The sequence below is a fragment of the Rathayibacter sp. AY1E6 genome, from assembly GCF_002931115.1.
Classification (GTDB): domain Bacteria; phylum Actinomycetota; class Actinomycetes; order Actinomycetales; family Microbacteriaceae; genus Rathayibacter.
The window spans coordinates 1-55,676 of sequence record NZ_PSVK01000019.1 but is presented as its reverse complement, the minus strand read 5'-3'; the positions used below and the strand labels follow the sequence as shown (position 1 = coordinate 55,676).

Genomic DNA, 55,676 nt, shown 5'->3' with positions numbered 1-55,676 from the left:
ACAAGTCGCTGCTGCTCGCGGTGAGCACCGCGACCTCCTTGGCGTTCTTCGCGATGGTCGGATTCGAGGACTCCGTGAACATGGCGGAGGAGACGAAGGAGCCCAGCCGCATCTTCCCGCGCGTGATGCTCACGGGTCTCGGCATCACCGCCGTGGTCTACGTGCTCGTGTCCACGCTCGCCGTCGCGATCGTCCCCGTGGGGGAGCTGGCCGGCAACGACACTCCGCTCGTCACGGTCGTCGAGGCCGCGGCGCCCGACTTCCCGATCTCGACGCTGCTGCCCTTCATCTCGCTCTTCGCCGTGGCCAACAGCGCGCTGATCAACATGATGATGGCCAGCCGCCTGCTCTACGGGATGAGCCGCCAGGGCGTGCTGCCGCCGTTCCTGCAGAACGTGCTGCGCGGACGGCGCACGCCGTGGGCCGCGATCCTCTTCACGACGGTGATCGCCCTGCTCCTCACCGCCTACGTGTCGCGCGACCCCTCCGACCCCATCGCGGTGCTCCTGGGCGGGACCACGTCGCTCCTCCTGCTGGCGGTCTTCGCCGTCGTCAACGTCTCCGTGCTGGTGCTGCGGCGGCAGCCGGTCGAGCACCGTCACTTCCGGACCCCCACCGTGCTGCCGGTGCTGGGCACGATCGCCTGCGTCTACCTGGTGCTGCCGATCACCTCGGGACGCGACACCGCCCAGTACGGCATCGCGGGGGTGCTGCTCGTGATCGGCGTCCTGCTCTGGGTGGCGACCTTCATCGACCGGCGGGTCCGCGGCTACGCACGCACCGCGGCGATCGCTCCGGAGGAGCTCGACGCCGATCCCGCGGAGGACGCATCGGGAGCGCACAGCGACGGCATCGGCCGGTCATAGCCGATCCATAGGGAACTCCCGATACTGGAGTCATGAGCACCCCGGCCCCCTCGAAGCACCTCGCCCCCGCGCAGCGCACCCGCCTGAAGCGGGCCGACGGGACGCCGATCCGCGTCCTCGTCGTCGACGACGAGAGCACCCTCACCGACCTGCTCCAGATGGCTCTGCGCTACGAGGGCTGGGAGGTGCGCACCGCCGCCGAGGGCCGCGCCGCGATCACGATCACCCGCGAGTTCCGACCGGACGTGATCGTGCTCGACGTGATGCTCCCCGACATCGACGGCCTCCAGGTCCTGCAGCGGGTCCGCGCGGACGGCAGCGAGACCCCGGTCCTCTTCCTCACCGCGAAGGACGCGCTCGACGACCGGATCGCCGGCCTCACCGCCGGCGGCGACGACTACGTCACCAAGCCCTTCTCCCTCGAGGAGCTGGTCGCCCGGATGCGCGGCCTCATCCGCCGCAGCACCCTGCTCGCCAACGACGCGGACGACCCCGAGGTCGTCGTGGGGGACCTGGTGCTGAACGAGGACAGCCACGAGGTCCGCCGGGGCGGCGACGAGATCGAGCTGACCGCCACCGAGTTCGAGCTGCTGCGCTTCCTGATGCGCAATCCGCGCCGCGTGCTCAGCAAGGCCCAGATCCTCGACCGGGTCTGGTCGTACGACTTCGGCGGCAAGTCGAGCGTGGTCGAGATCTACATCTCGTACCTGCGCAAGAAGATCGACGTCGGCCGCTCGCCGATGATCCACACCGTGCGCGGCGCCGGCTACCTCCTGAAGCCCGCCGACCAGTGAGCCGCACCGGCCGCCCGTCGCTCGGCGACTTCGCGACCCGCTCCGCCCTCCGCGGCTCCCGCCGCGGCCGGCGCGCGCCGTGGACTCTGCGGCGGCGGATGGTCGTCGCCGTGGTCGCGCTCGTCGCGGTGACGGCGGGCGTCGTGGGAGCGGTCAGCGTGCTCTCCGCCCGCTCGATCCTCTACGGCAGCACGGACGCGTCGCTCAGCCAGTCGGTCACGCGCCTCCAGGACTTCGACGGGCCGAGCCGCTTCGGCGGGTCGAGCGCGATCGAGCAGGCCACGACCTGCCCGAGCGGATCCTTCGGCGGCGGCCCGAGCCAGAACCTCAGCACCATCACCGCCGTCCAGGGCTCGGACGGCTCCTTCATCGGCGCCTACGTCGACGCCGACGGGGTCTGCCGGCAGTTCTCGGACCCGGCCGACTCGGTGCTCGCGGCGGCCGTCGCCGCAGGGGGCGAGGAGGCGACCATCGAGCTGCCCGGGAGCCTCGGGACCTACCGCGTGCGCGCGGCGGCGGTCGAGGGCTCCGTCGTCGTCGTCGGCGTCCCCCTGGGCGAGGTCGCCGAGACGCTCGCCTCCCTCACCTGGGTGGTCGTCGTGGTGGTGCTGCTGGCGATGCTGCTGGTCGCCCTCGTCGCCACCGCGATCATCCGCGTGGCCCTGCGGCCCCTGGAGCGGGTGGAGGCGACGGCGACCCGCGTGGCCGAGCTGCCGCTGGACCGCGGCGCCGTCGAGCTGGTCGAGCGGGTCCCGGAGGAGGACGCCGACACCCGCACCGAGGTCGGCCGCGTCGGCGCCGCCTTCAACCGCATGCTCGACCACGTCACCGGTGCTCTGGAGTCGCGGCAGGCGAGCGAGGACAAGGTGCGGCAGTTCGTCGCCGACGCCTCGCACGAGCTGCGCACTCCCCTCGCGGCGATCCGCGGCTACGCGGAGCTGCCCCGTCGGGGCGGGACCGAACTGCCGGAGTCGGCCGTCTACTCCCTCGATCGGATCGAGTCCGCCGCCACCCGGATGACCTCGCTGGTCGAGGACCTCCTCCTGCTCGCCCGCCTCGATGAGGGCCGCGACCTCGAGAAGGAGCCCGTCGACCTGACGCTGCTCGTGATCGAGGCGCTGTCGGACGCGCACGCCGCGGGCCCCGACCACGAGTGGGACCTCGAGCTCCCCGAGGAGCCGATCGAGATCCGCGGCGACGGCTTCCGGCTGCACCAGGTGGTCGCCAATCTGCTGCGGAACGCGTCCGTGCACACGCCCCCCGGCACCCGAGTCGTGGCGGCGCTCGCCGAGGAGGTGTCGGAGGGGCGGCCGATCGCGGTCGTCACGGTCACCGATTCCGGCCCGGGAATCGCGCCGGAGCTGGTGCCGGTGCTGTTCGAGCGCTTCGCCCGCGGCGACTCCTCCCGAGCGCGCACGACCGGATCGACGGGGCTGGGCCTGGCGATCGTGGCGGCGGTCGTCGACGCCCACGGCGGGCGCGTCCTCGTCGCGTCCGAGCCGGGGCGCACGAGCTTCCGCGTCGAGCTGCCGGCGGGCTGAGGGCCGGAACGGCGGTCTCCCGCCGCCCCGCCCTACACCGAGACGCCCAGCCGTCGGCGCGCGTCGTCGAGGGTCCGCACCACGGCGACCACCTCGTCGAGCGGGTGCAGCGGCGACTCGGTGCGCCCCTCCGTCACGTACTGCGCGACGTGCAGCGCCTCCCAGGCGAGGCCCTCGCCGCCCTGGAGCGGCGTCTCGTCGATCCACGACCCGCTCTCGGAGCCGCGGGTGAGCGTCACGCCGCCCGGCGTCCAGAACGACGGGTGCACGTCGATCCGCCCCGCCCGCCCCGCGACGCTCGCCGCGTGGCGGGTGTCGGCCAGCACGGTCGAGGTGGCCACCGACTGCACCCCGTGCGCGTGGCTGCCGACGATCGTCGCGGTCGCGTCGACGCCGGTCGAGGTCATGCTGCCGGCGACGACGGTGCTCTGCGGGGTGCCCGCCACCATCGAGACGAAGGAGGAGGCGTAGACGCCGACGTCCAGCAGGCCGCCGCCCGCGAGCGCCGGGTCGAAGATGCGGCTGGAGGGGTCGAAGTCGAAGGCGGCGCCGAAGTCGGCCGAGACGACGGCGGGCGCGCCGACCGCCCCGTCCGCGAGCAGCTGCCGCACGACGTCCATGTGCGGCAGGTAGCGCATCCACATCGCCTCCATCGCGAAGACTCCGGCGTCGCGCGCGGCGTGCACGATCATCTCGGCCTCGCCCGGGGTCGGCGCGAACGGCTTCTCGACCAGGATGTGCTTGCCCGCGGCGATGGCGAGCAGCGCCTGGCGGGCGTGCTCCGAGTGCGGCGAGGCGATGTAGACCACGTCGACCTCCGGATCCTCGACCACGGCCTCGTAGCCGGCCGAGGCCCGCTCGATCCCGAACCGGCTCGCGAACCGCTCCGCGCGCTCCAGCGAGCGGGAGCCCACCGAGACCACGCGCTGCCGGGTGTGCTTCTGCAGCGCCTCGACGAACGAGCCGGCGATCGAGCCGGGCGCGATCACCCCCCAGCGCAGGACGGGGGAGTCGAGGAGGGAGGGGAGTCGGGGCTCGGGAAGCGTCAGTGCCATGCGTCCACGCTAGGGCCCCGTGCCCGGCGGGGGCGAGGGGGTGCGCGGCGGTCCCCTAGGGTGTGACGGCACGCGCAGTCGCGGGCGGAGGAGGACGTCATGCCCGAGTGGTACACCCTGGGCGTCGTCGCCCTCGTGATCGTCGTGGTGGTCGTCGCGATCGTGCGCTTCCGGTTCAACCCGGTGCTGGCGCTGGCCGTGGGAGCCGCCGCGATCGGCCTGCTCACCGGGCTCGGCCCCGTCGACACCGTCTCCACGATGACCACCGGCTTCGGCGAGGTGATGATGGAGGCTGGCCTCCTGATCGGCTGGGGCGTGCTCATCGGCGCGATGCTCAACGAGATGGGCGCCGTCGTCCGGCTCGTCGAGGGCCTGCTGCGCGTCTTCGGCCGCCGCGGGATCCCCTACGCGCTGGGCCTCTCCTTCGCCACCTACCTGCAGACGATCTTCGTCGACGCGCTGATCGTGATCGCGGCCCCGCTCGCGCGCCGGATCGCGCCGCGGCTGGGGCGCGCGGGCACCGGCATCGTCGCCGTGACCTTCGCCGTCGGGCTCGAGACGGGCATCGTGATGATGGTGCCCGGCTTCGCCGCGGTCGCGCTCGCGGGGCTGCTCGGAGTGCCGCTGGGGGTGATGATGCTCGGCGGATTCGCGGTGGTGGCGCCGACGGTCGTGGTCACGATCCTGCTGATGTCGCTCGCGTTCCGCCTCGGCTTCTGGGACCCGGCGCGCGACGAGCAGCTGGTCGTGCGCGACGACACGACCGGGCTCGCGACGGTGGGGGCGTCGCCCGCCGCGGACGGCGGACGGCTGCCGTCGTTCGGAGCGCGGGGGAGCGGCGGGGCGTCCTCGGGCGGAGCCGGAGCGGTGTCGGGCGGCTCGTCCGGCTCGTCCGTCGAGGACGCGGCGGGTCCCGCTGAGGCGCAGGACGCCCACGCCGCCCGCGAGCGCCCGCTCCTGCTCCTCTTCGCGCCCATGCTCCTCGCCCTCCTGCTCATCGCCGCGCAGGCGGTGCTCACCGTCTCCGGGATCGAGCTGCCGGTGCTGCAGTTCCTCGGGAACCCCGTCATCGCGCTCCTCCTCGCCGTGATCGGCACCGGAGTGGTCGGCCGGTCGACCGTGGGAACCGCGCGGATGGAGAAGGCGGTCGCCAAGGGCTTCCAGGACGGCGGGCAGATCTTCCTGCTCACCGGCGTCGGCGGGGCGCTCGCCGCGGTGATCGCGCAGGGCGACCTCGGCGAGATCCTGAAGGGCTACTTCTCGACCTCGGCGACCGCGCCGCTGCTGCTCGTCTGGGTGATGGCGGCCGTGCTGCACATCGCGGTCGGCTCGGTCACCCTCTCGGCGATCACGGCGGCCGGAGTCGTCGCGCCGGTCGCCGCGACACTCGGCCTCGACCCGCTGCTGATCGCACTCGCTGCGGGCTCCGGCGCGCTGTTCTGCATCCACGTCACCTCGAACACCTTCTGGCTGCTGCAGAGCTTCCTCGGCCAGTCGGTCCGCGGCGCCCTCAAGTCCGTGACCGTCGGCGTCTCCCTCGCCTCCGTCCTCGCGCTCGGCGCCACGCTCGTCCTCTCCCTCTTCCTCTGACCGGGCCCTCCTTCCTCCTCTCGCCGGATGCCACTCGGGCACTCGAGTCGCCGGGCGAGGCGTACCGAGGAGGCATCTCGCGGAGGTGACCCGGCCGACACGTGACGGAAACATGGAGCCTCTATCTTCCTGAGAGGGTTCACATCCGATTCGGAGATCCAGACGCCGACGGGGGCCCGATCCGTTCCGTCACGCCTCGACAAGGGAAGAACTCCGCTTGAGATCTCGAACCGCCCTCGCCTCCGGATGCGCCGCGCTCGCGCTCGCCGCTGGCGGCCTCCTGGTCGCCCCGCCAGCGACCGCCACGACCGCAGCACCCGCCGACTACACCCGCGTGGACATCGTGCGTCCGCCGTCCGCTCCGATCGCGGTGCCGACCAGCTACCCGCAGCAGACCCCGCTGACCGAGGTGCCCGTCGACCCGACCGACGCCTCGCTCCTGCGCGGAGTCACCCCCTACGACGCCATCGCGCCGCAGCTGAACGCGCTCGCCGCCCGCTCCGACCGGGTCTCGACCCAGGTGGTCGGGAAGTCCGGCCTCGGCCGCGACATCTACCTGGTCACCGTCACCGCCCCCGAGACCGAGGCCGAGACGGCGCAGCAGGCCGAGTGGCGCGACCGGCTCAAGTACGAGCCCGCCGCCGCGGCCGCCGACGCCGACCTGATGGACGGCTACAAGGTGCCGGTCTGGTTCAACGGCAACATCCACGGCAACGAGTGGGAGGGCAGCGACGCGATCCTCGAGTACATCGAGGGCGTCGCCACCGCCGAGGACGCGGAGACCGAGGCGCTGCTCGAGGGCAACCGCCTCTACTTCACCGTCACCAACAACCCCGACGGCCGCGCCCTCGGCCAGCGCGCCGTCGCCGCGGGCTACGACCCGAACCGCGACATGATCACCGGAGCCACCAGCGAGGCGGCCGTGATCCGCGACCTCTCGAGCGTGCTCCAGCCCACGTACTTCATCGACATCCACGGCTACACCGGGATCCTCCAGGTCGAGCCCTGCGGCCCGCCGCACGGCGAGAACTACGAGTACGACCTCTTCCTCCCGCACGCCTACGCGACCGCGCTCGAGATCGAGCGCCGCGTCGTCGAGGCCGACGTGCCCGGCAACACCTACCTCGCCGAGGACGGCAGCGCCACCACGGACAACACCGGGAAGATCCTCATCCCCTACCGCGACATCCGCACGGGCTGGGACGACTGGCCCCCCATCTTCGCCCCGCAGTACGTCGCCTTCCAGGGCGCGATCACCAACACGGTGGAGCTTCCGCTCGGCCGCACGGCCAACAGCACTCCGGAGGAGATCGCCCAGGGCCAGGCCAACGCGGACATCGACGTCGAGGTCGCCGGGATCGTCATGGACGCCTCCGTCGACTACATCGAGGCCAACCGCGACGCGCTCCTGAGCAACCAGGTCGCCATCTTCGAGCGCGGCGTCACCGGCGCCCCCGCCGTCGAGATCCCCGCCGACGTCTCCGCGGCCGACCTGCCCGCGGGCGTGCCGACCGAGTGGACCGAGATCTGGGACGAGACCGACGTCTACACGACCGAGTACCCGCGCGCCTACGTCATCCCCGTCGACGGCACGCAGCGCTCCGTCTCGGACGCCGAGACCCTCGTCGCGCAGCTGCTCGCCCACGGCGTCGAGGTGTCGCGGACCACGGCCGCCACGAGCGTCGGAGGAGTCTCCTACCCCGCGGGCACCTACCTGGTCGACATGCACCAGTCGGTCCGCGGCCTCGCCAACGTCCTCCTCGCCGACGGCAGCGACATCTCGAGCCGCGTGCCCGAGATGTACGACGTCTCGGCCTGGAGCCTCTCGCTCCTCTGGGGCGCCGACGTGCAGGCGATCGGCTCCACCACCGACGCCCTCCCGGCTGTCGGCCTGGAGCCGGTGACCGCCGTGGCTCCGGTCGGCTCCGTCCCGGCAGGCGCCGACTACCTCGCCTTCGAGCCGCGCGGCGTCCTGGAGTACCAGGCCGTCAACGCGCTGCTGGCCGACGGCGTCGCCCTCGAGCAGTTCGAGGACGGCACGATCGCCCTCCGTGCAGACGCCGCCGGGCTCGCGGCCGCCGAGGGAGCCGCCGCCGCCTTCGGCGTCGACTTCACGGCGACCACCGCCGACCGCGTGCGCGCCGAGGACGGGAAGGCGCTCGACGCCCTCCGCGTCGCCTACTCCGGCACGAACGAGGACCGCGACGCGCTGGCCAAGCTCGGCTTCGCCGATGCGGTCGCCGTCGACGCGGCCGCGCTCACCGCGGGCACCGCGACCCTCGAGGGTGCCGACGTGCTCTACGTGGGACGCGCCCTCTCCTTCACCCCGGAGCAGGCCGCGGGCCGCGCCGTGGTCGAGGAGTTCCTCGCGGCGGGCGGCGACGTCGTCGGCCGCGGTGGCGCTGGAGCGGCCTTCGTGTCCGACTTCGGCCTGGCCGAGCTGACCGCGCAGACCGGCACCAGCGGCTCCAACGGCATCGTCTCGGTCGAGACGCCCGCCGGCGGAGTCCTGGGCGACTACCCGCAGGACACCGCGTTCGTCTCGCCGGCACTGTGGTTCGCCGGTTTCGACGAGTCGGTCGCTGTCGAGCAGAGCTACTCGGAGGACGGCACGTTCGTCGCCGGGCACTGGGTCGACTCCGAGGGTCAGTCCCGGAGCGACGCGGCCGGGCAGGCCTCGGCCGTCTCGTTCTCGACGGAGTCGGGCACCGAGGGCTTCCTCTTCGGCACCTCGCCGGTGTTCCGCAACCACCCGGTCGGAGCGTTCAGCGACGTCGCCCGGGCGCTGCTCGCCGTGGCGCCGGAGGGCGCCGCCGTCGAGCTGCCGGGGACTTCGGAGCCCACGCCGACGCCGGAGCCGACCGGCTCACCGGAGCCGACCGCGACTCCCGAGCCGACGGCGACGCCCGAGCCCACCGCGACGCCCGAGCCCACCGCGACGCCCGAGCCGACCGTGAGCCCCGAGCCCACGTCGACCCCCGAGCCCACGTCGACCCCGGAGCCCACGTCGACCCCGGAGCCCACCGTCGTGCCGACGGCCGGACCGACTGCCACGGCCGCGCCGATCACCGCACCGACCGGCCCCGGCGGCCTCCCCTCCACCGGAGTGGAGACCGGCTCCTGGCTGCTGCTCTCGGGAGGTGCTGTCGCCCTCGGCCTCGGCTCGCTCCTGACGCGCCAGCAGCGCGTCGCCAGCCCCCGTGCCGTCACCAGCCGCGCCAAGCAGCAGTCGCCCTCGCTCATCATGATCGTGCTGCTCTCCGGCGCCGGCGCGCTGCTCTACGGCGCCTTCCTGCTCAACCCGCGCAACATCGGCGACCCCCTCCCGTTCGCCATCGTCATCGTCTGCGAGCTCTACCTGATCGGCCAGGCCGCGCTCACGATGTGGACCGCCCTGTCGAGCACCTACGACCCGCGCGACTCCGCCTTCCACTCCGCTCGAGCGACGCTCTACGGGAGCCCGGTCGACGGCATCCCGATCGGCGAGGACCTCTACCTCGGCCGCCGCCGCATCACCGTCGACGTCTTCATCACGACCTACAGGGAGGACCCGGCGATCATCGAGGAGACGGCCCGTGCTGCCCGCGACATGCGGGGCACCCACGTGACGTGGCTCCTCGACGACGGGGACGACCCGCAGGTCGCCGCGATCGCCGAGCGCCTGGGCGTCCGCTACGTGGTGCGCGAGGACCGCGTGGGTGCCAAGGCCGGCAACGTGAACCACGCGCTCCGTCTGACCGACTCGGACTTCGCCGTGATGATCGACGCCGACTTCGTGACCGTGCCGGAGTTCCTGGAGGAGACTCTCCCCTTCTTCGCCCACGACGACGTCGCCTTCGTGCAGGCCCCGCAGGTCTACGGGAACGCGCACAACTTCATCTCGCGCGGCTCCGCCTACATGCAGATCGTCTTCTACGCCCTCACCCAGCCGGGCAAGAACAAGTACAACTCCGCCTTCTGCGTGGGCACCAACGCCGTCTTCCGCCGCAAGGCCCTCGACGACATCGGCGGGATGTACGAGGGCTCGCAGTCCGAGGACATCTGGACGTCGATCTTCGTGCACGAGCGCGGCTGGCGCTCGATCTTCGTGCCGATGACCCTCGCGGTCGGGCGCACGCCCGAGACGATCGAGGCCTTCGTCCGCCAGCAGGTCCGCTGGGCCGTCGGCGGGTTCGAGATCCTGCTCAAGCACAACCCGTTCTCGCCGAAGCGCCGGCTCACGACCGACCAGCGCGTGCAGTACTTCATGACCGTCACGTTCTACTTCACCGGGATCGTGCCGCTGGGCCTGATCGTGCTGCCCCCGCTGCAGATCTACCTGAACATCACGCCGGTCAGCCTGGAGGTGCCGCTCGTCGAGTGGATCCTCTTCTACTGCGGGTTCTACGTGCTGCAGATCGGGCTCGCGCTGTTCATCATCGGCTCTTTCCGGTGGGAGACGCTGCTGCTGTCGACCGTCACCTTCCCGATGTACACGAAGGCGTTCTTCCTCGCTCTCGCAGGCCGGAAGCCGGCCTGGACCTCGACGGGCGCGACCGGGCAGGCTGCCTCGCCGTTCAACTTCATCAAGGTGCAGATGGTCTTCCTGGTGTTCCTGGCCGCGACCTCCGTCGTCGGCTTCCTCAAGGCGGAGTGGACCGCGGAGTATTCGGTGGCGCTCGCCTGGAACGTCCTGAACACCCTCACGCTCGGAGCGTTCGCGGTGATCGCGGCGCGCGAGCACGTCCTCCTGAAGCGCGCCGCCCGGGCCGAGGTGGTCGCTCCGAGCGGCCCCGCCGCCGCGGGACGCCACGGACTCGCCGTGGGTGCGGCATGACCGCGCTGCGCTGGCTCGGCTTCCTCGCCTCGTGCGCCCTCGCGCTCGGCGTCGCCGCCGCCGGCCTGGTCTACGCGAACAACTCGTCGCTCACCGTGCGGGCGGCGAGCGCTCAGCTCGTCACCGACGAGTACTCACTGGGGACGCCCTACGCGGGCACGATCCAGGACCTCACGATCTCCCGCGGCGACGCGGTGGAGAAGGGGGACGTGCTCTTCAGCCTGCAGAGCACCGTCCTCGAGTCCGACATGCAGACGAAGACGTTCACCAGCGCCGATGTCGGCTACCGGATCGAGGAGGGCGGCCTGATGGTCTTCACGGCGGCGCTGGACGGCGTGGTCACGTCGGTCGACGCCGAGATCGGCTCCTTCGTCGAGGAGGACCAGATGATCGCGGTCGTCGCGATCTCGGACTCGATCCACCTCGAGAGCGAGTTCGTGCTCGGCGCCCGGGACTACTCGCGGGTCCCGATCGGCGGCACCGTCGCCGTGGCGATGCCGGACGGGACGACCGTCGACGCCGAGATCTACGACGTCGAGGTGGAGCGGTTCCACGAGGGGCGGGCGACGACCGTCATCCGCGCGCGCACCGACGAGATCACGACGCAGGACTACACCGTGGTCGGAGCTCCCGTCGCGGCGGAGGTGCGGCTCCGCGACGACGGCGACGGCTTCGGCGGCTGGCTGGTCGCCCAGCTCGGCAGGCTCTTCACGCCGGGCGGGTTCGCGCGGTGAGGCGCGGGGCGGGGGCGGCCCTCGCTCTCGCCCTCGCGATCGCAGGCCTCACCGGATGCACGTCCGACGGCTCCGCGTCCGACTGGGCCGTGGCAGCGTCCGTGCACGCGCGGGAGCTGCCGCAGGTCCCCGGCCCCTACGCGGGGACGGCGCGGCTTGCCGAAGGGGTGCGGCCGCCGACGAACTCGTGGGTGTCCGGACCGGTGTTCGGGGAGGATCTCCCGCTCTACTCAGGGATCCTCACCGTCACGCCGCGCGCCGACGGCTTCACCGTGGGCCTCCCGATCGTGGAGGCGGCTCCGCGGACCGTCTACGCCCTCGCCCGGGACGATCTCACCGTGACGGTCCCCTCGAGCGCGGTGGCGCTCTCCGCGTTCGACGACCTCGTCGCGCACTGGAGCCTCGCGGGTGCCGGTGAGCTCGTCGCAGCCGAGGGCTGGCCCTACGCCTCCTACCGGACCGAGAGCGCCCAGACGGTGCTGATCGGAGGCGCCACCGCTCCCGAGCGCGCGGCCGGCGGCCTGCTCCTGGTCACCGCGGGCGGACAGCGGTACGGGCTGGTGGCGCCCGCCGCCGCCCTCGATACGTTCCCCCGGATGACGCTGGACGGCACGCTGCTCCTCTTCGCGGTGCCTCCGGGAGCGAGCAGGGCGCGGATCGACGAGCTTCGGCGTCGTGCAGTGCCCCTCGAGGGCGCGAGCGTCTCCCACGACGTCACGGCGAGCACCACCACCACGACCTACGCGCTGCGGACCGAGGGCGGCGCCGAGACGTTCTTCGGCCTCGGGGCCGAGGGGGCGATCGGCTACGACACGCTCTACGGCCGGGTGGGGCTCCGTGCGGGAACGTCGTTCTCCCGCGCCGCCCCCACTATCGTCGAGTCGGGGGCGCTCGATCTCGGCTCCCTCACGGCCGAGGAGAAGACGACGCTCCGGACGCAGGTGCCACTCGACGCCGCGGCCACCCGCTTCGCCGCGCCCGACACCTACGGAGCCGGCAAGGAGCTCTACCGCGCCGCTGCTCTGCACCGTCTCGCCGTCGACCTCGGCCTGGAGGAGGTGGCGGCCGACCTGCACGACCGGATCGCCGCCGAGCTCGACCAGTGGCTCGACCCGCGCGGCTGCGCACCGGGTGCCGTGAAGTGCGTCGTCTACGACCCCGTGCTCGGAGGCGTCGTCGGCTCCGCGCCGTCGTTCGGGTCCGACGCGTTCAACGACCACCACTTCCACTACGGCTACCTGCTCTCCGCCGTCGGGATGCTGGCCGCCGAGGACCCGTCCCTCCTCGAGCGGTACCGGACCGTCGCGGACCTGCTCGCCCTGGATCTCGCCTCTCCCGTCGACACCGCCGAGTTCCCGCGGCTGCGCGTGTTCGACGTGTACCGCGGCCACTCCTGGGCCTCGGGGCTCGCTCCGGCCCGCGACGGCAACGACCAGGAGTCGGTGTCCGAGGCGGTCAACGCCTGGAACGGCCTCGCCCTCTGGGCCGCCGCCTCCGGGAACGCGCCGCTGCTCGAGGAGGCGCGCTGGCTGCTCTCCCTCGAGACGCAGGCGGCCGCAGACCTGTGGCTGAGCCCGGAGACGCCGGTCGGCTTCGAAGCGCCGTTCGTCGCGATCAACTGGGGCGGCAAGCGCGACTACGCCACCTTCTTCGACGCGACACCCTCGGCGCTGCTGGGGATCGAGCTGATCCCGATGCCGCCGTCGACCGCGTTCCTCCCCGACCCCTCGCGGGTCGACGAGCTCGTGGCCGGAGCCCCAGGCGCGCCGCTCACCGACTACGTGCTGATGCTGCAGGCGACCAGCGACCCGGCCGCGGCTCTCGCGCGGGCGGAGCGCCTGCCGGACTCCTCGATCGACAGCGCCGACTCGCGCAGCTACCTGTCGGCGTGGATCCTCACCCGCTGATCCCGCACAGCCCGCTCAGCCCGCGTGCGCTCCGAGGAACGCGAGCGCCCGCGGCCAGGCGTCGGTCGCCGCCTCGGCCTGGTAGGTCTGCTCGTTCGCGTCGTTGAAGAAGGCGTGGCCCGCTCCCGGGTAGACGACGACCTCGACGTCCTTGCCCTCGGTCGCCTCGCGGATGCGCGGCACCTGCTCGACGAGGGGAGCGTCCTGATCGCCCAGGAACGCCAGCACCGGCACCTGCAGCGCGCCGAGCTCCTCGGCGGACGCGGTGACGTGCCCGTAGAACGGCACGGCCGCCGCCAGCCGCGGCTCGGCCAGCGCGAGCGCCCACGAGAAGGTGCCGCCGTAGCAGAACCCGGTGACGGAGACGCTGGTCGCGCCCTCCTGGCGCAGGAGCCGCTCGACGAGGGCGCGGAGGATCGCGACGGTGCGCGTCGCGTGCTCCGGAGTGAAGACGGGGGCGAAGAAGGTGCGCAGCTCGACCTGGCGCGGCAGGCGCCGCACCGGGTGGTCGTAGTCGGCGCGCTGCTCCTCGTCGAGCTGCTCGAGCAGGCCGCTGTCGGCCAGGAGCTCGGGGGCGACGACGCTGTAGCCCTCGGCCGCGTAGCGGTCGGCGACCGAGCGGATGTGCCCGTCGACCCCCCAGACCTCGTGGATCAGGATCAGCGCGCGGCCGCCCTCACCGCTGCGGTACACCGGTACGTCGTGCTCGGCCAGGGTCCAGGTCTCATCGCTCGTGGGCATGCTCGCACCCTAGCCCCGGACCCCGGGATCACGCGTCGTCAGAAGTCGTACTCGCAGTTGCGGAGGTTCGCCACGTCCTCGGTGAGCGTCGGCTCCCCGCCGAGCAGGAACGCGTAGTTCTTCGAGTTGGAGGCCAGGAAGCGCAGCGTCGAGTCGTGCACGCAGTCGCGCTCGGTCAGCAGCACGGACGAGCCCAGGGCCGCCGCCGTCGTCGCTCCCGAGAGGGCGTCGGCGAAGGAGGACCCCGCGGCGAGGAAGACGCTGTCCTGCAGCAGCGACTGGGGGTAGGCGCTGTTCAGCTCGACGCTGGTCTCGTAGCGGTCGCGGCCGGCGATCCTCGAGACCGAGGGGGCGAGGCCGCGACGCTCGAAGTCCGCCACGTACGCGTCCCGGATCGAGGGGTCGCCGCCGAGGAACTCCACGTGCTCCGGCGCCAGGTCGCGCACCGCGGTCGCGGTCGCGGAGTCGGCGCCCGAGGTCGCACCGTCGACCAGCAGCACGGGCTGCGCACGCCAGCCGGCGATCGGCGCGGCCGACAGGGCGTCAGGGAAGTTCGTGCCGGTCGCGACGAACATGTTCGAGTAGGGGCCGCTGCCGAAGGCGTCTGCGACGATCCGGCGGGAGGTGTCGTAGCGGTCCGTCCCGCCGATGCGCTCGGTGCCGCCGACGATCGAGCGGATCGCGGAGAGGACCCCGGGGCTCACGCTCAGCTCGCTGCCGACGACCACGACCCGCTCCGGGCGGAGGCGGCGGATCTCGTCGGAGACGACCCGAGGCAGGCGGTCGGGATCGGTGAGCAGGAGCGCGCCTCCGAGGGCGGCGGCGGCCGGGCCGGCGCTCAGCGCATCCGGCCAGTTCGCCCCGCTGGCCACGTAGAGCACCGGGATGCCCGGGGAGAAGTAGCCCGTCGCCTCCACCGAGGTCGCGTAGCGGTCCGATCCGGCGAGGCGGCCGGTGTACTGCTGGTAGTCGCTGCTCAGCGAGAGGTCGATCCCGGCGGCCGATCCGCCCACCGGGACGCGCACGTCGCCCGCGTCGCCCGAGCGGAGGACGTGGTCCCAGTAGCTGTCGTCGATCACGTCGTCGCGGCTCGACGCCCGGACGAGGTAGTCGCCGGGGACGACCTGCTGGAACGAGTACGGGTTGTCGCCGCCCGTGATCAGGTCGAGCTCGCCGGTGCGGAAGTAGCCGTCGGTTCCCGGGTCGCGGTACCAGATGTCGACGCGCTGGTCGCCCGCGACGCCGCTCAGGCGTCCCTCGAGCGAGCCCAGCCGTGCGGTGCGCAGCTGCACGCCGGCCGCCGGGGCCTGGAGCGGCTCGGCGCTGCGGGCGACGGCGCTGCCGCCGGACCAGAGGTCGGCGTACAGGTCGGCGTTGTCCTTGATCAGCAGGTAGTAGGTCTGCCCGGCGGCGAGCCCGTCGATGCTGAAGGTGAGGTCGCCGGCGACGGAGTGGTTCCCGAGGAGCCCCGCCTCGCTCGACCAGACCTCGACGTTCAGGAGGGCGCCGCGGGGAGTGGTGGTCGCGATCGAGCCGTCGGCCTCCTCGACCACGACACGGCCGCTGATCGACGCCGCAGCGCTCGCACGGGCGGCGCTCGGCGCCTCGTCCGGCACGGCGGGCAGGGGGGACTCGGCGCTGGGCTGCCAGAGAGGCTGCCCCTCGGGGAGCACGATCGAGCGGGGCGCGTCGGAGGCGGCGCCGAATGCGGCGACGGGGGCGGCCGACGGCGCGGCCGCCGATGCGGCGGAGGCGAGCGGGCTGGAGGTGATCGCCAGGGCGGCGACGAGGACCGCGGAGGCGGCGGACCTCAGAACGAGCGGGGACACGGCGGAGTGCCTGCTTCCAGGAGGAGGTCGCCCTGCGGCCGACCCGGCGGAGGGGATCGCGCTCATGCTAGCGGCGGCCCGCGCCCCGTCGTCCTCCCCGATCAGGGGTCAGGAGACAGGCGGCGCGACGAGGATGTCGTCCCACTCCAGAGCGCGCTCGAACCGGAAGCCGTGCCGCTCGTAGAGGCGGCGGGCGTCGCTGCGCTTCAGCACGTCGAGCCGGAAGGGCAGACCCGGCCGCGCCTCCTCCGCCATCACCCGGCGCAGGACGGCGCCGCCGACTCCGCGTCCCTGTGCGTGCGGCGCCAGGTAGAAGTGCTCGATCCAGACCGCGTCCGGCTCGACCCGCGCGGCGATGCTCCCGGCGAAGGCGCCGTCGAGCTCGATCACCCGGGTGAGCTCGGGCCGGTAGCCGTCGAGGAAGCGGTGCCGCACGCGGTGCTCGTCGTAGCGGTCGAGCGTCTCGAGCGACGGGCGCATGACGACCGCGCGCAGCTCGGCGATCGCCGCGGCGTCCTCCGCGGTGGCGGGGCGGAGCGACCAGTCGGCGTCGTCGGCCACGGTCAGCGGCCGCGGGGCTTGCGGGTGCGCCGCACCGCCGGCGCGGACGCCTTGGCGCGGGCCGGCTTCTTCTTGCCGCCGCCGGCACTCTCCGCCTTCTCGCGCGCCTCCCGCGCCTTCGCCTTGGCGGCCTTCGCCCGCGACTCGACCTTCGGCGTCGCGGCGGTTCCGCGCGTGGTGTTCGCGCTGCGGCCGCGGACGACTCCGATGAAGTCCTCGACGTCGTCGCCCTTGTCGTCCGTCACCCAGGCGAGGCGGACGGAGGAGGGAGCGACGCCGGTCACCGGCACCGCGGTGACGTCCTTGCGGCTGTGCACGCGCGCCACCGACTGCGGCACGATCAGCACGCCCACGCCGGCCGCGACCTGCTCGACCGCGTCGTCGAGACCGGCCATGCGCGGCAGCGGGCGCCGGGAGCCGTCCGCGAGCTCCTCGGCGACCGCGGCCCACTCCGGCACGTCCTCCGGATCCTGGAGGAGGTGCTCGCCGGCCAGCTCGGCGACGTCGAGCTCCTCCGCGGCGGCCAGGACGTGCTCGCGGCCGACGACGGCGACGGGCTGCTCGTCGTAGAGGTGGATGGAGCTGAGGGCGGAGGAGGAGACGTCGCCGCGGACGAACGACAGCTGCGCGCGGCCGTCGAGCAGCGCCTGCTCCTGATCGCGCTCGGCGACGACGGTGATGCGCAGCGGGAGATCGGAGCGGCGCTGGCCCCAGACGCGGGTCCACTTGGTGGGGGTGACGCCGGGCACGAGGGCGACGGCGAGCACGGGGCCGGCGGGGACGGCGTCCTCGGCGTCGGAGTCGGCGTCGTCGGAGTCGGCGTCGTCGACATCGCTGTCCCCGGCGTCGCTGTCCTCGGAGTCGAGGTCGTCGGAGTCGCCGTCCTCGGAGGCGCCGTCGGTGTCGTCCGACTCGGTTCCGGCTCCGGCGCCGACCGCGCCCGATCCGGCCGACGCGTCGACAGCCGCCGCGTCCGCCCCGCCCTCCGGACGCCCCTCCGCCTCGGGAGCGGCCTGCGGGTCGACGGTCTCGGGCTGCTCGCTCATCCCCTCAGGGTAGGTGGTCCGCGCCGCGCCGGTAGGGTTGCCGCATGGCCAAGGCGACACAGACGATGAAGGCTGCGACCGCGGCGAAGAAGCTGCAGGTCTACCTGCCCGCGACCCCGGAGGAGTTCCAGGAGTCGGCGATCACGCGCGAGCAGTACGACGAGCTCGCCGCGAACCCGCCCGCCTGGCTCGTGCAGCTGCGCGAGGAGGGGCCGCACCCCCGCTCCGTCATCGCCTCCCGGCTGAACGTCTCCATCTCGGGGCTCGCCCGCGGCGGCGTCACCGAGGCGCTGACCACTCCCGAGATCCAGGCCCTGCTCGACGAGGTCCCCGAGTGGCTGCGCGTCGAGCAGAACCGCTACGCGGAGGTCCGCCGCGAGCAGGCCCGCATCAAGTCCGAGCGCGCCGCCAAGGCCGCCGACTGATCGCTCTCCCGCCTGCGGGACCCCGATCCGGCGCGGGCGTCGTGGCCTGCGGACCGGAGCGGGATCCTGCCGAGGGGAGCCGCGCGGCTACTGGTTCGAGAACGCGGCGTCGAACGACGCGGTCGGGGTCCTCCAGAGCAGCGAGCGGATGAAGCCGACGGCCTCCTTCGCGCCGTGGAGGCGGTCCATCCCGGCGTCCTCCCACTCGATGGAGATCGGGCCGGAGTAGCCGATCGACTCCAGCGCCCGGAACGCGTCCTCCCACGGGACGTCGCCGTGCCCCGTCGAGACGAAGTCCCAGCCGCGGCGCGGGTCGCCCCACGGCAGGTGCGAGCCGAGCACGCCGGCGCGGCCGTTCTTCGGGCGCAGGCGGGTGTCCTTGCAGTCGACGTGGTAGATCCGGTCCTTGAAGTCGACGATGAAGCCGACCGGGTCGATGTCCTGCCACATCATGTGCGACGGGTCCCAGTTGAAGCCGAAGGCCGGGCGGTGCCCGATCGCCTCGAGGGTGCGCACGCTCGACCAGTAGTCGTAGGCGATCTCGGACGGGTGCACCTCGTGCGCGTAGACCACGCCGTTCGCGTCGAACTCATCGAGGATCGGGTTCCAGCGGGTCGCGAAGTCCTCGTACCCCTCGTCGATGACGGAGGCCGGGACCGGCGGGAACTGCGCCACGTAGGGCCAGATCTTCGAGCCGGTGAAGCCGACGACCACGTCCACGCCGAGCTTGCGGGCGACCCGCGCCGAGCGCTTCATGTCCTCGGCGGCGCGCTGCCGCACCCCCTCCGCGTCGCCGTCGCCCCAGGTGTAGTCGCGCACGAGTGCCTTGTGGCGGAAGTCGATCGGGTCGTCGCAGACGGCCTGGCCGGTGAGGTGGTTCGAGATGGCGAAGACCTCGAGGCCGTAGCGGTCGAGGATCTCCAGACGCGAGGCGGCGTAGGCGTCGTCCTCGTCCGCGCGCTTGAGGTCGAGATGGTCGCCCGAGGCCGCGATCTCGAGTCCGTCGTAGCCCCACTCGGCGGCGAGTCGGGCGACCTCCTCGAAGGGCAGATCGGCCCACTGGCCGGCGAACAGCGTCACGGGGTGGGTGGCGGGGTAGGTCTTCTCGTCGCTCATGCGGCGATCTCCGTCCGGTCGTCGGCGGCGGGCACGGTCACCCAGACGCCTGTCTCGGCCGCGTCGAGCACGGCCTCGGTGATGCGCGCCGCGCGGAGGCCGTCGGCGAAGGTCGGCAGACCCTCCACGTCGGCGCCCGCCACGGCGGCGTAGGTGTCGCGGGCGAACGCCGTGAAGGCGTCCTGGTAGCCCATCGGATGACCGCTCGGCACGATCGAGAGCCGGGCCGCATCGGGCGCGAGGATCGAGGCGTCGCGCGGCACCAGCAGGGCGCTGTCGCGCCGGCCGACCCACAGCGTCTCGGGGAGCTCCTGCTCGAAGCGAAGCGACTCCTCCAGCCCGGACACCTCGAGCACCAGCTCGTTGCGGTGGCCCGCGGTGACCTGCGAGACGAGGAGCGTGCCGACGGCGCCGCTCTCGAGCCGGACGATCAGGCCGGCCACGTCCTCGGTGCTCACCGGGCGGCCGCCGCGCTCGGCGTGGACGGTGCTCGTGATCGCGGCGAGCGAGTCGATCCGGTCGCCGGCGACGAACTCCAGCAGGTCGACCAGGTGCGAGCCGATGTCGCCGAAGGCGCGCGAGCGGCCGCCGGCGGCCGCGTCGACGCGCCAGTTGTCGTCGGAGGCGCCCAGCAGCCAGTCCTGGAGGTAGCTCCCGCGGACGGTGACCAGGCGGCCGGTCTCGCCGGAGGCGACGCGGGCACGGGCCTCGCGCACCATCGGGTGGAAGCGGTAGGCGAACGGGACGGTCGCCACCACGCCGGCGGAGGACGCGGCCGCAGCGAGCGACTCCGCCTCCCGCAGCGTCGCGGCGAGCGGCTTCTCGCACACCACGTGCTTGCCCGCCTCGATCGCCGCGAGCGCGAGTGCGGCGTGCGTGGCGTTCGGGGTGCAGACGTGCACGAGGTCGATGCTCTCGTCCTCGATCAGGGCCCGGGCGTCCGGGTAGGCGCGCTCGACGCCGAGCTCGGCCGCCGCCCGCTCGCCCTTCTCCGGGGTGGAGGAGGCGACTCCGGCGAGCACCGCTCCGGCGCTGCGGGCCGCGCGGCTGTGCACGGCCGCCATGAAGCCGCCGCCGAGCACGCCGACGCGCAGGGGCGCGGGCATCAGGAGAGGGTCGCTTCGGTCGGGTCCCAGCTCTCGGGCAGTGCGGGGCGGGGCGTCACGGAGCTGGTGACGAGGACCTTCTCGCCGGTCTCGGCGGCCTCGAGCAGCGAGAGCATCACGTCGGTGACGTGGTACGCGAGGTCTCCGGAGGCGGCCTCGGGGCGGTCGGCCCGGATCGCGCGGGCGAGCTCGAGCACGCCGGTGCCGCGGGAGGCGGTCGAGCCGGTCGCCGCGATGACCTCCGGCTCGGCGGACCCGCGGCGGTGCAGGGTGATCTCTCCGTCGTGCTGGTTCGGGTCGGGGAGGACGAGGGTGCCCTCGGAGCCGTTGATCTCGACGAAGCCGGTGCGCGGCAGGCTCGACTCGAAGCTCCACACGCCCTGGGCCGAGGCCCCGGACTCGAAGCGGAGCAGCCCGCCGATGTGCGTCGGGATGGTCACCGGGAACTCGGTGCCCTCCTTCGGGCCGGAGCCCACCACGCGGGTGGCGCGGGCCTGGGACGAGACGGCGGTGACGCTCTCGACGGGGCCGAGGTTCTGCACGAGCGTGGTGATGTAGTACGGGCCCATGTCCAGCAGCGGTCCACCGCCCTCGGCGAAGAAGAACTCCGGGTTCGGGTGCCACGACTCGGGGCCGGGGCCCTGGAAGAGGGTGAGGGCCGAGAGCGGCGTGCCGATGGCTCCGCTCTCGATCACGCGCTGCGCCGTCTGGAGGCCCGCACCCAGGAAGGTGTCGGGAGCGGTCGCGACGCGCAGCCCCTTCTCCTTGGCCAGCGCGAGCAGCTCGATCCCGCTGTCGCGGTCGAGCGAGAAGGGCTTCTCGGTCCACACGTGCTTGCCCGCCTCGACCGCGCGGCGCGCGACCTCGACGTGCGCGGCCGGGATCGTGAGGTTCACGACGATCTCGACGCCCTCGTGCGCGAGGAGCTCCTCGACGGTGCCGGAGGCGGGGACGCCGAAGGCCTCGGCCTGGGTCCTCGCCCGCTCGAGGTCGATGTCGGCGACGAAGAGCACCTCGAGGTCGGGGAAGACGGTGAGGTTGGTCAGGTACTGGGTGCTGATGTTGCCGGCGCCGATGACGCCCACGCCCACGCGGCCGGTGCCGCTCATGCGCCGAGCCCCGAGACGTAGCGGTGGGCCGACTCCAGGCCCTTGAAGATGTCGCCGGCGTAGGCGTCGAACTCCAGCACGGGCAGGGCCTGCGGAGCGGCGGCGAGGATCGCCGGGACGTCCATCGCGCCCTCGCCCGCAGGCAGCTGCTCCTGGGTGTCGGCCGAGATCGGGCCGTCCTTCACGTGCAGGAAACGCACCTGGTCGCCGAGGCGTCCGAGCACCTCGACCGGGTCGTCGCCGCCGACGGCCGCCCAGTAGGTGTCGAGCTCGAGGACCATGCGCGGGTCGAGCAGGCCCGCGAGGTGCTCGAAGGCGCTGCGGCCGTCGACGCGGTTCTCGAACTCGAAGGCGTGGTTGTGGTAGCCGAGCACCAGGCCGCGGGCCGCGGCGGAGTCGACCAGCCCGTTCAGCTCGTCGGCGATGCGGGCGACGTCGTCCGCGGTGGTCCAGCGGGTCGGGTCGACGAAGGGGTCGATCACGGTCTCGACGCCGAGCGAGGCGGCCGTGTCGAGGATCTCGTCGACGGTGGCGTCGCCCTGCGGGCCGAGGAGGCGCGCGTGGGCGCTGGGAGCGCGCAGTCCGCTGGCCGGGAGCGCCGCGCGGTAGGCGTCGGCCAGGTCGACGAACCCGAAGAGCTCGACCGTGGTGAAGCCGATCGCCGCGAGGCGGTCGAGGGTGGCGGGCAGATCGGCCGCGAGCGGCTCGCGCACCGAGTACAGCTGGACAGAGAGGTCTGGGGGTGTGGCCACCGGTGGGGCTCCTGATCGCATCGGAAGGTGTGCCTCGAACCCTACGCGGACTTTTGCTCACGGACAAGCAAAACTAGCCCTGCGCGCCCGCCAAGTCGGGCACCCGCCGCACAGAAGCACGGGCGCTGTGGTTGACTCTGGCCATGTCCCCGCGCCGCCGCATCACCGTCAGCGCGGTCGGCGAGCTGCTGCTCCTGCTGGCCGACGGGGCGCCCCGGACGCGGGCCGACGTGGTCGCCGAGACGGGCCTGCCGCGTGCGGCCGTCTCCGCCCAGCTCGACGTCCTCACCGCCTCCGGCCTGGTCGCCCGGCAGGACGACGCCCCCTCCTCCGGCGGCCGTCCCGCCGCCCGCGTGGCCTTCGACCCGCGGGCGCGCAGCCTCCTCGCCGTCGACCTGGGTGCCGCGCACGCCGTCGTCGCCCTGACCGACCTCGACGGCACGGTCCTCGCCCGCCGCCGCGAGAGCATCGCCATCGCCGACGGCCCCCTCGCCGTCCTCGGCCACGCCCTCGACGTCGCCGCGGCCCTGCTCGGCCGGACTCCGGCGGCCGGCCCGCTCGCGGGAGTCGGCGTCGGCGTCCCCGGACCCGTCGAGCACGCGACGGGCCGCCCGGTGAAGCCGCCGATCATGCCCGGCTGGGACCGCTTCGACATCCCGGAGTTCGTCGGCCGCCGCCTCCCCGTGCCCGTCCTCGTCGACAACGACGTGAACCTGCTGGCGCTCGGCGAGCACGCCGACCACTACGCCGACGTCGACGACCTCCTCTACGTGAAGGTCTCCACCGGCATCGGAGCCGGGATCGTCAGCGGCGGGGCCCTGCAGCGCGGAGCCCTCGGAGCGGCGGGAGACCTGGGCCACGTGCAGGTCCCCGGCGACCGCGGCGAGGCCGACCTCGAGGCGATCGCGAGCGGCTCGGCGATCGCCCGCCGCCTGACCGAGTCCGGGATCGACGCCGCCAGCACCTCCGACGTCGTCACCCTGCTGACCGGCGGGGACCCCACCACCGTCGAGCTCACGCGCGCCGCGGGCCGCGACATCGGCGAGGTGCTCGCCACCTGCGTGAACCTCCTGAACCCGTCCGTCATCGTCGTCGGCGGCAGCATCGCCCAGGCCAGCCACGAGGTCCTCGCCGGGGTCCGCGAGGTCGTCTACCGCCGCTCCCTCCCCCTGGCGACCCGCGCGCTCGACATCGTGCAGGCCGCGGCCCAGGGCGGAGGCGTCCGCGGTGCCGCCCTGATGGTCCGGCGCCACCTCCTCTCCCCCGCGCACGTCGACGCCTTCCTCGACGCCTGAGCCGCCGGCGCGAGCCGTCCCGCCCCGGTGAGACGCCGCGGGTCGGCGTGCCGATTCGACCGGGCGCCGCAGGGGGCAGAGAATGAATCGGTGCCCGACCTGCAGCTCTCCTTCCCCTGGGAGACGCAGCCCGTCTTCACGGACGCCGAGCCCCCGCACCTCCGGAGGGTCGTCGCCGACTCCTCGGACCGCGTCGCCTGGCTCCGCGCCCGCTCGCGCGGCATCACGGCGACCGACGTCGCCCGCCTCTCCTCCCCCGCCGCGATCGGCAAGGCAGCGCTCGACAAGCTCTACGGCACCGGCTTCGGCGGCAACGCCTTCACCGACCACGGCCGCGCCCGCGAGCCCGAGATCGCCGCCTGGGTGCGGAGCGAGCACGCGATCGAGCCCAGCAGCACCCTCTTCCACGCGAGCCAGGAGCGGCGCCACCTCGCCACGCCCGACGGCATCGGCCTCCGCGAGGACGGCCGGCTCGAGCTCTGCGAGATCAAGACCACGACGAAGCCGTGGCGGAGCATCCCGCGCCACTACCTGCGGCAGGTCTTCTGGCAGCAGTACGTCCTCGGCGCCGAGCGCACGCTCGTCGTCTGGGAGCAGCACCGCGACTTCGTGCCGATCGAGGGCGAGCCGAACTCCCGCTGGGTCGACCGCGACGAGGACGAGATCCACATCCTCGTGCGGCTGGCGGGGATGCTGATGGCCGAGCTGCACGAGCGGACGCGCGCCCGGTGACGGTCCTCCTCCTGCACGGCCTGGGCGGCGACCGCTCCCAGCCGCTGGGGCTGCTGCGCTCCGCCCTCCCCGCCGGCAGCGAGGTCATCGCTCCGGACGTCCGCGCCCACGGCGCCTCCGAGCTGATCGGCGCGCCCGGCGACTTCGCCCTCGAGGCGCTCGCCGACGAGGTGACGGAGGAGGTCGTGCGCGCCGGAGCCGCGCACAAGCCGCTCACGGTGCTCGGCATCTCGATGGGCGCCGCGATCGCCCTGCGCCTCGCGGTCCGACGCGTGCTGCCGATCGACCGCGCCGTCTTCGTGCGTCCCGCCTTCACCGCCGAGCCGCTGCCCGAGAACCTCACCGTGTTCCCCGTCATCGCGCAGCTGCTGCACGACCACGGCGCGAAGCGCGGCGAGCGGATGTTCCGCGCCTCGGGCCTGTTCGCGCGCGCCGCCGAGGTGTCCCCCGCGTCGGCGGAGGCGCTGACGCTGCAGTTCCGCTCCCCGCGCGCGGCCGAGCGCGCCGTCCGGCTCGCCCAGATCCCGCGGAACGCCGCCTACCGCGACTCCGGAGAGCTGGGCGAGGTCATCGCGCGCACCCTGGTGATCGCGGCCGAGCGCGACCCCGTGCACCCGGTCGAGGTCGCGGAGGCGTGGGCTAGGGCTCTTCCGGATGCGGACTGCGAGCGGGTGCCGTCGCGGGAGGAGGGCTTCGCCGCTCAGCAGGACCGGATCCGCGGGCACGTCCGCGGCTGGCTCGCTCAGCGCTGAGGTCCTCGAGCGCGAGCACCAGGCCGACGAACGCGAGCCAGAGCACTGCGATCGCCGTCGCCACGAATTCGAGCGTGCCGCCGAGCCGCAGCCACACGCGCAGGAGCGACAGGATCCCGCCCGTCCCGGCGACGACCGCCACCGAGATCCCGGCGGCGAGCGAGAGCCGCGCGACCGCAGGGCGCCCCCGCACGGTCGCCAGCTGGAGCATCGCGGCGCAGGCGGCCCCGAAGCCGAGCACGGCGGCCGAGGTGTGGATGAGGTCCTGCCAGCGGAAGGCCGGCCCGACCGGCAGCGGGCAGCCCGCCGTGCAGGTCACCTGCGAGGCGAGCGCGAAGCAGGCGGCCGCCAGGAGGATCGCGCCCGCCGGGCGGAGGGCGGGCAGCAGGCGGGCGCGCACGGGCCAGGCGCCCGCGGCGATCAGCGCACCGCCGGCCGCCACGAGCAGAAGGGCGGCCTCGAAGGCGCCCGCCGTCGGCAGGTCCGGCGCGCCCATCTCGCTGACGTAGACCCAGCGGCTGGTGCCGATGCTGATCCGGGCGGCCAGGAGGACCACGAGCCCGGCCAGGACAAGGAGGGCACCGCCGACCAGCAGGGTACGTCGGCGTCGCATCCCCTCATCGTGCCAGACCGGGCGCCCGCGGCTCCGCGCGCCAATCTTCTCCCGAGGGTGACACCCCCGTAACAGCGCCGACTCATTGCCTCGATTGACTGGTCGCGGCGTCGGATGCGGGGATCGGGGGCGACGTCCTCGGCACGCTCCACCCGCACGCCTCAGCGACAGGAAAGGCGACGATGCACACCAGCGCGCTCGGGCACGGCCTCGCGATCGGCGAGATCCCGGAGGAGGTCGTCCTCCCCGACACGATGACGGCGGCGGTGATCGACGCGCCGGGCGACGCCTCCGCCCTGCACCTGGCGACCGTGCCGACACCCTCCGCCATCAACGCCGAGTTCACCGTGAAGGTGGTCGCGGCCGGCGTGAACCCGCTCGACGCGAAGACGCGCGCGGGCCAGGGGGTCGCCTCGCAGATCGCCTCCTACCCTGCGGTCCTCGGCCACGACTTCTCGGGCGTCGTCGTCTCGAGCCCCTACCCGGCGCATCCGCTGCGGCCGGGCGACGAGGTCTACGGCTTCGTCATGGTGCCGCGCTACTCGGGCTCCTACGCGGAGTACGTCAGCGTGCCGAGCGTCTCCATCGCGCGGAAGCCGTCGACGCTCTCCCATGTCGAAGCGGCCGGCGTCCCGCTCGCGGCGCTCACCGCCTGGGGCATGGTCGTCGAGCTCGCCAAGGCGCACGAGGGTCAGCGGATCCTCATCCATGCCGGGTCGGGCGGAGTCGGCCACTTCGCGGTGCAGTTCGCCGCCTACTTCGGCGCCTCGGTGGTCGCGACCGGCTCAACCCGCAACCTGCAGTGGCTGCACGAGCTCGGCGCCGCGCAGGTGATCGACCACACCGCCGAGCGCTTCGACGAGCTGCTGTCCGGCGTCGACGTGGTCATCGATCTGGTCGGCAACGTCCACGACGACACGGGCTCGCGCTCGCTGAGGGTCCTCCGCCCCGGGGGCCTGATCGTGAACGCGCCCACCGGGAGCTGGCCCGGGTTCTTCGAGGAGGCGGCCGCTGCGGGCGTGCGCGCCTCCACCTACCGCGTCGCTCCCGACAGGGCGACCCTCGGCGTGGTCTCGCGCCTTCTCGAGTCGGGCGACGTCCGCGTCTTCATCGACGGCATCTTCCCCCTCGCCCGCGCCTGCGAGGCGCACGAGCAGCTCGAGACGGGCCACACCCGCGGCAAGATCGTCCTCACCGTCTCCGAGGGCTGACCTCGGCGAGAGGCCACTCGGTTACGCCGCGCGGAGCGGGTCGCGTACCCGGGTGGCGTCTCGCGGGGAGGGTCAGGCGAGAGAGCGCTCGAGGACGACGTCGTCCTCCCAGCGGTCGCCGACGAGGAAGCGCTTGCGGCCGACGACCGCGAAGCCGTGCTTGGAGTAGAACCGCTGAGCACGCGCGTTCTCCTCGTTGACGCCGAGCCAGACGCCCGCGGCACCGTGTGCCCGCGCCTCCTCGAGGGTCGCGGCCATCAGCGCGGCCGCCGCTCCGGAGCCGTGCCGGCCGGGCAGGAGGTAGAACTTGCTGAGCTCGACGGTCGGACGCAGCCGGATCGCCGCGACGACGTCGGCGTCGGCGGGCTCCCCGCGCACGAGCATCGCGTAGCCGGTCAGCGCGCCGGAGTCGTCGTCGACCAGGAGCGAGCGGAGCGGATCGGCGAGGTGGTCGCGGAAGCGCTCGACCGAGAGCACGGTGCGCACGAACTCGGCCTTCGCCTCCGCGGTGGTGTGCGGCGGGCAGGCCAGCGGGAAGGTCGCGGCGGCCAGCTCGGCCAGGGCCTCGGCATCGGCGGCCGATGCGCGGCGGACGGTCACGGGAGACGCGACGGAGTGGAGCGGCGGATCACCGGTCCAGTATGCCGGGACGACGAAGGAGGGGGCCCGCCGAAGCGGACCCCCTCCTCACGTCAGTGCATGCTCGGCTCAGGCCAGGACGTTGACGTCCAGCGGGATGCCGGGGCCGAAGGTCGTCGAGACGGCGGCCTTCTGGATGTAGCGGCCCTTCGAGGAGGACGGCTTGAGGCGGAGGATCTCGTCGAGCGCGGTCTTGAAGTTCTCCTGGAGCTGCTCCTCGGTGAACGCGGCCTTGCCCACGACGAGGTGCACGTTGGCGTGCTTGTCGACGCGGAACTCGATCTTTCCGCCCTTGATCTCGGTCACGGCCTTCGCCACGTCCGGGGTCACGGTGCCGGTCTTCGGGTTGGGCATGAGGCCGCGGGGGCCGAGCACCTTTCCGAGACGGCCGACCTGGCCCATGAGCTCCGGGGTCGAGACGGCGGAGTCGAACGAGGTGTACCCGCCCGCGACCTTCTCGATGAGCTCGGCGCCGCCGACCTCGTCGGCACCGGCGGCCAGCGCGGCCTCGGCGGCCGGACCGGTCGCGAACACGATGACGCGGGCGGTCTTGCCCGTGCCGTGGGGCAGGATGACCGTGCCGCGGACCATCTGGTCGGCCTTGCGGGGGTCGACACCGAGCTTGAGGGCGACCTCGACGGTGCTGTTGAACTTGGCGGAACCGGTCTCGCGGGCAAGCGCGACGGCCTCGTCGGCCGTGTAGAACTTGCCCTCTTCGAGCTTGGCCGCGGCGGCCCGGTAGGCCTTCGACTTCTGTGCCATGTTGTTTCTCCTTGAAACGAGAATGTGGTTCTAGAGCCTGGCGGGCTCTCCCACGGGGGTGATGGAGTTCTGGTGGTGCCGCGATCGCGGCCGTGACTGCTGCTCGCGGGAGGCGGAGAGGTCCTGCGGAGGCGCTTCCGGACCGGGCGCGCGACCCCGCTGAGGGGCCGCCGTCGGGTTCTCGAGGCTTCCGCGGTGGGTCCGCGCCGGTGGGCGCGTCGCTCCCGCCGTCGAGCAGCGCGTCGCGCTACTCGACCGTGATGCCCATCGAGCGGGCGGTGCCGGCGATGATCTTCGCGGCGGCGTCGATGTCGTTGGCGTTAAGGTCGACCTGCTTCGCCTCGGCGATCTCGCGGACCTGCGCCTGGGTGAGCTTCGCGACCTTCACGGTGTGCGGGGTCGAGGAGCCCTTGGCGACGCCGGCGGCCTTCTTGATGAGCTCCGCCGCGGGCGGGGTCTTCAGCACGAAGGTGAACGAGCGGTCCTCGTAGACGGTGATCTCGACGGGGATGACGTTGCCGCGCTGCGACTCGGTCTGCGCGTTGTACGCCTTGCAGAACTCCATGATGTTGACGCCGTGCTGACCGAGCGCCGGACCGATCGGGGGCGCGGGGTTGGCCGCGCCGGCCTTGATCTGGAGCTTGATCAGGCCGGTGACCTTCTTCTTGGGGGCCATTCTGATTCCTTTTCTCAGGGTTCGAGCGGTCGGGGGCTCCCGGCCGCTCTCCCGCGCATCCGACGGTGCCGGATCGCGGTGGAGGAGGGTCGTCCGGCGCGCACAGAGGCGGGCGCCGACACGAAAACCCGTACGAGCTTACACGAGCGGGGCCACCCCCGACAGGGCGGAGGAGGTGCCGACGCCCGGGGGCGCGTGGGGCGGTGCCGGAGGGGGCGCCGCCCGGAACGGCGAACGCCCCCTCCGACGTGCGGAGGGGGCGTTCACGCGGCGCGGAGGCGACGCGTCAGAGCTTGGTGACCTGGTCGAACGACAGCTCGACCGGGGTCTCGCGCTCGAAGAGCGAGACGAGCACGGTGAGCTTGCCGCTCTCGGGCTTGATCTCGCTGATCGAGCCGGGAAGACCCGCGAACGAGCCCTCCTTGATGGTGATGGTCTCGCCGATCTCGAAGTCGACCTCGGCGGGCAGCACGCGCTGGGCCTGCTTCTGGCCCTTGGCGCCGGAGGTCTTCGAGGGGGCGACGTCCTTGATCTCGACGAGGCTCTTCAGCATCGTGAAGGCCTCCTCGAAGCGCAGCGGGGTCGGGTTGTGGGCGTTGCCCACGAAGCCGGTGACGCCCGGCGTGTGGCGGACGACCGACCACGAGTCCTCGTTGAGGTCCATGCGCACCAGCACGTAGCCGGGGATGCGCACGCGGGTGACCATCTTGCGCTGGCCGTTCTTGATCTCGACCACGTCCTCCATCGGGACCTGGACCTCGAAGATGTAGTCCTCGGCCTCGAGCGAGACCTTGCGGTTCTCGATGTTCGACTTCACGCGCTTCTCGAAGCCGGCGTAGGAGTGGATGACGTACCACTTGCCCGGCTTGCCGCGCAGCTCGGTGCGGAAGGCCTCGTACGGGTCGATGTCGGCGAGGTCCTCACCGGCGGACTCGGCGTCCTCGGCGGCGACCTCGGCCTCGTCCTCGACGGCCTCGAGGGCCGCTTCGGCCTCCTCGACGGTGTCGATGTGCGCGGCCTCGTCGACCGCGGAGTCGGCCTCGGGGTCGTCGACGGAGCCGATGGCGTCCAGCGCTGCCTCGAGGTCGGAGGCGAGGTCGTCCTCGGACTCGTTCTCGTCGATGATGCTCAGCGCACCCTGCTCGGCGGGCTCGACGGCGTCCTCAGCCTGCGACTGGACGTCGCCCTCCTGCTCCTCCTCGACCTCCGACGACTGCTCGGCAGCCGTCGCCCAGTCGACGTCGTCGCGGTTTCTGTCAGACACTCGTCACAACTCTCTCTCGATCGATCGGTCGCGCCCCTCGGGGCGCGTCCCGCTGTCGCCGGCACCCTCCGCTCGCGCGGCCCGGATGCTCTCGGGTCAGGCGGCGGGTGTGCCGAACACGTACGTCACGGCCAGGGCGAACACCCAGTCGAGGAAGGACACCAGCGCCATCATGATGACGACGAAGATCAGCACGACCACGACGTAGTTGCCCAGCTCCTTGCGGGTGGGCGTCACGACCTTCTTCAGCTCGGCGATGACCTGCCGGATGAAGAGGGCGATGCGCGCGAACGGGTTGCGCCGCGCGGCTCGCTGCTGATTGGCGATCGCGACGACGTCCTCGCTCGGCTCGTCGACTGCTTTCCCGGCCACCTGCACGCACCTTTCCCGCACCGGAACCTCCGGTGTGGCCGACCGCCCGTCATGGGCGGCCCTGGACCGATGACCGCAGCGTCGCGGGGACCGCGTGCGACGGGCATCGATGTGCAGGGCGGACAGGGCTCGAACCTGCAACCTGCGGTTTTGGAGACCGCTGCTCTACCAATTGAGCCACCGCCCTATGGATGCCGTTGCGAGCATCCGAGGAGGAGACCGACCCGCCGCCCCACCGCCACGACCCTCGCGGGCGCTGTGGATGAGGGCAGAGATCGACTACCTCGGACGAGTGTACGTGGACCCGCTGGGCGTGTCCAGCCGAGCGGCGGGGGGCCTCGGAGCCCCGTGCGCGCGCAGGATACGCTGGCCGTCGTGTCCTCCACCACGCGCATCTCCGCCCGCATCGCCGCCATCGCCGAGTCCGCCACTCTGAAGGTCGACGCCAAGGCGAAGGCCCTCCAGGCCCAGGGCCGCCCGGTCGTCTCCTACGCCGCCGGCGAGCCCGACTTCCTCACTCCCGAGCACATCGTCGAGGCCGCCTCGGCCGCCGTGCTCGACCCGAGGAACTACCGCTACACCCCCGCGGCGGGCCTCCCCGACCTCCGCGCGGCCATCGCGGAGAAGACGGCGCGCGACTCCGGATGGGCCGTCGACCCCTCGCAGGTCGTGGTCACCAACGGCGGCAAGCAGGCCGTCTACCAGGCCTTCCAGACCCTCCTCGACGACGGCGACGAGGTGCTGGTGCCGACCCCGTACTGGACCACCTACCCCGAGGCGATCAAGCTCGCCGGCGGCGTGCAGGTGGACGTGTTCGCGGGCGCCGACCAGGGCTACCTGGTCACGGTCGAGCAGCTGGAGGCCGCGCGCACCGAGCGCACCAAGGTGCTCCTGTTCGTCTCCCCCTCCAACCCCACCGGCGCCGTCTACTCGGCCGAGCAGACCCGCGAGATCGGCGAGTGGGCCGAGGAGCACGGCCTCTGGATCATCGCCGACGAGATCTACCAGAACCTCGTCTACTCCACCGGCGACCAGGACGACGCGAGCCCGCTCGAGCACGCGACCTCGATCGTCGAGGCGGTGCCGGCCCTGCGCGACCGGACGATCCTCGTCAACGGCGTCGCGAAGACCTACGCGATGACCGGCTGGCGCGTCGGATGGATGGTCGGCCCGGCCGACGCGATCAAGGGCGCCTCGAACCTCCAGTCGCACCTCTCGAGCAACGTCTCGAACATCTCGCAGCGCGCCGCGATCGCCGCCCTCACCGGCCCGCAGGAGCCGGCCGAGGAGATGCGCCTGGCCTTCGACCGCCGCCGCCGCACCATCGTCGCCGAGCTGAACGCGATCGACGGGATCGAGTGCCCCACCCCCGGCGGCGCGTTCTACGTCTACCCCGACGTGAACGGGCTGCTGAACCGCGAGTGGAACGGCACCACCCCGACGACCTCCCTCGAGCTCGCCGACCTCATCCTCGAGCAGGCCGAGGTCGCCACCGTCCCCGGGGAGGCCTTCGGACCGAGCGGCTACCTCCGCCTGTCCTACGCCCTCGGCGACGACGCGCTCCTCGAGGGCGTGCGCCGCTTGCAGCGGCTCTTCGGCACCGTCTAGCCCCTCTCCTCCTGCGTCGTCGATAGGCCGCGGCCGGCTCGACGACGAGGTGCGTCGCAGAGAGCGGGATGCGCAGCGCGGACGACGATCCGCCGACACGCGGATCGCCGGTCGCCGCTCGACCGTGCCTCACGGTGACCGGCGGGTACTGCGACGCGCCTGTCCGACAGGTGAGGGGTGCCTGGCATCTCGGGGCGGGGAGGGCAAGAGGGAGGCGGAAATCGGGGATCACTGTCGCCGGAGGGGTGCGACAGGGCACGCTGTGACGATGAGCGAAGACCACGCCGTCCGAGTCCGCGACCTGCGGAAGGACTACGGGGGCGCTCCGGCGGTCGCGGGAGTCTCCTTCGACATCCACCGGGGCGAGACCTTCGCGCTCCTCGGCCCGAACGGCGCCGGGAAGTCGACGACCATCGAGATCCTCGAGGGCTACCGCGACCGCTCCGGCGGCGAGGTGTCGGTGCTCGGGGTCGACCCGCGCCACGGCGACCTGGCGTGGAAGGCGCGTCTGGGGATCGTCCTGCAGTCCAGCGGCGAGTCCGGCAACGCGACGGTCCGCGAGCAGATCGCGCACTTCGCCAGCCTCTATCCGCGACCGCGCGACGTCGACGAGACCATCGAGGCCGTCGGGCTGACGTCCAAGGCCCGCTCGCGCATCGGGCGCCTCTCCGGCGGCCAGCGCCGCCGTGTCGACGTCGCCCTCGGCATCATCGGCCGTCCCGAGCTGGTGTTCCTCGACGAGCCCACCACGGGATTCGACCCCGAGGCCCGCCACTCCTTCTGGGACCTGATCGCTCTGCTCAAGAGCGAGGGCACGACCATCCTGCTCACCACCCACTACCTCGACGAGGCCGCCCGCCTCGGCGACCGCGCCGCCGTGATCTCCGGCGGGCGGCTCCTGGCCATCGGCCCGATGAGCGCGATCGGAGGGGACGAGGCGCGCGTCCCGATCGTGCAGTGGCGCGAGGACGGCGTGCTGCACCGGCTGCGCACCACCGAGCCCGCCCGGACCGTCGCCGAGCTGCACGCCCGGATCGGGGAGCCGACGGCGCTCGAGGTCGTCCGCCCCAGCCTCGAGGACATCTACCTCGACCTCATCCGCGAGGACCGCGACGCGGTCGACCTGATCGGAGAGCCCGCGTGACCGCCGTCGCCACCCGCCCCCGCACCCTCTCCACTGGCCCGGGACGCACCGTCCGCCTCGGACTCGCCCGCGCCCGCTACGAGATCCGCTCGTACTTCCGCGCTCCGGACCAGGTGTTCTTCACCTTCCTCTTCCCGGTGCTGCTCCTGACGATCTTCTCGGTCGCGTTCGGCGACACCGCGGTGATGCAGGCGAACCCGCAGGACCCGGGCATCCCGATGGCCGAGTACTACGTGCCGGGCCTCGCCGCGGCCGGGATCCTGCTCTCGGGCGTCCAGAACCTGGGCGTCGACATCGCGGTCGAGCGCGGCGACGGCACGCTCAAGCGCCTCGCGGGGGCACCGCTGCCGGTCTTCAGCTACTTCATCGGCAAGTTCGGCCAGGTGCTCGTGACGAGCCTCGCGCAGACGGCCCTGCTGCTCCTCGTCGCGGCGACGGTGTTCTCGGTCGAGCTGCCCACCGACAGCGGGCGCTGGGCGACCTTCGCCTGGGTCTACCTGGCAGGAGTCGCGACGTCGGCCATCCTCGGCATCGCCGTCTCCGCGCTGCCCCGCTCGGGCAAGAGCGCGACCGCCGTGATCGTGCCGCCGCTGCTCGTGCTGCAGTTCATCTCGGGGTCGTACCTGTCGTTCACGACGCTGCCGGACTGGCTGCAGAACACGGCGAGCGTCTTCCCGCTCAAGTGGATCGCGCAGGGCATGCGCGCCGTGTTCCTGCCGAGCGGGTTCGAGGAGGCGGAGGTGAACGGGTCGTGGGACCTCGGCGGCGTCGCGCTGGTGCTCGGTATCTGGCTCGTCGTGGGGCTCGTCGCCTGCCGCTTCGGCTTCCGCTGGATCCGCCGCGACAGCTGAGCCGGAGGAGGCCGCGGCCGGAGGGCGCGCGTCCCCGCGAGCGCGGGGCCTGCGCGCGCAGACCGCGCGGACTCAGACCGCGGTGCCGACCACGACGGGCTCGGGGTGCAGCAGCACGCCGAACTCCGCCAGGACGCGGCCCTGGACGTACCGGGCGAGCTCGGCGACCTGTTCGGCCGTCGCTCCTCCGCGGTTGGTCAGGGCGAGGGTGTGCTTGCTCGACACGGCGGCCCGCGAGCCGGGCAGGGCGAAACCGCGCGAGACGCCGGCGTGCTCGATCAGCCACGCGGCGCTGAGCTTCACCAGGCCGTCGGCGCGGGGAGGCACGGGCAGCCCGACGGGCGCTCCTGCCTCGACCGCGGCGAGCGGGGTGATGACGGGCGCCTCCGCCGTCGGCTCGACCGGCCAGCGCGGCGCCTCGGGCGGCAGGGAGTCGGCGAACGCGCTCGTGACGAGGGGGTTGGTGAAGAAGGAGCCGGCGCTCGCGGTGTCCGGGTCCTCCGGATCGAGGACCATGCCCTTGCCCGCACGCAGCGCCAGCACGGTCTCGCGCACCCGCGCGAGCGGCACGCGGTCGCCGAGCGCGACTCCGAGCGCCGACGCCAGCTGACCGTAGGCGACGGGAGTGCCGTCGCCCTCGGCGCCGACCTCCTCGAGCGCGAACTCGACGGCCAGCACCGCGCCCCGGCGGCCCTGCTTGATCACGGAGGTGCGGTAGGCGAACTGCAGCTCCTCCGCCGTCAGCCGGACGGGCTCGCGGGCGCCCTCGTCGAGGAAGTCGACCGCGACCAGCGTGTCCGAGAGCTCCTGGCCGTAGGCGCCGATGTTCTGCACCGGCGACGCACCGACCGTGCCGGGGATGCCGCTGAGGGCCTCGAGGCCCGCCCAGCCGCGCTCCACCGTCGTCGCGACGAGGCCGTCCCACGACTCGCCCGCCTGCACCCGCAGGAGCACGCGCCCCGGCTCGTCGGAGGGGAGCCGCTCGACGCCGGTGGTGCGCACGCGCACGACCGTGCCCTCGACCCCGTCGTCGCCCACGAGGAGGTTGGAGCCGCCGCCGAGCAGCAGCCACGGCTCGTCCTCCGACCACAGGCCGACGAGCGTCTCGACCAGCTCCGCCTCGGTGGCGGGCTCGACGAGGCGCTCGGCGGGTCCGCCGACGCGGAGGGTGGTCAGGGCGGAGAGCAGCGGCGCGGAGCTCACGCGAGTCGGACCCGCGCCTGGGCCTTGCCGAGGACGGACTGGCCCTCGACCGAGACGGCGAGGTCGACGCGGACCCAGCCCTCCTCGGCGTTCACAGCACCGATCCTGGCGACCACGTCGATCGCGGCGCCGTCGCGCGGGTCCACCACGACGGGGCGGGTGAAGCGCACCTGGTAGTCGACCACGCGTCCGGGGTCCCCGACCCAGTCGACGACGACCTGCACCGCGGTGCCCATCGTGAGCATGCCGTGCGCGAGCACGCCGGGCAGGCCGACCTCGGCGGCGACGTCGTCGCGGTAGTGGATGGGGTTGAAGTCGCCCGAGGCGCCCGCGTAGCGCACCAGGGTGCCGCGGTCGATCGTGAAGCGGCTCTCGGCGACGACCTGGCCGACGCTCAGCTCGGCGAGAGCGGGCAGTGCGGTGCTCATTCGTCTCCCCTGACCACGAGGGTCGAGATCGCGGTGACGACGTGCTCGCCGCTCGCGTCGACCATGCGGGACTCGGTGGTGACCATCGAGTGGGCGCCGAGCTTCTTGATGGCGGCGACCGAGAGGGTCGCGGTCAGCTCGTCGCCGGCGACGACCGGACGGGACAGCACGAAGCGCTGGTCTCCGTGCACGACGCGGCTGAAGTCGATCCCGCCGTCGGGCTCGGCGAGCAGCTGCTGGAGCGTGAACTCCTGCACGACGACGGCGAAGGTGGGCGGAGCGACGAGGTCGGGGTGCCCGGCGGCGCGGGCGGCCTCGACGTCGTGGTGCAGGGGGGAGGTCGCGGAGACGGCGCGGGCGAACTCGCGCACCTTCTCGCGCCCCACCTGATAGGGCTCCGTGGGCGCGAAGACGCGCCCGACGAGTTCGGGGTTCACTGGCACCCGGCCATACTAGGCGCTGCCGTCGCGGGGCCCTCGGGGCTCCGGAGGCGCCGCCGGTGGTCACCCGGGTATGACCACCGGGAATTTCCCATCCGTGTATGGCTGACCCGTGGCCGAACTTCTCCGAAGCTGGCGGGCATGTCGACACCCACTCCCGAGCGCGACTGGGCGACCTACGCCCGCGAGCTCGGCACCAACATGCACCGGGCCCGCATCGCCAAGGGCGCCAGCCAGGAGCGGATCGCCCACGCGGCCGGGCTCGCGGGCTACACCTACCAGAAGTTCGAGAAGGGCGAGTCGAAGCCCGGCTCGCCTGCGAACCCCACGCTGCACACCCTCCTCGCGCTCTGCGAGGCGCTCGAGATCGAGCTGACGGACCTCCTGCCGCCCGATCCGCCGCGCACCTCACGAGGCGCCGAGTAGCCGGAGCACCGCGCCGGCCAGCCGCGACCCCGAGCTGAGATCGAGGTCGACCTCGCCGAGCCCGTCGGCCTCCAGGCGGAGCCTGTCCTCCCCCGACTCCCCCGGGCGGCACAGGGAGACGTGCACCGTCGCGCCCGCGGCCCCGTCTCGGCCCGCCCAGAGCACCACCGGGAGCGAGCTCGCCGCGGAGCGGTGCAGCCGCTCCCCCGCCGCGACCAGCTCGTCGTGCTCGCCCGCGCACCAGCGCGGGCACCCCTCGTCGTTCCTGCCGTCCATCCGCTCCTCCACGTTCCGCACCCCTCGGTCGAGGAGACCAGCCCACCAGGCGGTACCGACACCGAGGGCCCGCCGCGCCCCGATCCCGACCGGGGTGTGGACAGGAGACGGTCGTCCGCCGGTTGTGGAGGAGCGAGGACCAGGGTCCCATACGCAGGTGGTGCCGCCAGGGGTCCGGCACGAAGCACCGGCGCGGTGTCAGCGGTGGACGATCAGCCAGGTCGCGATCGCCGTGGTCGAGCCCGTGTTGACCATGCGGTGCGGCCGCTCGCACGGGAACGTGATGGCGTCGCCCGGCCCGAGGACGACCGACTCGTCCTCGAACTCGACCGTCAGCTCTCCGAGCGTCACCGTCCCCATCTCGAACCCGTCGTGGCGGAGCAGCTGCCGGTGCGCCGTCGAGGTCGAGCCCGGCGGGTAGGTCGACTCGAAGAAGTCGACGGCGTCCAGCGGACGCGGCGCCAGACGGCGGAACAGCACTCCGCCCTCGAGCGCCACGGGCGCCGACTCGCGCGCCCGGACGACCGCGGTCTCGACCGGCGCCGACGCGCCCTGGTCGAACACGGCGGACAGCGGGACCCCCAGCGCGTCCACGAGGGCGATCAGCCGGCCGACCGAGGGCTGCATCGCTCCGCGCTCGATCTGCGAGACGGCGCTCACGGAGATGCCGAGTCGCCCGGCGAGTGCCTTCAGCGACAGGCCCGCCGAGAGCCGCAGCTCCCGCAGCCGGGCGCCGAGTCCGGCCCCGTCCGCGATCGCCCGGGCGGCCGCCTCGTCGGGCGCGGTGTCGTCGGAGGGCATGGCCCGTCCCCTCTCGCGGATCGTCACACAGCCGTAACGGAGCCGAAACGAGCGGCGGCCTCCCGACTCGTAGCGTGGCCCGGGTGAAGTGATCACTTCACTCGGAACACTCTCCGCGACGCCCCGCCTCCTCGGCCGGACGTCCCGACCACCCTGACACATCCGCTCCGTGCCGCTCTGCGCACGACCGCCCGAGAGGTGGATCCACCCATGTCCGACCGCGTCACCGCACCCCGAGTCACCGCTCCCCCCGTCGATCCGGATCCCGCCGCCGCGGCGAGCGCCGGCTACGACGACCGCCTCTCCAACGAGGACCTCGCCCCGCTCCGGAAGCAGCGCTGGTCGAGCTACAACATCTTCGCGTTCTGGATGTCGGACGTGCACAGCGTCGGCGGGTACGTGACCGCGGGCTCGCTCTTCGCGCTGGGCCTGGCCGGCTGGCAGGTGCTCGTCGCCCTGGTGGTGGGCATCGTGATCGTGCAGGTCTTCTGCAACCTCGTCGCCAAGCCCAGCCAGGTCACCGGCGTGCCCTACCCCGTCATCAACCGCGCGATCTTCGGCATCCGCGGCGCGAACATCCCGGCGATCATCCGCGGACTGATCGCGATCGCCTGGTACGGCGTGCAGACCTACCTGGCGGCGCAGTCGCTGAACATCGTCTTCCTCAAGTTCTTCCCGGGCATGGCCGCCCTGAACACGCCCGAGGCGTCGTTCCTCGGCCTCTCGGCCCTGGGCTACCTCTCCTACGCGATCCTCTGGGTCGCGCAGGCCGCGCTGTTCTGGCGGGGCATGGAGTCGATCCGCCGCTTCATCGACTGGGCGGGACCGGCGGTCTACGTGGTGATGCTGGTGCTGGCCGTCTACCTGGTGTCGCAGGCGGGCTGGGAGAACATCTCGCTCACCCTCGGCTCCGGGGAGCCGCTCGACCTCGCCGCCGCGGTGCCGGTGATGATCTCGGCCGTCGCCCTGGTCGTCTCCTACTTCTCGGGCCCGATGCTCAACTTCGGCGACTTCTCCCGGTACGCCCGCAGCTACGGCGCCGTGAAGCGCGGCAACCTGCTCGGCCTCCCGATCAACTTCCTCTTCTTCTCCCTCCTCACCGTGATCACCGCCTCAGCGACCGTGCCGGTCTTCGGCGAGCTGATCACCGACCCGATCGAGACCGTCGAGCGGATCGACACCTGGTTCGCCGTGCTCCTCGGCGGGCTCACCTTCGTCATCGCGACGATCGGCATCAACATCGTCGCCAACTTCATCTCCCCCGCGTTCGACTTCTCGAACGTCAACCCGAAGAAGATCAGCTGGCGGATGGGCGGCATGATCGCCGCCGTCGGCTCGGTGCTGCTCACCCCGTGGAACTGGTACTCGAACGACACCGCCATCCACTACACGCTCGGCATCCTCGGCGCGCTGATCGGACCGCTGTTCGGCGTCCTCATCGCGGGCTACTACCTGATCAGCCGCCAGCGCGTCTGGGTGGACGACCTCTACACGATGAGCGAGAAGGGCCGCTACTGGTTCTCGCGCGGCTTCAACCCCAACGCCGTCTGGGCGACCGTGATCGGCGGAGTCCCCTCCGTCGCCTCGGTGCTCGTGCCGCGCTGGATCGCGGAGGCGGGAGGCGCGGAGTTCACCTGGCTCGGCGACTACAGCTGGTTCCTCGGCTGCGGGCTCGGATTCGTCGCGATGGCCGTGCTCGAGCGGCGCGCGCCGCGGATCGGGCGCCTCGACGAGGACCTCGAGCACGTCAGCGACGGCTCGACCGTCTGATCCGGCCGGCACGGAGGAGGGATCCGCCCCGGCCGCTCCGCATCCCGCGGACCGGCGGCCGGGCGGGTCCCTCCCCCTCCCGGCACCCGAACCGAGGAACCACCATGCGCATCACCGTCGTCAACCCGAACACCAGCACTGCGATGACCGCGGCGATCGGCGCGGCCGCCCGCTCCGTCGCCTCGCTCGGCACCGAGATCACGGCCGTCACCCCGCCGATGGGTCCGGCATCGATCGAGAGCCACTACGACGAGGCGCTCGCCGTGCCCGGCGTCCTGCACGAGATCGCCCGGGCGGAGGCGGCCGGCAGCGACGGCGCGGTCATCGCGTGCTTCGGCGACCCGGGCGTCGACGCCGCGCGCGAGATCGCAAGCGGCCCGGTCGTGGGGATCGCCGAGGCCGCCATGCACATGGCCGCGCTCGTCGGCCGGGGCTTCAGCGTGGTCACCACGCTCTCGCGCACCAGCGGCCGCGCCTGGGACATCGCCCGCCGCGCCGGGTTCGGCGACGCCTGCCGTCAGGTGCGCGCCTGCGACATCCCCGTGCTCGAACTCGACGACCCCCGCTCCGACGCCCGCCGCGCGATCCTGGCGGAGTGCGCCGAAGCGCTGGCCGTCGACGGGTCCGACTCGATCGTGCTGGGCTGCGCGGGCATGGCCGACCTGTGCCGCGACCTCTCACGGGAGCTGGGCGTGCCCGTGATCGACGGCGTCGCCTCGGCGGTGCGCCTGGTGGAGGGGCTCGTCGCGATGGGCGTCAGCACCTCGCGGCGCGACGAGTACGCCGCGCCGCGGACGAAGGCGATGGCGGGGCTGCTCGCTCCGTTCGAGCGGGTCTGAGGTTCCACGTCCCGTGCAGTCGGGCGTTCTGCCGGACCCCCGACCCGGACCCACCTGCGAGGATCGGGGGATGAGCGTCCTCCGCGATCTCGGCCTCGGTGCCCGGCTCTTCCTCCGCGGCTTCCGCACCTGGGTCCGCTCGCCGCGGGCGATGCTCCTCGGCGCGATCCCGCCCCTGATCGTCGGTCTGGTCTTCGTCGGCGTGCTGGTCCTGGTGCTCACGCGGGTGCAGGACGCGGTGACCGCGCTCACCCCGTTCGCAGGCGGCTGGGACGAGGGCACGGCCGCCACCGTCCGCCTGGTGCTCTCGATCGCGGTGGTCGGCGCCTCGCTCGCCCTCGGCGTGGTCCTCTTCGCCGCGGTGACCCTGCTGGTCGGCGACCCCTTCTACGAGCGGATCTGGCGGCGGGTCGAGGACGACCTCGGCGGCGTGCCCGACGAGCGCGAGAGCACCTTCTGGCAGGGGGTCGGCCGCGGCCTCCGCGACTCCGCCGCGCTGGTCGCCACCTCCCTCGGGATCGGCGTGGTCCTGGTGCTGCTGGGCCTGGTGCCGCTGGTCGGCTCGATCGTCGGCCTCGTCGCCGGCGCCCTGGTCGGCGGGAGGGCCCTCGCGCTCGAGCTGACCGGGTTCGCGGGCGACGCCCGGGGGCTCTCCCTCCGCGACCGCCGCCGCCTCCTCGGCGAGCACCGCGCGGTCTCGCTCGGCTTCGGTATCGCCGTCTACCTGGCGTTCCTCGTCCCCGGGGGCGCGGTCGTCGCCACCCCCGCCGCGACGGCCGGCGCGACCCTCCTGCTCCGGACCCTGCGGGGCGAGCCGACCGAGCGGCCGGCCGCCTGACACCGCTTGGCCGCCGCCCGGCTCTCCCCTAGACTCGCCGCGTGCGCACGTCGATCCGAAGCCCCTGGTGGCCCGCCTCCTAGGCGGACCGACGCGCAGACCCCTCGCACGCGACCGCCTCCTCCGGGCGGTCGTTCTGCATGTCAGGGCCCGGGTGGGGCACGACCCGATTCAAGGACCACGATGACCTCGCTCCTCTCCCGCATCCTCGCCTCCGACGGGACGCTGCCGTTCGCGGTGGTCCTCCGCCAGGGCCGCGACGCCGTCGACGTGTTCACGGGCGACGTGCTCGACGTCGAGGGCCTGGCCGACATCCCGCTCGACGGCGACGACGTGCTGACCCTCGTGCCCTACCGGCAGGTGCGCGAGCGCGGCTTCGCGGCGAAGGACGACGGAGCCCCGCTGCGCAACCTCGTGGTGCGCGAGCGCGAGAGCGTCCCCCTGGCGGAGGTGCTGCGGCTCCTGCCCGAGCGGGAGATCCCGGTCGAGGAGCGCGGCTTCGACGTGCCGGACGACGAGTACGCCGACATCGTCCGCCGGGTGATCGAGGACGAGATCGGCCGCGGCGAGGGCGCCAACTTCGTCATCAACCGCGCCTTCGTCGCGCAGACCGACGCGCCGCCCGTCGAGGCGGTCCTGGCCTGGTTCCGCCGCCTGCTCACCGACGAGTCCGGCGCGTACTGGACCTTCGCGATCCACACCCCCGGCGTCGACGGCGCGCAGACGGTCACCGCCGTCGGCGCGACCCCCGAGCGCCACGTCTCGGTGCGCGACGGCGTCGCGATGATGAACCCGATCAGCGGCACCTTCCGCCACCCCGCGGCCGGACCCACCGGGGAGGAGGTGCTCGCGTTCCTCGCCGACGTCAAGGAGAGCGAGGAGCTCTTCATGGTCGTGGACGAGGAGATGAAGATGATGAGCGCGGTCTGCCCGGACGGCGGCCGCATCCTCGGGCCGTTCCTCAAGCAGATGTCGCGGCTCAGCCACACCGAGTACCTGCTCGAGGGCCGCACCGGACTCGACGTGCGCGAGGTCCTGCGGCTGACGATGTTCGCGCCCACGGTCACCGGCTCGCCGATGGAGAACGCGTGCGCCGTGATCGCCGAGTACGAGAAGGAGCCGCGCGGCTACTACTCCGGCGTGCTCGCCCTCTTCGAGCCGGAGGAGCACGGCTACACGGTCGACGCCCCCATCCTCATCCGCACCGCCTACCTCCGCGCGGACGGCCGCCTCACCGTGCCGGCCGGCGCGACGCTCGTGCGCCACTCCACCCCCGAGGGCGAGGTCGCCGAGACGCGGGCGAAGGCGTCGGGCGTCCTCTCCGCCCTCGGCCTGCTGCCGCACCGCGAGGTGCCGCCGGCCCTCGACCTGAACGCGCAGCCGGGCGTGCAGGAGGCACTCGAGGCGCGCAACGAGCGGCTCGCCTCGTTCTGGCTCCGGCCCCAGGCGCCCGAGCACATCGCCGGCCTCGCCGGGCACACCGCGCTGATCGTCGACAACGAGGACCAGTTCACGACGATGCTCGCCCACCAGCTGCGCCACCTCGGGATGGACGCCCGGGTCGAGCGCTGGTCGGAGGTCGCCGACGTGCTGAGCGACGACCTCGTCGTCTTCGGCCCCGGCCCGGGCGACCCCCGCGACGACTCCGACCCGCGGATCGCGCACCTGCGCTCGCTGATGACCACCCGCCTCGAGGCGGAGCGGCCGATGCTCGCCGTCTGCCTCAGCCACCAGATGCTCTCACTGCTGGCGGGCCTCCCGGTCGAGCCGCTGCCCGCGCCCCGCCAGGGCGTGCGCCTGGCGGTGGACGTGTTCGGCGAGGACGCCGCGATCGGCTTCTACAACACCTTCTCCTCCGTCGCCCCCGGCGTCGCGCGCACGCCCCGGCTGGGGCTCGAGGTGTCGGTCGACCCGGAGACGGGAGTGGTCAACGCCCTGCGCGGCGAGCACGTCGCGTCGGTGCAGGGGCACCTGGAGTCGGTGCTCTCCTCCGACGGCCTGCGCACCCTGGAGCGGCTGGTCCGCACCGCGACCGCTCAGCCCGCGCGCGCATGAGCGGCCTGCGGCTGATCGCGTCGCCCGCCTACCCGGCCGAGCTGCAGGAGGCGGTGGCCGCAGCCGTGCGCGCGGCGGCCGAGGCGGCGCGCGGCTGGTACGGGCGCGGCGACAAGGTCGCGGCGGACGAGGCGTCGGTCGCGGCGATGCGCGCCGTGCTGGCCGACGCTCCGTTCGACGGCGTCGTCGTGATAGGCGAGGGCGAGAAGGACGAGGCCCCGATGCTCGCGAACGGCGAGCGCCTCGGCCGCGCCTCCGCTCCCTCCTGCGACGTGGCGGTCGATCCGCTCGACGGGACCCGGCTCACGGCGGAGGGGCTCCCCGGCTCGGTGAGCGTGATCGCGCTGGCCCCGCGAGGCACGCTGTTCGACCCGCGTGACGTCTTCTACATGGACAAGCTGGTCTGCTCCGGAGCGGGCCGGGGCGCCGTCTCGCTCGACCTCCCTCCCGCCGAGAACGCCGCACGGCTGGCGGCGGCGCTCGGGAAGCCCGTCGCGGAGCTGGTCGTCGTCGTGCTCGACAAGCCGCGTCACTCCGGGCTCATCGCGGCTCTGCGCGCGGCCGGGGTCGCGCTCGAGCTGCGCGGCGAGGGCGACGTGTCGGTCGCGATCGAGGCGGCCGATCCCGCGGGCCGCGTCGACCTCGTCCTCGGCATCGGCGGCACCCCGGAGGGAGTGGTCGCCGCCTGCGCCGTCCGCGCCCTCGGCGGGGTCATGGAGGGGCGCCTCGCCCCCCAGACCGCACCGGAGCGCGCCAACGCCCTGGCCGCCGGCCACGACCTCGACCGCCTGCTGACCCTGGAGGACCTGGTCTCCTCGGACGACGTGCTCTTCGCGGGCTGCGCGGTCTGAGACCTCTCCCACGGGCAGGACCTCGCCCGGGAACGCCGAAGGCCCCGGCTCGACGCGCGAACCGGGGCCTTCTCGCTGTAGCGGGAGCGGGACTTGAACCCGCGACACCACGATTATGAGCCGTGTGCTCTAACCACCTGAGCTACCCCGCCGCGCGTTCTTCGCAGGTCTGGCCTGCGGGGAACGGAGCCCCCTGTGGGAATCGGACCCACTACCTCTTCCTTACCAAGGAAGTGCTCTACCAATGAGCTAAGGGGGCGCACCTGCGGGTCTGACAGCCCCTCTCGGGGCGTGCCCGCGATTTGGCACCGTTAGACGATAGCACCTCCGCGGAGCGTCGATGACCGCGGGGGACGCGCCCCCGCGGCCGCCCGTCTGCGGCTACGCCCGGCTCGCCTCGTCGAGCGCGGCGAGCTCCTCGGCGCTCAGCTCGAGGGAGGCCGAGGCGATCAGCGCCGGCAGCTGCTCCATCACGCGGGCGCTGGCGATCGGCGCGACCACTCCGGGCTGCGAGCGGAGCCAGGCGAGCGCCACCGTCGCCACCTCGGCGCCGTGCGCCTCCGCCGCCGCATCGAGCGCCGCCAGCACCCGGCGGCCGCGGCCGTCGAGGTAGCGGGAGGCGCCGTCGGCGCGCGGACCCTCGGGCGTCGATCCGTCGCGGTACTTGCCGGTCAGGAATCCTGACGCCAGGGCGGAGTAGGGGACGACGGCCAGCCCCGCCTCGCGGGCGAGGGGCAGAAGGTCGGCCTCGATCCCGCGCTCCACGAGGTTGTAGTGCGGCTGCAGCGCGACGGGCGCGTGCAGGCCCTCCTCGCCCGCGATGCGCAGCCACTCCGCGACGCGCTCGGCGCTGAAGTTCGACACTCCGATCGCGCGGACGAGGCCCTGGTCCACGAGCTCGGAGAACACGGCGGCGATGTCGGCCATCGGCACGGCCTCGTCGTCGAAGTGGGCGTAGTAGAGGTCGATCCGGTCGGTCGCGAGGCGCTCGAGGGAGGCGCGGGCGGCCGCGCGCACGGTGTCGGGCGCGAGGCCGGTGAACTGCGGGTGGCGGCCCGCCTTCGTCGCGATCACCACGTCGTCCCGGTCCCCCGAGCGCCGCGCGAGCCACTCGCCGATGATCGTCTCGGACTCGCCGCCCGTGTTGCCCGGGACCCAGGCGGAGTAGGCGTCGGCGGTGTCGATGAAGTCGCCGCCCGCGGCCGTGTAGCCGTCGAGGACGTCGAAGGAGGTCTGCCGGCCCGCGGTCCAGCCGAAGACGTTGCCGCCGAGCGAGAGCGGGAAGACGTCGATGCCGGAGTCGCCGAGCGGCGAGCGGGTGACGGAGGAGGATGCTGCGCTGTCGATGGTCATCTCCCGATTCAAGACCCGCTCCCCGCCGTGATCGATCCCCCTCCCGCGCATGCGCGGCAAGGACTCAGGCTGTCAGCGCCGCGGGTAGTCGGCGTAGGCGAAGCGCGTCGAGTCCGGCGCCCAGCCGGAGACGTTGATCGTCCCCTGCCCGCCGTGGAGGCGCTCCAGCACACGGCCGGGCTCGAGCGTCGAGCGCCCGGGGAGGTCGAGCAGCCGCAGCTCGACGTCGACGTTCTCGGGGTGCCCGGCCGTTCCCTCCGGATAGGCGAGGTAGAGCAGGTGCGCGCCGTCGGGCGACTCGTGCGGGAACCAGTCGACCGTGTCCGACTCGACCAGGCGGGAGAGCGCGGAGCCGTCGAGACCGATGCGGAACAGCTGCGCCCCGCCTCCGGCCCGCTCGGAGTTGAAGACGAGGGTGCGGCCGTCGGCCGAGACGTCGACGCCGTCGTCCGCCGGCTCGTCGTCGGTCAGGGCGGTGAGCGCGCCTCCTGCGGCCGGCATCGTGTAGACGTCGGTCCGCCACCGCCCGGAGGCGTCGCCGCCGCCGATCAGCGCGAGGGTCGCGCCGTCGGGCGAGACGCCGTGCAGGTAGTGCTTGAAGCGCGCGCCCTCGCGCTCGGCGGTCAGACGGCGGGCGGGGGCGGAGCCGTCGAGCTCGACCGCGTAGAGGTGCCCGTCGCGCGCCGAGACGTAGGCGAGCCCGCCGGACGGGGCGAGCACGTGGTCGTTGTTGAGCTCGGCCGGCACCCCGTCGAGCGGGATCGGCTCGAGCACGGCCGCCCCCTCGAGCGGCAGCCGGAAGAGGCCGCCGTCGCCGTTCACGATCAGGGCGGAGCCGTCCGGAGTCCAGTTCGGCGCCTCCACGAGGACGGAGTCGGACTCGAAGACGGTCGTCGACTCCCCCGTCGCGAGGTCGTGGACGCGGAGTCGGCAGAGCTGGTCGGGGAGGAGCGAGCGGGCCATGCTCCCCACGGTAGGGCCCTGGCGGATCACGACGGGGCCGTCAAGCCTCTCCGCACTCAGGTTCCGCGGGAGGGCGCTCCGATATTCTTGACCGACTTATGCGCTGGGTACACCTTGGGAGGAACATGTGATGCTCCTCATCCTCGTGATCTCGTTCGCGATCGCCGTGGTGACCCCCTGGCTGGTGGACCGGTTCGGGCCGAAGACGTTCTACGCGCTGGCGCTGATCCCGGCCGCGAGCTTCGTCGCCACCGCGACCGCCCTGCCGACGATCCTCGACGGCGGCGAGATCCGCGAGTCCGTGCCGTGGATCCCCGCGCTCGACATCGCCCTCTCCTTCCGCCTGGACGCGCTCTCGATCGTCCTCGCCCTCGTGGTCAGCGGAGTCGGCGCCCTGGTCCTCGCCTACTGCGCGACGTACTTCAGCCGCGACGAGCCCTCGCTGGGCCGGTTCGCAGCGCTCCTGTCCGCGTTCGCCGGAGTGATGTACGGGCTGGTCACGGCCGACGACGTGATCATCCTCTTCGTCTTCTGGGAGGCGACGAGCGTCCTCTCCTACCTCCTCATCGGCCACTACAGCGGGCGCAAGGAGAGCCGGGGTGCCGGTCTCCAGGCGCTCCTGGTCACGACTCTCGGCGGGCTGGCGATGCTGGTCGGGATCATCGTCCTGATCGTGCAGGCCGGTACCACCAGCCTCTCCGGGATCGCCGCCGCCGCCCCCTCCGGCCCGATCGTGTCGACGGCGCTGGTGCTGGTGCTGCTCGGCGCGTTCTCGAAGTCCGCCCTGGTGCCGTTCCACTTCTGGCTGCCGGCCGCGATGGCCGCTCCCACGCCGGTCAGCGCCTACCTGCACGCCGCCGCGATGGTGAAGGCGGGCATCTACCTCGTCGCGCGCCTCGCGCCGGGCTTCGCCGACGACTCCGTCTGGCTGCCCGTAGTGGTGAGCGTCGGAGTCTGGACCATGCTCGTCGGCGGCTGGCGCTCGCTCCGGCAGTACGACCTCAAGCTCGTGCTGGCCTACGGCACCGTCAGCCAGCTCGGCTTCCTGACCGTCGCCGTCGGCTTCGGCTCGCGCGACGCCGCGCTGGCCGGACTGACCCTGCTCGTCGCCCACGCCCTCTTCAAGGCGCTGCTCTTCCTCACCGTCGGCATCGTCGACCACCGCGCCGGCACGCGCGACCTCCGCAAGCTCAGCGGCCTGGGACGGCAGGCGCCGGTGCTCGCGGGCGCCGCCCTCGTCGGCGTGCTGTCGATGGCGGGCATCCCGCCGCTGCTGGGCTTCGTCGCCAAGGAGGCCGTGTTCACGAGCCTGATCTCGGCGATCGAGCAGGGCTCGTTCTGGGCCTGGGTCGCGCTGGTCGGCCTCGTCCTCGGCTCGATCCTCACCGTGGCCTACTCCGCGCGCTTCTTCTGGGGCGCCTTCGCCCGGAAGAAGGGGCTCGAGGACACGCACCTGCACGCCGAGCCGTGGACCTTCACCGCCGCCCCGGTGCTGCTGGCCGCCGCCAGCATGATCGGCGGGATCGCCGCCTCCGTGCTCGACCCGCTCGTCGCCGTCTACGCGGACACCCTCCCCTACGCCGCCCCGGACGCCGACCCGGAGCTCGCCGCCGCCGCGGAGGCCTCCGACCACGGCGGCTACCACCTCGCGCTCTGGCACGGCTTCGAGCCCGCGCTGGCACTCAGCGCCCTCGTGATCGCCGTCGGACTCCTGCTCTTCGCCAAGCGCGTCGCCGTCGCGCGCGCCCAGTCGATGCTGCCCAACCGGATCGACTCGGCCGAGGGCTACTGGGCCACCGTCCGCTGGCTCGACCGAGTCGCCAGCACGGTCACCGAGTCCGTCCAGCGCGGCTCGCTCCCCCGCTACCTGACGGTGATCTTCGCGGTCTTCGTCCTCGGCGTCGGCGGTGCGGCCGCCCTCAACCGCACCTGGCCGGGCGATCTCGTCTTCTGGGACAGCCCGGGCCAGCTCGCGGTCGCGGCCGTGATGATCCTCGCGGCGGTGCTGTGCGCGATCGCCCGCAACCGCGTCGCCGCCGTGCTGCTGGCCGGCGCCACCGGCTACGGGATGGTGGCCCTCTTCGCCCTGCAGGGTGCACCGGACCTCGCCCTCACCCAGGCGCTCATCGAGACGGTGACCCTCGTGGTCTTCGTCCTGGTGCTGCGCCGCCTCCCGACCCGCATCGCCGCGAAGCACCAGCCGATGCGCAAGCGCCTGCGCGCCGTCATCGGCATCGCGGTCGGAGCGGTCATGGCCCTCGCCGCCACCATCGCCCTCGGCGCCCGGACCGCGACGCCGATCTCGGCCGAGCTGCCCCGCCTCGCCTACGAGGAGGGCAAGGGCCGCAACATCGTCAACGTCCTGCTCGTCGACATCCGCGCCTGGGACACGATGGGCGAGATCTCGGTCCTCGTCGTGGTCGCCACCGGCGTCGCGAGCCTGATCTTCCTCTCCAGCCGGGCCGGAGGCGCTCCCCGCCTCGAGTCGCAGAGCGCCGACGACCGCCGCGAGCGCGCGATGGACCTGACCACCTCCTCCGCCGACGCCGAGCGCGACGGCGACCGCGGCTCCTGGCTCGTCGCCGGGCGCACGCTCCGGCCGGAGAACCGCTCGATCGTGCTCGAGGTGCTGGTGCGCCTGCTCTTCCACCCCGCGATGATCGTGTCGGTCTACCTGCTCTTCACCGGACACAACACCCCGGGCGGAGGCTTCGCGGGCGGCCTGCTCGCCGGTCTCGCCCTCGTCGCGCGCTACCTCGCCGGCGGCCGCTTCGAGCTCGGCGAGGCCGCGCCGATCGACGCGGGCAAGGTCCTCGGACTCGGCCTCTTCTTCGCCGTCGGCACGGCCGTCTCCTCCCTCGCCTTCGGCCTCGAGGTCCTCGAATCGAGCTGGCTCGACCTCGAGGTGCCGGTGCTGGGCGAGCTCCACCTGGGCACGTCCACCCTCTTCGACATCGGGGTGTACCTGATCGTGATCGGCCTCGCCCTCGACATCCTCCGCAGCCTCGGCGGCGAGGTCGACCGCCACGGCGAGGAGGCCGAGCAGGGCTCCCCCTCGGGCGACGGCGTCACGCACTCGACGGACAGCACCCCCGGCCCCGGCCAGGGCACAGTCGACGGGCTTGAGACCTCGCTCCCCACCGGCTCCACGGTCGTCGGCGGACCGGGCAGGGGGGACGGCGCATGAGCATCACCCTCGTCCTCGTCGTCGTGATGGCAGTGATGTACGCGGCGGGCGTCTACCAGATGCTCGAGCGCAGCCTCACCCGCATCCTGATCGGGTTCCTGCTCGTCGGGAACGCGACCAACATCCTCATCCTGCTGATGGCCGGCCGCTCGGGCATCGCGCCGTTCGTCACCGACGACGGGCGCTCCTACGAGCAGATCGCCGCCGAGATGGCCGACCCGCTGCCGCAGGCGCTGATCCTCACCGCGATCGTGATCACCTTCGGGGTGTCCGCCTTCCTCCTCGCGATGATCTACCGGCGCTGGCGCCTCGCCAACGCCGACCAGGTGGAGGACGACGAGACCGACGCCTCCGTCCGCGAGGACGCGGCGGGCATCTCGGCCCAGACCACCGCCGACGACCGGGCGCTCGACGTCCTGCTCGAGTCCAGCGACGAGGGCACCGCCGCCAAGCACGGGGAGAGCGCCATGACCGACGACAGGAAGGAGGACCGATGAACGCCCTGATCCCGCTCGTCGTCACCCTCCCCCTCCTGGGAGCGGCCGTTGCGCTGATCCTCGGACGCCACCGGCGCGCGCAGATCACCGTGAACATCGTGACGCTCTCGAGCGTTCTGGTGATCTCCTCGGTGATGCTCGTGCTGGTCCTCACCGGCGACGGAGGCGGCAGCGCCGTCTACGTGGGCGGCTGGGAGCCGCCGTGGGGCATCGTGCTGGTCGTCGATCCGCTCGCCGCGCTGATGCTCGTGATCACCTCGATCACCCTGCTGGGCGTCCTGCTGTTCTCGGTCGGCCAGGGCCTCGTCGACGGCAACCGCGAGACGCCGGTCACGATCTTCCACCCGACCTACCTGATCCTCTCGGCGGGCATCCTCAACGCCTTCGTCGCGGGCGACCTCTTCAACCTCTACGTCGGCTTCGAGATCCTGCTGGCCGCGAGCTACGTGCTGATCACCCTGGGCGGCACCGCGCCGCGGATCCGCGCCGGCACGACCTACGTGGTCGTCAGCCTGGTCTCGAGCGTGTTCTTCCTCTCGGCCATCGGCCTGCTCTACGGCGCCACCGGCACGGTCAACATGGCGCAGCTCTCGATCCGCATCGCCGAGCTCCCCGCCGACGTGCAGCTGGTGCTCCACGTGGTGCTGCTGCTCGGCTTCGGGATCAAGGCGGCCGTGTTCCCCCTGTCGTTCTGGCTCCCGGACTCGTACCCCACGGCTCCGGCGCCGGTCACCGCCGTCTTCGCCGGACTCCTCACCAAGGTCGGCGTGTACGCGCTGATCCGCACCGAGACCCTGCTCTTCCCCGGCGGGAGGCTGAGCGAGGTGCTGCTGGTGGTGGCGCTGCTGACGCTGATCGTCGGCATCCTCGGCGCCGTCGCGCAGGCCGACATCAAGCGGATGCTGTCCTTCACGCTGGTCTCGCACATCGGCTACATGGTCTTCGGGATCGCCGTGGGCACCCCGGCCGGCTACGCGGCGACGATCTTCTACGTCATCCACCACATCACGGTGCAGACGACGCTCTTCCTCGCGACCGGCCTGATCGAGCGCGTCGGCGGCACCACCTCGATCCTGCGCCTCGGCGGGCTGCTCAAGGCCTCGCCGCTGCTGGCGCTGCTCTACTTCATCCCCGCGATGAACCTCGGCGGGATCCCGCCGTTCACCGGCTTCCTCGGCAAGGTGGGGCTCTTCGTCGCCGGCACGGAGGCGGCCGTCGACCAGCCGTCGTGGCTGATCTGGGCCGTCATCGCCGCCGGAGCCGTCACCTCGCTCCTGACCCTCTACGCCGTCGCGCGCGTCTGGAACATGGTCTTCTGGCGCCGGCAGGAGGAGGTGCCCGGCTACGAGTCGCCCCTGATCGACCAGCTGCAGGAGGACCCCGACGACACGGGCAGCATCCGCACCCGCCACTCGCCGCCCATGATGGTGCTCGCCACCGCGGGGATGGTCGTCGTCGGCGTCGTGCTGACCGTCGGCGCCGGTCCCCTCTACGACGCGAGCGAGCGAGCGGCGAGCGCGGTCGCCGACCCCGCGACCTACATCGCGACCGTCTACCGCGACTCGTCCTTCGGAGAGGAGGGGCCGCGATGAGCCCCCGCCGCCGCGTCGACATCTGGAACCGCGTCGCGATGTTCGTGACCCTCGTCGGGATCTGGGTGCTGCTCTGGGACGACGTCTCGGTGCTGTCGATCGTCACCGGCTTCCTGGTCGCCCTGCTGATCACCCGGGTGTTCTACCTGCCGCCGGTCGAGTTCTCGAACCGCATCAACCCGTGGTTCGTGCTCCTCTTCCTCCTGCGCCTGCTGGCCGACATCGCGGTGGCCTCGGTGCGGGTGTCCTGGCAGATCCTGACCCTGCCCGTCCCGGTCCACAACGCCATCGTCGCCGTGCACCTGCGCAGCCGCTCCGAGGGGATGCTCGTCTGGACGACGGAGGCCGTCTCGCTCGTCCCCGGCTCCCTGGTGATCGACGTGGACCCGCAGCTGAACGTCCTCTACCTGCACGTGCTCGGCGTGACCCACGACGAGGGCGAGCGGATCGACGAGGTGCGCCGGACGGTCCTCCGGACGGAAGCGCGCATCGTCCGGGCCATCGGCTCCAGCGAGGACGTGCAGCGCGTGAATCGGCCGATCGAGGCCGGATCGGGGTTGGTCCGGTGATCGACTGGCTGATCTGGATCCTGGTGCCGGTCTTCGGCGCCGCCTGCCTGCTCGCGCTCGTGCGGATCCTCCGCGGTCCGTCCGTGCTCGATCGGGTCGTCGCGGCCGACGTGCTCGTCGCGACGATCATCTGCGGGATCGGCGCCGAGATGGCGGTCAACCACCACGCGCGGACCCTGCCCGTCGCGCTCGGGCTCGCGCTGTTCGCCGTCTTCGGATCGATCAGCGTCGCCAAGTTCATGGCCAACCGCGAGGAGGACTGACATGGACCTGTTCTTCGACGTGCTCACCGCTGTGCTGCTGCTGGTCGGCGCCCTGCTCTCGCTGCTGGCCGCGATCGGCTTGATGCGGTTCGACGACCTGCTCTCCCGGATGCACGCGGGCACGAAGCCGCAGGTGCTCGGACTGATCTGCGTGATGCTCGCGGTGGCCATCCGGAACCCCGGCTTCGCCGCCGCGGGGACCATCGTGCTGGTGATCGGCTTCCAGCTGCTGACCGTGCCCGTCTCGGCGCACATGGTCGGCCGGGCGGCCTACCGGGCCGAGGCCGTCTCTCCCGGGTACCTCGTCGCCGACGAGCTCGCGGAGGCGGTCACCCGCGCCGACGAGCAGGCCCGCGCGACCGGGCCCGAGACCGCGCACGCGTCCGAGGAGCGGGCGCGCACCTCCTCCGCGCCCCCGCCCGAGGACGAGGACGGCCCGGCCGCGACCGCCTAGGCGACCAGGACGAGCTGCACGGCGGAGGCGCCGGTCATGCTGCGCAGCGCGAATCCGCCGATCGCGAGGGTGACGGCGACCAGGCCGCCGACCAGCAGCACCAGCAGCGGCACCACCCACAGCAGCGCCCGTCGGCGTCGGGCTCGGGCCTCGTCCGGCGTCTCTTCGATCACCCGTCGACTGTACGGGACGGCGGGGGGCGTGCCCCCGGCGCCCACGAGCCGCCCGATAAACTGGACCTCATGACCCTGGACTCCGCTACCTCCGGCGCGCCCGAGAACTCCCCCGGCCCCGACTCCGAGGCCGAGCACCGCCGGGGAGCCGAGTGGTGGCGCACCGCCGTCATCTACCAGATCTACCCGCGCTCCTTCGCGGACGCGGACGGCGACGGCATCGGCGACCTGCCCGGCATCGCCTCGCGCCTCGAGAGCCTCGCCGAGCTCGGCGTCGACGCGATCTGGCTCTCGCCCTTCATGACCTCGCCGCAGAAGGACGCGGGCTACGACGTCGCCGACTACTGCGACGTCGATCCGCTCTTCGGCACCCTCGCCGACTTCGACGCGATGCTCGCCCGCGCTCACGCCCTGGGCATCCGCATCATCGTCGACCTCGTCCCCAACCACTCCTCCAGCGCCCACCGCTGGTTCCAGGAGGCGCTCGCCGCTCCCGCGGGCAGCGCCGAGCGGGCGCGCTACCTGTTCCGCGACGGCCGGGGCGAGTCGGGCGAGCTGCCCCCGAACAACTGGGAATCGGTCTTCGGCGGCCCCGCGTGGACCCGCGTCATGGAGCCCGACGGCTCGGCCGGCCAGTGGTACCTGCACCTCTTCGACACCTCGCAGCCCGACTTCGACTGGACGAACGAGTGGGTGCGCGAGCGCTTCCGGGAGGTCCTCCGATTCTGGCTCGACCGCGGCGTCGACGGCTTCCGCGTCGACGTGGCGCACGGGATGATCAAGGCCGAGGGGCTGCCCGACTACACGCCGCCCGCCGACAGCGGGTCGATGGGCGGAGTCGCTCCCGCCGACGGCGAGGAGCCCGCCACCGCCCCCTACTGGGCGCAGGACGGCGTCCACGAGATCTACCGCGACTGGCACTCCCTGCTCGCCGAGTACCCGGACGACCGCGTGCTCTGCGCCGAGGCGTGGGTGCAGCCGCTCTCCAAGCTCGCCCGCTGGGTCCGCCCCGACGAGATGCACCAGGCCTTCAACTTCGCCTACCTCGAGACCCCGTGGAGCGCACCCGCCCTCCGCGACATCATCGACTCCTCCGTCGAGGCCTTCGCCGCCGTCGGCGCCCCGTCGACCTGGGTGCTGTCGAACCACGACGTCGTGCGCCACGCGAGCCGCCTGGCCCTGACGTCCGACAACCCGCAGGGCTACGGCATCGGCCCGCGCACGCCGGGACTCCCCGACCCCGTCCTGGGGCTGCGCCGCGCTCGTGCCGCGACCGCCCTCATGCTCGCGCTCCCCGGCTCCGCCTACGTCTACCAGGGCGAGGAGCTCGGGCTCCCCGAGGCGATCGACCTGCCGGACTCGGCGCGTCAGGACCCGACCTGGTTCCGCACGGGCGGCGAGCGCTACGGCCGTGACGGCTGCCGGGTGCCGATCCCGTGGGAGGCGGACGCACCCGCGTACGGCTTCAGCGGCACCGGCGACTCCTGGCTGCCGCAGCCCGGCGACTGGGCGCCGCTCGCGCGCGACCGCCAGCGCGGTGTCGCGGGCTCGACGCTCGAGCTGTACCGGTCCCTGCTCGCGGTGCGCCGCGCCGAGGACCTGGGCTCCGGCGCCGTCGAATGGCTCGAGGGCTACCCGGAGGACGTCGTGGCGTTCCGCAACGGAACGGTCACGGTGATCGCGAACCTCGGCGAGGCTCCGGTCGAGCTGCCCGTCGGCTCCGTGGTGCTGTCCTCGGAGGAGCTGCACGAGCCGGCGCTGCCGGCCGACACCACGGTCTGGCTGCGCGCGGAGTAGCGGGCCGCGGGGTCCGCCCGGCGACTCCCGCGTCCCGCCGCCGGGTCAGCGCCCGGCGTTGGCCTTGAGCCAGAGGTAGGAGTCGACCTTCGTCACGCCGTCGAGGCGGATCTCGAAGTGCAGGTGCGGGCCGGTCGACATGCCGGTCGTGCCCACCAGGCCGAGCAGCTGGCCGACCTTCACCGGGTCGCCCTCGTTCACGGCCGCCGAGCCGTGCTGCATGTGCGCGTACACGCTCGAGACGAGCTGCCCGTCGATCTCGTGGTCGACGATCACGTGCACGCCGAGCGAGCCCTCGCCGTCGATGACCGTGCGCACGACGCCGTCGGCGATCGCCTGGATGGGCGAGCCGTCGCCCGGGTTGAAGTCGGTGCCGCCGTGGTTCACCGAGCAGCCCGCGCAGTTGCGGTAGCCGAAGCGGTCGCCCACCGGCACGCCGACGGCGAAGGGCCACTGGATCGACGCGTTCGGGTCGTTCGTGAAGCCTGTGTCGGAGGTGCGGACGATGTCGGCGACGTTGGTCTGCGTCTTGCGCTCCTGCACGCCGAAGCCGTCGCGGGCGACCGTCTCGGCGCTGACCTCGCCGGCGACGAACGACTGCGCGCCGCGGCGGGCGTCGGCGCCGAAGGGGGTCGAGAGGCTCTGCGCCTGCACGTCCTCCGCGGTCAGGAGCGATGTGGCCGGCAGAGAGGTCGCCGCCACGATGGCCGCGACGAAGGAGAGGGCGACGAGTCCGCCGACCCGGGCCCGGCGCACGGGCCGGAGCGGCGTCGCGCGCGGTGCGGGGACGGGGGCCGGGGCGCTGCGGACCGAGGCGACGCGGCGCTCCGCCTCGCGCAGCTGCTCCGCCGTGGGAGCCGCGAGGAGGTCGTCGGAGCCGCTCGCCAGCGAGACGTCGGAGGCGAGGGCAAGAGCGCGCTCGCGCTCGCGGAGCTCGCGACGGGAGAGGGGTGGAGTCGATTCGCCGGGGGTCGATGCAGGGGCAGCGGGGGCG

Annotated in this window: 52 protein-coding genes and 3 tRNA genes (1 of these 55 running past the window's edge); 28 read left to right on the top strand and 27 right to left on the bottom strand. The window is 72.9% G+C overall.

Translation table 11 applies throughout. The features are described from left to right. The 3 genes in view from C5C46_RS13550 to C5C46_RS13540 are tightly spaced (at most 32 nt apart) and all read left to right on the top strand, a layout consistent with a single transcriptional unit that may run on beyond the window. A protein-coding gene (locus tag C5C46_RS13550) for an APC family permease (RefSeq protein ID WP_104227060.1) crosses the window boundary here: on the top strand, window positions 1–866 show its 3' portion. The gene continues 598 nt to the left of window position 1, outside the view; 866 of the gene's 1,464 nt are visible here — the last part of the coding sequence; its start codon lies off the left edge, out of view; its stop codon occupies window positions 864–866. Between the two features lie 32 nt (window positions 867–898). Further along, window positions 899–1,660: a response regulator transcription factor gene (locus tag C5C46_RS13545; RefSeq protein ID WP_104227059.1), complete on the top strand. Its 762-nt coding sequence runs from the start codon at window positions 899–901 to the stop codon at window positions 1,658–1,660. Beyond that, complete coding sequence (locus C5C46_RS13540; protein WP_219812302.1) at window positions 1,657–3,201, top strand: cell wall metabolism sensor histidine kinase WalK; 1,545 nt, start codon at window positions 1,657–1,659, stop codon at window positions 3,199–3,201. Before C5C46_RS13545 ends, C5C46_RS13540 begins: the two co-directional genes overlap by 4 nt. Window positions 3,202–3,233: 32 nt before the next feature. Here the strand turns inward: C5C46_RS13540 and C5C46_RS13535 are convergent, their stop codons facing one another. Further along, window positions 3,234–4,256, bottom strand: a complete 1,023-nt coding sequence (locus C5C46_RS13535) for a Gfo/Idh/MocA family protein (protein WP_104223651.1) — start codon at window positions 4,254–4,256, stop codon at window positions 3,234–3,236. A 99-nt stretch (window positions 4,257–4,355) separates the two neighbouring features. On the opposite strand from C5C46_RS13535, the gene C5C46_RS13530 reads away from it, so the two are divergent. The 4 genes from C5C46_RS13530 (at window position 4,356) to C5C46_RS13515 (ending at window position 13,303) form a co-directional block, all read left to right on the top strand. Beyond that, on the top strand, window positions 4,356–5,846 hold the full coding sequence (locus tag C5C46_RS13530) for a GntP family permease (RefSeq protein ID WP_104227058.1): 1,491 nt from the start codon (window positions 4,356–4,358) through the stop codon (window positions 5,844–5,846). Window positions 5,847–6,063: 217 nt separating this feature from the next. Beyond that, the gene (locus C5C46_RS13525; protein ID WP_104227057.1) at window positions 6,064–10,662 is read left to right on the top strand and encodes a glycosyltransferase family 2 protein; all 4,599 of its coding nucleotides are present in this window, start codon (window positions 6,064–6,066) and stop codon (window positions 10,660–10,662) included. Next, window positions 10,659–11,396: a biotin/lipoyl-binding protein gene (locus tag C5C46_RS17015; RefSeq protein ID WP_104247768.1), complete on the top strand. Its 738-nt coding sequence runs from the start codon at window positions 10,659–10,661 to the stop codon at window positions 11,394–11,396. The genes C5C46_RS13525 and C5C46_RS17015 overlap by 4 nt, the downstream gene beginning before the upstream one ends. 191 nt (window positions 11,397–11,587) lie before the next feature. After that, window positions 11,588–13,303: a glycosyl hydrolase gene (locus tag C5C46_RS13515; protein ID WP_104227056.1), complete on the top strand. Its 1,716-nt coding sequence runs from the start codon at window positions 11,588–11,590 to the stop codon at window positions 13,301–13,303. A 15-nt stretch (window positions 13,304–13,318) separates the two neighbouring features. On the opposite strand, the gene C5C46_RS13510 is transcribed toward C5C46_RS13515, so the two are convergent. The 4 genes from C5C46_RS13510 to C5C46_RS13495 form a co-directional block, all read right to left on the bottom strand. Continuing rightward, complete coding sequence (locus C5C46_RS13510; protein WP_104223644.1) at window positions 13,319–14,044, bottom strand: dienelactone hydrolase family protein; 726 nt, start codon at window positions 14,042–14,044, stop codon at window positions 13,319–13,321. Window positions 14,045–14,082: 38 nt separating this feature from the next. Next, entirely contained in the window at window positions 14,083–15,873 is a 1,791-nt protein-coding gene (locus C5C46_RS13505) for a cell wall-binding repeat-containing protein (protein ID WP_104227055.1), read from the bottom strand. A 108-nt stretch (window positions 15,874–15,981) separates the two neighbouring features. After that, window positions 15,982–16,434, bottom strand: a complete 453-nt coding sequence (locus tag C5C46_RS13500; RefSeq protein WP_258059499.1) for a GNAT family N-acetyltransferase — start codon at window positions 16,432–16,434, stop codon at window positions 15,982–15,984. A gap of 2 nt (window positions 16,435–16,436) precedes the next feature. Beyond that, window positions 16,437–17,480 (bottom strand): LysR substrate-binding domain-containing protein, encoded by a 1,044-nt coding sequence (locus tag C5C46_RS13495; RefSeq protein WP_104227054.1) that lies wholly within the window; start codon window positions 17,478–17,480, stop codon window positions 16,437–16,439. Window positions 17,481–17,524: 44 nt separating this feature from the next. On the opposite strand from C5C46_RS13495, the gene C5C46_RS13490 reads away from it, so the two are divergent. Beyond that, a complete protein-coding gene (locus C5C46_RS13490; protein ID WP_104223641.1) occupies window positions 17,525–17,905 on the top strand; it encodes a DUF5997 family protein in 381 nt (126 codons plus the stop codon). Between the two features lie 87 nt (window positions 17,906–17,992). Here C5C46_RS13490 and C5C46_RS13485 read toward each other — a convergent pair whose 3' ends face one another. The 4 genes from C5C46_RS13485 to C5C46_RS13470 are packed head-to-tail and all read right to left on the bottom strand — an operon-like array spanning window position 17,993 to window position 21,988. Then, window positions 17,993–19,021, bottom strand: coding sequence for a sugar phosphate isomerase/epimerase (locus C5C46_RS13485; protein ID WP_181136532.1), 1,029 nt, complete (start codon window positions 19,019–19,021; stop codon window positions 17,993–17,995). Continuing rightward, a complete protein-coding gene (locus tag C5C46_RS13480; RefSeq protein ID WP_104227053.1) occupies window positions 19,018–20,127 on the bottom strand; it encodes a Gfo/Idh/MocA family protein in 1,110 nt (369 codons plus the stop codon). Before C5C46_RS13480 ends, C5C46_RS13485 begins: the two co-directional genes overlap by 4 nt. Then, window positions 20,127–21,236 carry a Gfo/Idh/MocA family protein gene (locus tag C5C46_RS13475; RefSeq protein WP_104227052.1) on the bottom strand — a complete coding sequence of 370 codons (1,110 nt, stop codon included), beginning with the start codon at window positions 21,234–21,236 and terminating at the stop codon, window positions 20,127–20,129. Before C5C46_RS13475 ends, C5C46_RS13480 begins: the two co-directional genes overlap by 1 nt. Beyond that, entirely contained in the window at window positions 21,233–21,988 is a 756-nt protein-coding gene (locus tag C5C46_RS13470) for a sugar phosphate isomerase/epimerase (protein WP_258059497.1), read from the bottom strand. The genes C5C46_RS13475 and C5C46_RS13470 overlap by 4 nt, the downstream gene beginning before the upstream one ends. A gap of 143 nt (window positions 21,989–22,131) precedes the next feature. On the opposite strand from C5C46_RS13470, the gene C5C46_RS13465 reads away from it, so the two are divergent. The 3 genes from C5C46_RS13465 to C5C46_RS13460 all read left to right on the top strand — a co-directional run bounded on the left by C5C46_RS13465 (window position 22,132) and on the right by C5C46_RS13460 (window position 24,767). Continuing rightward, window positions 22,132–23,283, top strand: coding sequence for an ROK family transcriptional regulator (locus tag C5C46_RS13465; protein WP_104223637.1), 1,152 nt, complete (start codon window positions 22,132–22,134; stop codon window positions 23,281–23,283). A 99-nt stretch (window positions 23,284–23,382) separates the two neighbouring features. Continuing rightward, a complete protein-coding gene (locus C5C46_RS16635) occupies window positions 23,383–24,015 on the top strand; it encodes a YqaJ viral recombinase family protein (RefSeq protein ID WP_104223661.1) in 633 nt (210 codons plus the stop codon). Next, window positions 24,012–24,767, top strand: a complete 756-nt coding sequence (locus C5C46_RS13460) for an alpha/beta fold hydrolase (protein ID WP_181136531.1) — start codon at window positions 24,012–24,014, stop codon at window positions 24,765–24,767. The genes C5C46_RS16635 and C5C46_RS13460 overlap by 4 nt, the downstream gene beginning before the upstream one ends. Here C5C46_RS13460 and C5C46_RS13455 read toward each other — a convergent pair. Further along, complete coding sequence (locus tag C5C46_RS13455; RefSeq protein WP_104227049.1) at window positions 24,655–25,380, bottom strand: DUF998 domain-containing protein; 726 nt, start codon at window positions 25,378–25,380, stop codon at window positions 24,655–24,657. The two genes, C5C46_RS13460 and C5C46_RS13455, sit on opposite strands and share 113 nt — an antisense overlap. Window positions 25,381–25,562: 182 nt before the next feature. On the opposite strand from C5C46_RS13455, the gene C5C46_RS13450 reads away from it, so the two are divergent. After that, complete coding sequence (locus tag C5C46_RS13450) at window positions 25,563–26,591, top strand: NADP-dependent oxidoreductase (RefSeq protein WP_374953797.1); 1,029 nt, start codon at window positions 25,563–25,565, stop codon at window positions 26,589–26,591. A 72-nt stretch (window positions 26,592–26,663) separates the two neighbouring features. Here the strand turns inward: C5C46_RS13450 and C5C46_RS13445 are convergent, their stop codons facing one another. From C5C46_RS13445 to C5C46_RS13420, 6 genes are all read right to left on the bottom strand, one after another. Continuing rightward, the gene (locus C5C46_RS13445; RefSeq protein WP_104227048.1) at window positions 26,664–27,191 is read right to left on the bottom strand and encodes a GNAT family N-acetyltransferase; all 528 of its coding nucleotides are present in this window, start codon (window positions 27,189–27,191) and stop codon (window positions 26,664–26,666) included. 108 nt (window positions 27,192–27,299) lie between these two features. Then, complete coding sequence (gene rplA / locus C5C46_RS13440; protein ID WP_104223633.1) at window positions 27,300–27,992, bottom strand: 50S ribosomal protein L1; 693 nt, start codon at window positions 27,990–27,992, stop codon at window positions 27,300–27,302. Window positions 27,993–28,239: 247 nt separating this feature from the next. After that, a complete protein-coding gene (rplK, locus tag C5C46_RS13435) occupies window positions 28,240–28,668 on the bottom strand; it encodes a 50S ribosomal protein L11 (protein WP_104223632.1) in 429 nt (142 codons plus the stop codon). Window positions 28,669–28,954: 286 nt separating this feature from the next. Then, the gene (gene nusG, locus C5C46_RS13430; RefSeq protein WP_104223631.1) at window positions 28,955–29,932 is read right to left on the bottom strand and encodes a transcription termination/antitermination protein NusG; all 978 of its coding nucleotides are present in this window, start codon (window positions 29,930–29,932) and stop codon (window positions 28,955–28,957) included. Between the two features lie 96 nt (window positions 29,933–30,028). After that, window positions 30,029–30,304 carry a preprotein translocase subunit SecE gene (gene secE / locus C5C46_RS13425; RefSeq protein WP_068208793.1) on the bottom strand — a complete coding sequence of 92 codons (276 nt, stop codon included), beginning with the start codon at window positions 30,302–30,304 and terminating at the stop codon, window positions 30,029–30,031. Between the two features lie 114 nt (window positions 30,305–30,418). Next, window positions 30,419–30,491, bottom strand: a tRNA-Trp gene (locus C5C46_RS13420). A gap of 179 nt (window positions 30,492–30,670) precedes the next feature. Between C5C46_RS13420 and C5C46_RS13415 the strand changes: the two genes are divergently transcribed. The 3 genes from C5C46_RS13415 (at window position 30,671) to C5C46_RS13405 (ending at window position 33,907) form a co-directional block, all read left to right on the top strand. Further along, window positions 30,671–31,912: a pyridoxal phosphate-dependent aminotransferase gene (locus C5C46_RS13415; protein WP_374953278.1), complete on the top strand. Its 1,242-nt coding sequence runs from the start codon at window positions 30,671–30,673 to the stop codon at window positions 31,910–31,912. A gap of 268 nt (window positions 31,913–32,180) precedes the next feature. Beyond that, entirely contained in the window at window positions 32,181–33,056 is an 876-nt protein-coding gene (locus tag C5C46_RS13410; RefSeq protein WP_104223630.1) for an ABC transporter ATP-binding protein, read from the top strand. Continuing rightward, window positions 33,053–33,907 (top strand): ABC transporter permease, encoded by an 855-nt coding sequence (locus C5C46_RS13405; protein ID WP_104223629.1) that lies wholly within the window; start codon window positions 33,053–33,055, stop codon window positions 33,905–33,907. Before C5C46_RS13410 ends, C5C46_RS13405 begins: the two co-directional genes overlap by 4 nt. A 72-nt stretch (window positions 33,908–33,979) precedes the next feature. On the opposite strand, the gene C5C46_RS13400 is transcribed toward C5C46_RS13405, so the two are convergent. The 3 genes from C5C46_RS13400 to C5C46_RS13390 are packed head-to-tail and all read right to left on the bottom strand — an operon-like array spanning window position 33,980 to window position 35,981. After that, window positions 33,980–35,110, bottom strand: coding sequence for a UDP-N-acetylmuramate dehydrogenase (locus C5C46_RS13400; RefSeq protein WP_104227047.1), 1,131 nt, complete (start codon window positions 35,108–35,110; stop codon window positions 33,980–33,982). Then, window positions 35,107–35,538, bottom strand: coding sequence for a MaoC/PaaZ C-terminal domain-containing protein (locus C5C46_RS13395; protein ID WP_104227046.1), 432 nt, complete (start codon window positions 35,536–35,538; stop codon window positions 35,107–35,109). The genes C5C46_RS13400 and C5C46_RS13395 overlap by 4 nt, the downstream gene beginning before the upstream one ends. Beyond that, window positions 35,535–35,981 (bottom strand): MaoC family dehydratase N-terminal domain-containing protein, encoded by a 447-nt coding sequence (locus C5C46_RS13390; protein ID WP_104227045.1) that lies wholly within the window; start codon window positions 35,979–35,981, stop codon window positions 35,535–35,537. Before C5C46_RS13390 ends, C5C46_RS13395 begins: the two co-directional genes overlap by 4 nt. A gap of 138 nt (window positions 35,982–36,119) precedes the next feature. On the opposite strand from C5C46_RS13390, the gene C5C46_RS13385 reads away from it, so the two are divergent. Beyond that, window positions 36,120–36,404 carry a helix-turn-helix domain-containing protein gene (locus tag C5C46_RS13385; protein WP_104223625.1) on the top strand — a complete coding sequence of 95 codons (285 nt, stop codon included), beginning with the start codon at window positions 36,120–36,122 and terminating at the stop codon, window positions 36,402–36,404. Here the strand turns inward: C5C46_RS13385 and C5C46_RS13380 are convergent. Both C5C46_RS13380 and C5C46_RS13375 read right to left on the bottom strand, forming a co-directional pair. Further along, window positions 36,387–36,680 (bottom strand): DUF6907 domain-containing protein, encoded by a 294-nt coding sequence (locus tag C5C46_RS13380; protein ID WP_104227044.1) that lies wholly within the window; start codon window positions 36,678–36,680, stop codon window positions 36,387–36,389. The two genes, C5C46_RS13385 and C5C46_RS13380, sit on opposite strands and share 18 nt — an antisense overlap. Window positions 36,681–36,878: 198 nt before the next feature. Further along, complete coding sequence (locus tag C5C46_RS13375) at window positions 36,879–37,481, bottom strand: helix-turn-helix domain-containing protein (RefSeq protein ID WP_104227043.1); 603 nt, start codon at window positions 37,479–37,481, stop codon at window positions 36,879–36,881. 210 nt (window positions 37,482–37,691) lie between these two features. Between C5C46_RS13375 and C5C46_RS13370 the strand changes: the two genes are divergently transcribed. The 5 genes from C5C46_RS13370 to C5C46_RS13350 all read left to right on the top strand — a co-directional run bounded on the left by C5C46_RS13370 (window position 37,692) and on the right by C5C46_RS13350 (window position 43,834). Further along, complete coding sequence (locus tag C5C46_RS13370; RefSeq protein ID WP_104227042.1) at window positions 37,692–39,251, top strand: NCS1 family nucleobase:cation symporter-1; 1,560 nt, start codon at window positions 37,692–37,694, stop codon at window positions 39,249–39,251. A gap of 104 nt (window positions 39,252–39,355) precedes the next feature. Further along, window positions 39,356–40,090, top strand: coding sequence for an aspartate/glutamate racemase family protein (locus C5C46_RS13365; protein WP_104227041.1), 735 nt, complete (start codon window positions 39,356–39,358; stop codon window positions 40,088–40,090). Window positions 40,091–40,160: 70 nt separating this feature from the next. Then, window positions 40,161–40,928 (top strand): EI24 domain-containing protein, encoded by a 768-nt coding sequence (locus C5C46_RS13360; protein ID WP_104227040.1) that lies wholly within the window; start codon window positions 40,161–40,163, stop codon window positions 40,926–40,928. 183 nt (window positions 40,929–41,111) lie between these two features. Beyond that, window positions 41,112–42,983 (top strand): anthranilate synthase family protein, encoded by a 1,872-nt coding sequence (locus tag C5C46_RS13355; protein WP_104227039.1) that lies wholly within the window; start codon window positions 41,112–41,114, stop codon window positions 42,981–42,983. After that, the gene (locus tag C5C46_RS13350) at window positions 42,980–43,834 is read left to right on the top strand and encodes a fructose-bisphosphatase class II family protein (protein WP_104227038.1); all 855 of its coding nucleotides are present in this window, start codon (window positions 42,980–42,982) and stop codon (window positions 43,832–43,834) included. Before C5C46_RS13355 ends, C5C46_RS13350 begins: the two co-directional genes overlap by 4 nt. A 78-nt stretch (window positions 43,835–43,912) precedes the next feature. Here the strand turns inward: C5C46_RS13350 and C5C46_RS13345 are convergent. The 4 genes from C5C46_RS13345 to C5C46_RS13330 form a co-directional block, all read right to left on the bottom strand. Then, window positions 43,913–43,986, bottom strand: a tRNA-Met gene (locus tag C5C46_RS13345). 35 nt (window positions 43,987–44,021) lie between these two features. Further along, window positions 44,022–44,093 (bottom strand) — tRNA-Thr (locus tag C5C46_RS13340). 122 nt (window positions 44,094–44,215) lie between these two features. Beyond that, window positions 44,216–45,187, bottom strand: coding sequence for an aldo/keto reductase (locus C5C46_RS13335; RefSeq protein WP_104227037.1), 972 nt, complete (start codon window positions 45,185–45,187; stop codon window positions 44,216–44,218). A gap of 72 nt (window positions 45,188–45,259) precedes the next feature. After that, a complete protein-coding gene (locus tag C5C46_RS13330; RefSeq protein WP_104227036.1) occupies window positions 45,260–46,150 on the bottom strand; it encodes a PD40 domain-containing protein in 891 nt (296 codons plus the stop codon). A gap of 130 nt (window positions 46,151–46,280) precedes the next feature. Here C5C46_RS13330 and C5C46_RS13325 point away from each other — a divergent pair, with 130 nt between their 5' ends. From C5C46_RS13325 to mnhG, 6 genes are read left to right on the top strand one after another with little or no spacing between them, the layout of a single operon-like run. Then, window positions 46,281–49,337 carry a Na+/H+ antiporter subunit A gene (locus C5C46_RS13325; RefSeq protein ID WP_104227035.1) on the top strand — a complete coding sequence of 1,019 codons (3,057 nt, stop codon included), beginning with the start codon at window positions 46,281–46,283 and terminating at the stop codon, window positions 49,335–49,337. Further along, window positions 49,334–49,834, top strand: coding sequence for a Na(+)/H(+) antiporter subunit C (locus C5C46_RS13320; RefSeq protein ID WP_104223614.1), 501 nt, complete (start codon window positions 49,334–49,336; stop codon window positions 49,832–49,834). The genes C5C46_RS13325 and C5C46_RS13320 overlap by 4 nt, the downstream gene beginning before the upstream one ends. Next, entirely contained in the window at window positions 49,831–51,426 is a 1,596-nt protein-coding gene (locus C5C46_RS13315; protein WP_104227034.1) for a Na+/H+ antiporter subunit D, read from the top strand. Before C5C46_RS13320 ends, C5C46_RS13315 begins: the two co-directional genes overlap by 4 nt. Next, window positions 51,423–51,995, top strand: coding sequence for a Na+/H+ antiporter subunit E (locus C5C46_RS13310; protein WP_104227033.1), 573 nt, complete (start codon window positions 51,423–51,425; stop codon window positions 51,993–51,995). Before C5C46_RS13315 ends, C5C46_RS13310 begins: the two co-directional genes overlap by 4 nt. Beyond that, window positions 51,992–52,258, top strand: a complete 267-nt coding sequence (locus C5C46_RS13305; RefSeq protein ID WP_308470711.1) for a monovalent cation/H+ antiporter complex subunit F — start codon at window positions 51,992–51,994, stop codon at window positions 52,256–52,258. The genes C5C46_RS13310 and C5C46_RS13305 overlap by 4 nt, the downstream gene beginning before the upstream one ends. Before the next feature lies 1 nt (window position 52,259). After that, entirely contained in the window at window positions 52,260–52,712 is a 453-nt protein-coding gene (gene mnhG / locus C5C46_RS13300; RefSeq protein ID WP_244229587.1) for a monovalent cation/H(+) antiporter subunit G, read from the top strand. Here mnhG and C5C46_RS17010 read toward each other — a convergent pair. Then, the gene (locus C5C46_RS17010) at window positions 52,709–52,885 is read right to left on the bottom strand and encodes a hypothetical protein (RefSeq protein WP_181067860.1); all 177 of its coding nucleotides are present in this window, start codon (window positions 52,883–52,885) and stop codon (window positions 52,709–52,711) included. The two genes, mnhG and C5C46_RS17010, sit on opposite strands and share 4 nt — an antisense overlap. Before the next feature lie 69 nt (window positions 52,886–52,954). Between C5C46_RS17010 and C5C46_RS13295 the strand changes: the two genes are divergently transcribed. Further along, the gene (locus C5C46_RS13295; RefSeq protein WP_104227032.1) at window positions 52,955–54,682 is read left to right on the top strand and encodes a glycoside hydrolase family 13 protein; all 1,728 of its coding nucleotides are present in this window, start codon (window positions 52,955–52,957) and stop codon (window positions 54,680–54,682) included. Window positions 54,683–54,727: 45 nt separating this feature from the next. On the opposite strand, the gene C5C46_RS17370 is transcribed toward C5C46_RS13295, so the two are convergent. Beyond that, window positions 54,728–55,676 (bottom strand): M23 family metallopeptidase (locus C5C46_RS17370; RefSeq protein WP_104227031.1); only part of this gene is annotated, 949 nt, incomplete at its 5' end.

What these genes read in the sequence shown, in the direction of transcription:
- C5C46_RS13545 (WP_104227059.1), top strand. Translation starts at nt 899, where the DNA reads ATGAGCACCCCGGCCCCCTCGAAGCACCTCGCCCCCGCGCAGCGCACC.
- C5C46_RS13535 (WP_104223651.1), bottom strand. Translation starts at nt 4,256, where the DNA reads ATGGCACTGACGCTTCCCGAGCCCCGACTCCCCTCCCTCCTCGACTCC.
- C5C46_RS13530 (WP_104227058.1), top strand. Translation starts at nt 4,356, where the DNA reads ATGCCCGAGTGGTACACCCTGGGCGTCGTCGCCCTCGTGATCGTCGTG.
- C5C46_RS17015 (WP_104247768.1), top strand. Translation starts at nt 10,659, where the DNA reads ATGACCGCGCTGCGCTGGCTCGGCTTCCTCGCCTCGTGCGCCCTCGCG.
- C5C46_RS13510 (WP_104223644.1), bottom strand. Translation starts at nt 14,044, where the DNA reads ATGCCCACGAGCGATGAGACCTGGACCCTGGCCGAGCACGACGTACCG.
- C5C46_RS13495 (WP_104227054.1), bottom strand. Translation starts at nt 17,480, where the DNA reads ATGAGCGAGCAGCCCGAGACCGTCGACCCGCAGGCCGCTCCCGAGGCG.
- C5C46_RS13490 (WP_104223641.1), top strand. Translation starts at nt 17,525, where the DNA reads ATGGCCAAGGCGACACAGACGATGAAGGCTGCGACCGCGGCGAAGAAG.
- C5C46_RS13485 (WP_181136532.1), bottom strand. Translation starts at nt 19,021, where the DNA reads ATGAGCGACGAGAAGACCTACCCCGCCACCCACCCCGTGACGCTGTTC.
- C5C46_RS13480 (WP_104227053.1), bottom strand. Translation starts at nt 20,127, where the DNA reads ATGCCCGCGCCCCTGCGCGTCGGCGTGCTCGGCGGCGGCTTCATGGCG.
- C5C46_RS13475 (WP_104227052.1), bottom strand. Translation starts at nt 21,236, where the DNA reads ATGAGCGGCACCGGCCGCGTGGGCGTGGGCGTCATCGGCGCCGGCAAC.
- C5C46_RS13465 (WP_104223637.1), top strand. Translation starts at nt 22,132, where the DNA reads ATGTCCCCGCGCCGCCGCATCACCGTCAGCGCGGTCGGCGAGCTGCTG.
- C5C46_RS13455 (WP_104227049.1), bottom strand. Translation starts at nt 25,380, where the DNA reads ATGCGACGCCGACGTACCCTGCTGGTCGGCGGTGCCCTCCTTGTCCTG.
- C5C46_RS13450 (WP_374953797.1), top strand. Translation starts at nt 25,563, where the DNA reads ATGCACACCAGCGCGCTCGGGCACGGCCTCGCGATCGGCGAGATCCCG.
- rplA (WP_104223633.1), bottom strand. Translation starts at nt 27,992, where the DNA reads ATGGCACAGAAGTCGAAGGCCTACCGGGCCGCCGCGGCCAAGCTCGAA.
- rplK (WP_104223632.1), bottom strand. Translation starts at nt 28,668, where the DNA reads ATGGCCCCCAAGAAGAAGGTCACCGGCCTGATCAAGCTCCAGATCAAG.
- C5C46_RS13410 (WP_104223630.1), top strand. Translation starts at nt 32,181, where the DNA reads ATGAGCGAAGACCACGCCGTCCGAGTCCGCGACCTGCGGAAGGACTAC.
- C5C46_RS13395 (WP_104227046.1), bottom strand. Translation starts at nt 35,538, where the DNA reads ATGAGCACCGCACTGCCCGCTCTCGCCGAGCTGAGCGTCGGCCAGGTC.
- C5C46_RS13385 (WP_104223625.1), top strand. Translation starts at nt 36,120, where the DNA reads ATGTCGACACCCACTCCCGAGCGCGACTGGGCGACCTACGCCCGCGAG.
- C5C46_RS13380 (WP_104227044.1), bottom strand. Translation starts at nt 36,680, where the DNA reads ATGGACGGCAGGAACGACGAGGGGTGCCCGCGCTGGTGCGCGGGCGAG.
- C5C46_RS13375 (WP_104227043.1), bottom strand. Translation starts at nt 37,481, where the DNA reads ATGCCCTCCGACGACACCGCGCCCGACGAGGCGGCCGCCCGGGCGATC.
- C5C46_RS13370 (WP_104227042.1), top strand. Translation starts at nt 37,692, where the DNA reads ATGTCCGACCGCGTCACCGCACCCCGAGTCACCGCTCCCCCCGTCGAT.
- C5C46_RS13365 (WP_104227041.1), top strand. Translation starts at nt 39,356, where the DNA reads ATGCGCATCACCGTCGTCAACCCGAACACCAGCACTGCGATGACCGCG.
- C5C46_RS13360 (WP_104227040.1), top strand. Translation starts at nt 40,161, where the DNA reads ATGAGCGTCCTCCGCGATCTCGGCCTCGGTGCCCGGCTCTTCCTCCGC.
- C5C46_RS13355 (WP_104227039.1), top strand. Translation starts at nt 41,112, where the DNA reads ATGACCTCGCTCCTCTCCCGCATCCTCGCCTCCGACGGGACGCTGCCG.
- C5C46_RS13350 (WP_104227038.1), top strand. Translation starts at nt 42,980, where the DNA reads ATGAGCGGCCTGCGGCTGATCGCGTCGCCCGCCTACCCGGCCGAGCTG.
- C5C46_RS13335 (WP_104227037.1), bottom strand. Translation starts at nt 45,187, where the DNA reads ATGACCATCGACAGCGCAGCATCCTCCTCCGTCACCCGCTCGCCGCTC.
- C5C46_RS13330 (WP_104227036.1), bottom strand. Translation starts at nt 46,150, where the DNA reads ATGGCCCGCTCGCTCCTCCCCGACCAGCTCTGCCGACTCCGCGTCCAC.
- C5C46_RS13325 (WP_104227035.1), top strand. Translation starts at nt 46,281, where the DNA reads ATGCTCCTCATCCTCGTGATCTCGTTCGCGATCGCCGTGGTGACCCCC.
- C5C46_RS13320 (WP_104223614.1), top strand. Translation starts at nt 49,334, where the DNA reads ATGAGCATCACCCTCGTCCTCGTCGTCGTGATGGCAGTGATGTACGCG.
- C5C46_RS13315 (WP_104227034.1), top strand. Translation starts at nt 49,831, where the DNA reads ATGAACGCCCTGATCCCGCTCGTCGTCACCCTCCCCCTCCTGGGAGCG.
- C5C46_RS13310 (WP_104227033.1), top strand. Translation starts at nt 51,423, where the DNA reads ATGAGCCCCCGCCGCCGCGTCGACATCTGGAACCGCGTCGCGATGTTC.
- mnhG (WP_244229587.1), top strand. Translation starts at nt 52,260, where the DNA reads ATGGACCTGTTCTTCGACGTGCTCACCGCTGTGCTGCTGCTGGTCGGC.
- C5C46_RS13295 (WP_104227032.1), top strand. Translation starts at nt 52,955, where the DNA reads ATGACCCTGGACTCCGCTACCTCCGGCGCGCCCGAGAACTCCCCCGGC.